The organism is Bacillus chungangensis, from assembly GCF_030812995.1.
Taxonomy (GTDB): domain Bacteria; phylum Bacillota; class Bacilli; order Bacillales; family Bacillaceae_C; genus Bacillus_CF; species Bacillus_CF chungangensis.
The window spans coordinates 1-57,671 of sequence record NZ_JAUSTT010000006.1; the positions used below are offsets into that span (position 1 = coordinate 1).

Sequence of the window (57,671 nt, forward strand, 5' to 3'; positions counted from 1 at the left end):
CTAACCGTAGGAACTACGGGGATAGCCTACTTATCTTCGCTCGATAGAGCGTTCAGCGTAGGAATCTCATGACTTTAGTCGTGAGAGGTTCAAATAATGTGAGAAAGGCTGTGAAGTTATTTGAGAGGTTATAAAGCAATGCTATTTGATTTAGATGATACCTTACTTAATAGGGATAAGGCAGTAGATAAAATGTTTTTAATTATTTTAGAAAAGTGTTATGAGGATGTTAAACATTCAGCAAAAAACGAAATGTTACAAAAATTAAAGGGATATGATAATAGAAGCTATGGCTATGGTGATAAAACAAAAGTTTTGGAATCATTTTTTGATGAATTTCCACCAAAATATAGATTGCCACGCAATCACATTCAAGACTTTTGGAATAATAATTTTCCTCATTGTTTTTCTATAAACAAAAATACTATAAATATCGTAAATACTATAAAGATGCAAGTTAAAGTTGCAATTATAACAAACGGCTCAACTCAGAGACAAAAAGCTAAAATAATGAACACTCATTTAAATAGTTGTTTTGATATCATAATTATTTCTGAAGAAGTGGGATTTAGTAAACCTGACAAACGCATCTTTGAATTAGCATTAAATAAGCTTAATGTGCAACCGGAAGCCGCATTATTCGTTGGAGATGACATAGAAAAGGATATTGCTGGTTGTCAAAATGCAAATATAAAGGGCATATGGTTCAATCCTCATATGATCAAGAATGATACCGAAATAAAACCATATGCCGAGATCAATTCTTTTGATAGATTATTAAGTTATTTTACATAATAAACATAATCAGAAGTTATTTTCTTCACAATATTTTTATAATGAGTAAAAACAATAATCATGATTATGGAAATGATCAAAAGAGCAACAAGCAGTAATTTGAGGTGAAGATAATGCTGAATTGTATTCCATAAAAAAATTTGTTAATATAAAGATACAATTATGAGAGGACTGATGGATGGACAATGATTAACTAATCTATATTTTTATTTGAAATGAATAACTTCAAACTTCAAAATATAGGGTTAGTCTGTCCATTTTTATAAATCAGTGTTACTTTATTTGTCATGATTCCAATGGCAAAAAAGAACTTATTTAATATAAGTGAAAGACTAATCCTTCCAATGACAAATTGGGAGGATTTTTTATTCTCTCATAGTTAAGATTATCTATAACTTTAATCTAATAAATAAAGGAGAGAGAGAAATGAGCAATTCAGACACTATTGTTACGCATGTAATACTCCGTATAAGTCGTTAATATCCATCAAACTTATACGGAGAAATTTAGAATAGATGGATGTGCCGACTTTGTATAAAAAGTAAAGTGTTCATATACAAAGGAGGAATTATCATGTCAATGATACAAGTTCAAGACTTAACTTTTTCTTATCCAGGTAGCTTTGACAATATTTTTGAAGGTGTAAACTTTCAAATAGATACGGATTGGAAACTTGGATTTATCGGTAGAAATGGACGAGGTAAAACAACATTCTTTCATTTATTATTAGGGAATTATGAGTATAGTGGAAAAATCACTTCTTCAGTAGAATTTAATTATTTCCCTTATCCAGTTTCGGATAAAAACAAGTATACTCATGAAATCTTTGAAGAAATTTGCCCCCAAGCAGAAGATTGGGAATTTCTTCGTGAAATATCCTATCTAAATGTTGATGCCGAGGTCATGTACCGACCATTTAAAACATTATCAAATGGAGAACAAACAAAGGTGTTGCTTGCTGCACTTTTTTTGACTGAGGGTCAATTTCTATTAATTGATGAGCCAACCAACCATCTAGACACTGATGCAAGAAAGATGGTCTCTGATTATCTAAGGAAGAAAAAAGGGTTTATTTTAATTTCACATGACAGAATCTTTTTAGATGGATGTGTTGACCATATCTTATCTATAAATAGGGCAAATATTGAAGTTCAAAGTGGTAACTATTCTTCTTGGAAGTTAAATTTTGATAGGCAGCAGGAACACGAAGAGGCAACAAATCAGCGTCTACAAAAAGACATAGGGAGATTAAAACAATCTTCAAAGCGTTCAGCAGGTTGGTCTAATCAAGTGGAAGCTTCCAAAAATGGGACAACGAATTCGGGTTCTAAGTTGGACAAGGGTTTTGTAGGACATAAAGCGGCAAAGATGATGAAGAGAGCAAAGAACCTTGAATCAAGGCAACAAAAAGCTATTGAGGAAAAGTCAAAACTGCTAAAGAATGTGGAAAAAACTGAGTCATTAAAATTAGAACCATTGGAATTTCAGTCAAATGAATTGATTGTTTTGGCTGATGTGTCTGTTAAGTACGATGACCAAATAGTGAATAAGCCAATTAGCTTTAAAGTCGAACAAGGTGACCGAATTGTACTTGATGGAAAGAATGGAAGCGGAAAAAGTAGTATTCTAAAACTAATGCTAGGAAATCCGATACAGCATACAGGCTCAATGAATTTAGGTTCAGGCCTCATTATTTCCTATGTCCAACAAGATACTTCTCATTTGAAGGGACTGTTATCGGACTTTATTGAAGAGCATGAGATTGATGAAACGTTATTTAAATCCATCCTACGTAAGATGGATTTTGACCGAATTCAATTTGAGAAAGATATAGCTCATTATTCTGGTGGACAAAAGAAAAAGCTGCTTATAGCCAAAAGTTTATCTGAAAAAGCTCATTTATATATTTGGGATGAACCGTTAAATTTTATTGATATTTATTCGCGCATGCAGATTGAAGAGCTTATTCAAAGATTTAGTCCCACAATGGTTATTGTTGAGCATGATCAGGCATTTCAACAAACAGTCGCAACAAAAACTATATCTATATGAAGAACTGTCAGTAAATTAGGTTATGAAACTATATGGTACTTTAGTTGAAAAACGTAGCTAAAATGAACAAACTTTTTTATGAAAACTAAACATAAATCTGTTAGAGAAGAATCCATTTTGATCAATCTTGATATGCTCCCTGTCAAGTAGACAGTGGAAATAATAAAAGTGCTTTAAGCGGCTTGAACCCTATATTCTAATGGGCTCAAGCCGTTTAATCGTTCTTGGTACCGTTCGTTATTGTAAAACCAGATATAATCATCGATGGCTTGTTGAACGCTTCAAATGTCTTATACTTATAAGGAAGGCGTATTTCTTTCCTTATAATCAAATCGATTTTCTCTACAAAAGTTCGAACAGACGGGACACCATTTTTATTTAAAATTATTTCAACAAGGACACAAATACGATAGCAAAGAAATTTTATTAAGGGAAGAAGGGAGCTCCACAAAAGAAATATTATTTACTCTATGTAGAATACACGGCATCCCAAGTTAAGGAAATTCAATATAAAAAACCCAATTTTTCATTATTAAAATGGAGAAATTGGGTTTTCTATTATTGGTATAAGTATTAAAATGTTCCAAGCACTTCTAATAAGAGTGAATCCTTAATCCTCGATTAGATAAAAGCTGTTCTACCTTTTTTCATTTTTCATATTCTGTTTTCATTTATCCTGTCCTAATAGCTTACAAAGCAAAATTTGCTTCGATAACAGCTAAATCTTTAGCGCTAGCACCCCATTATTTTAATTTCATATTTGACAAAATTAAAATTTCTTTTTTGATATGCTATTCACTTTAACATCAGTTTAGTGCCTCGCATCTAAAAGTAATTTTATCTCTTTTATTTGTTCTATGTGTCGTTGTTCATGCAAATATATCTGTTCAATCCATTGATCAAGAGGTAATTCACCCAAAGCAGGATGCTGCACTGATTTTTCCGCCAATATGGATTTATCTTCTATAGTACTAAGAAAAGTCAGCAATTTTTTTCTCGAATCATTTAACAAATCAATTATTTGCTGAACTTCAAATGGTTTTACATCTGGTTCAACAATTTTTGGAGCTTTAATCTTTTTCGTTCTATCCAATATGATAAGATGAACATTTTTACGATCTTTTTGAGTATGATCAACTTCTTTTAATCCCCATGCAATAGCCTTTATAGATGCTTCTTCCACTAAAACTAAGTGATGGCAAACTTGTGCAATACTCCACTTATTCTTATCAGGCTTACCATTAAATTGCGCATCGCTTAATAAAGTAATCTCCTTTACTAGATTATTTCTCGTTTCATACAATTTGTCATTTACTAATTTATTCATGAGATTTCTCCCTTCTCCAAAAAGTGCATACTAAAATTCCTATTCTGTATATATTCTCTTTGATGAAAAGTATTCTCTTAGTTTTCACTATTCTTATCTCTATTATATTATAAGTGTAGTAGCTGTAGACGCAACGATGATAATGAACTTTCAAGTCATATAATTGATTTTGTTAAGAAGAGTTGCAATAATGAAAATGATATGTTCCTATCTAAAGAAATCACAAAAAATTCCCACAACTACTGAGTGTTTTCATCAATGTTATTTTAATCAAAGGCGGTTATATGTATGAATTTAATAAATGAAACGAAATTATTTTTTAAAAAATTTGATCACCTTGATATTCCTGCTTTAATTGATTTGTCTACTTCTATTGGCTGGGACTATGACCGAAATGAAATAACAACAATGATGAATTCTGGAAAAATTTATGGTCACAAAAATGAAGAAGGCAAAATAGTCTCTAGTGCAGCAATTATTGAGTATAGCTCAAAGCTAGCATCCATTGGTATGGTGATCGTTAGACAGGATTATAGGGGGATGGGTCTGGGAAGAAAAGCTACACAAAAATGTCTAGACTCTATGTTATGCAGTAAAACGGCGATGTTAATTGCAACAGAAGAAGGAAAACCTTTGTATGAAAAAATGGGTTTTAAATCGATAGATACTGTTCATAAGTTTCTTTGTGATCACTATGAGCCACTTGTAAAAAACAGCAATCTTCATAGAAATATAAAACCGATAGGTGAGGAAGATATACCGCAATTAATACATTTAGATACTGAAGCATTCGGTGATAACCGAAAAACCTTTCTTATTAATCGACTGAAACAATCAAAAGAAGCAATAGTTGTTAAAAGTCCTGATGGAAAAAATATCGGTTATGGGATGTCTATTTCAGGACCTATACATCTTATATTAGGCCCTATAGTAGCGCTTGATTCTGAAACAGCATCCGTAATCATTGATCAATTAGCGAGAAATCACCACGGAAAATTAAGAATCGATGTTCCTTCAGGACATGAGGTTTTCATGTCTCATTTAAAAAAATGCGGTTTCTTACAAGTAAGCCAACCACCAATAATGATTAAAAATGGAGATCATTTGCCATTACGTAATAACACGTTGTATGGCATAGCCGCACAAGCTTTTGGATAAAGACATAATAAATGCAATCCATTAAACTGTTCACCAAAACCAAGTTTAACCCGATTTATCTAAATCAGAAATAAATCGGGTTTATTTGATGATGTATTATTTAAGCCTTCCTGTATAATTTAAGCTTTCTACTTGTTTTGCATCCGCACTACCAGTAAGAATAGCGCGAACATCTTTTAATGTATCCTTAAGGTTAACTGCTTCACCTTGCTTGCCAGAATAAGCCTTAGCGACAAAAAATGGTTGCGTAAGGTAGGCTTCGAGCCGTTCGCCTCTATGATAAGTTTGTAATTCAGAAGTAGGGATACTGCTCATTCCCTTAACGTTCACTAAGGAACGCAATTCACGATATCTCCGCAAAAGTTTTTTCGCTTGTTGTTGAATGGATAAATGTTGATCTTCGAGATGTAGTCCCTCTAATACCGATGACGTTGAATAAAGGGGATGAATAGCTGGAAACTTGTGCCTCGCAACGAGATCTGCATCAAAATGCCATAAAGTTTCAAGTGGTCCATAAGGAATATCGTCATCGACGACTGTCCCCTTTAAATCGACTAGGAAAGTTGTGACATGATGAATACCATCATTCTCCAATTGTTCTTGAAGATCAAATATATGACCTGTTAAAACATGGTTCCGATCTGCAACAAAAATAATGTCTTTACTTTGTTCTGTATCTGTCACGATTCTATATGTTTCATCAATTGTATAGGAAACAATATCAACAGCTTGAAGTATATCTTTTAATTCAGGATGTTCTCCATCAGGCTTCAATAAGATGGTCAAATAATCTTCTTTTTTGAAATTCCGTAATAATTCACCTAAAAGCACTAATTGTCCCATGCCTGGACGAGCTACTAAACCGACCGTTCCACCTTTTGCTAAAGGAGCAAACAAATCTAAGACTTTAATGTTTGTTTCAATCATTTCAACTGTGTCCCCACGGATTATCAACTCATCTATACTACATTTCGCTAAAGTTGCAAGTGCCACGATGGTTCGAACTTCCGAACGTCCAACCGAAATTTTTCCGGTACATAAATTAGAAACTGTTGCAGGCCGCAATCCAACTGAACGAGCGGCACTTGTAAGGTTAGGAACTCGTCTTCTTAATAAAGATACATTTAGTCTTAAATTGTCCAATCTTTACACCTTTTTCATCTTATTTTATATTTTTCATAAACAAATCTACAGTGTTTACAAAGGTTTGTATATCAGGTTCAAAAATATTATGATCTGATTCATCGAAAACAACTAGTTTCGCTTGCGGCAATTTCTCTATATATTGTTTTCCTGCTTCTAATGATAACACTGCATCTTGTTTTCCACCTCGGATAATAAGAGCGAGGACAGTGAATGGATGATAAATCATCCCAAAAAGAAACATGAGAAGAATCTCTTTCTAACCCAATTAAAGCTTCCCGTTTCATTCTTTGAGAAATTGGCTTTCCTCTCCAAGGTGGCAATGATGAATAAAAATCAGCCCAACCTAGGCGTAGTTGTGTATGAATAGCCGGATAATCACCTATTATTAGCCCTTTAAGTAAGTTCGTATTTTTAATGGCATATCCAATTGTATATGAAACACCTCGTGAATAACCCATTAAAATAAACTCCTTTAGTGCGAGATGTTTGATAACAGTATGAATATCACTGATATGTTCTTCTAATGTATATCCACCTTTAGGTAAACTGCTTTTCCCACGCCCTCTAAGTGTCATAACAACACAATGTCTAGGATCTAGTAATTCTATTAAAGAAATATAATCTTCTGCTGATTCCGAAAGTCCAGGAATAATGACGAGAGGAATTTTATCCTTCATCTTGTCGTTCATTTCTACAAAATGGATATTTGTACCATTATTATCAATCCAGTGATGGTTGATATTCATTTTTATTTCACTCCTTATTATATTTTTTTTTAAAATATTGGTTGTTGGTAACGATACCAAATATAGTGGTTATAAAAATGATTTCAGTTAAGCAATTAACCCACAATCTAACTGGTATATTCTTTTTTGAAGATGATCTTTAATTGAGATCTTATATAAAGTAGAAAGAACCTACACTGATGGAAATTTTTACTTTATCTTAATGCATTGAAAGGTAGAATAGCATGAACACCTTTGGAGAAATTTACAATTTGCGTTATACGCAAATCGACTACCATTGACGCGTATGCATATGCTTCTGTGCGAGATATATGATATAAGGATGACATTAAATCTAACATTTCATTTAAAGCAATCCACACAGCCTGATCAAGACCTCCTGCAGATGTCCACCCCCATGAACCTGGAATCACCTCATTAATCTTTATTTCTAATGTTTGACCAGGTTTTGCTTGATTAATATATACTGGACCAACTAAAGCGTGCCCGAATTCATGAGATTGGCGATTAGGTTTTATCTCAGTAAATTTTTTTCTAGGTTGCCCTAAAGCAGTACGTTTTTCTAAACCCCATGCGGAGTCTAACGTTTGAAAGTTTACAGTATCACCAGAATTAATTGCTAAAGCAGGTTCTAAATCTTTGCTGAAAAAACTATGAAGTGAGTCTGAATTGGGTTTTAAAAAATAAATGTTAGACAATGACTTATCTCCTTTCTATTATGTTTTATCAATTTCAAAACTTTTTTAAAAATTCACGACCTTCCATTACTTCAAAAGGTAATATAAATTACTCTATATGTCAATTATTTTTTAACGTAATATAATTTTCTCTTGAGAGAAAAAGTTAACCTTATTTGGATAGTCGGAGGAATATCTGTTTAAAAGGTAATAAGTTAGGTTTTGTTTTCGTATTCTTCATCTCTTATGAATAAAAATTCCAACTATAAAAAAGCCTCATTTCTCGGTGTTATAAGCGAGAAATAAGGCTTTTATTACTTCATAAAATAACCGTTGCGTTGTTTCAATCTTATCATATTACATAAAAACCTTGGACATACTATTTTATAATCAATTAGGGGGGGGGAGGACAATATTCATGAAGCTGAAAATACTTGTTATATTTATGGGAGTTAGCTTCATGTTCTTGCCATTAAAAACAGAAGCAAATAAAGACGAAGTAAACGAAAAAGATTTTTACGACTCTTATATCACTTTATTAAATCCTTATGTTTATAAGATCATTTCAGAAAAAGTAGGGCCAGATAGATCTTACGATTTATTTAATGTGAAAATATTAGATATAAAAAGAAATATTCCTGGGAGAACTGAAAAAGAAAAGGAAATAAATAAAGGAGTGTTCGATTTTACTGTAAAGGTACAATACAAAACATTTTATGGACCTCATAACCCTCCTTATGGCCTTGAAACACTCACATTAAGAATAACGCCAAGTGGAGTAAAATTAATTAATTTTAAACACCAAGACATATAAAGAAGGGTGGCAAACCCTTCTTTATAAGAGTTAATATGTGTTATAGTGGATTCCAGATTGTTTGCCAAATTGGATAGCATGATAGTCATTTGTAGCATTTTTTACACCAAAGTAAATATCAATCCAGTATGCAGATAAATTATCTTGACAATTCACTTGCCCCATATCTTCAACTAAAAAATCGTCTTTATAGCCAAAGCCAGGTAAGTAAAGCTTTTGGTCAGTATATATTTGTGTTCCGTATGGAAGTTTTGTTCCTGACCTTGGGTTGCCGCATACTTTAGGCTTAACTGCGACAGTTCGATATGGAGTTGGTGTCGTTCCATGATAGGTTTTACTGCCAGGCGGGGCTGTGTATGCTGTTGCATGTTGATTATTGTAGGTCGCTGCTGATGATTCCCCTAATGGTAAACTTAACAATATTGCGATGCCGAAAAGACTGCTTATCAGTTTTTTCAATACAATTCCTTCCTCTCCCATAAATTTTTACATGAAACTGATCGTTCACCTCCTAAATTTTATAACTAATGATGCTCTGTTCTCCCTAAATACTTTCCAGTAGTTGCATGAAAGTGGACTTCCATTTGGTTGTCGTTTTTATCTCCTACAACTGTCAAAAACAGTATGTCTTTATCTTTGATCAGCTTAAAATGATAACCGTTAAAAAGATAGTTGTCTTTTCCCCCTGGTTCTAACGAAAAATCATTGATCGCTTTTTTAACCGCTTCGTCGCTATTAAACTTCATTTCATTTTCACGTATGATGAAATAACTTAAAGAAACCCCATCTAACATTTGGGTGCGCGTAACTTTCTGATTTTCAATCGTAATTCCTATACGCTTATCTTTGTTAGGTAAAACGATAAGCATTTGCCAATTTTCTTTTTTGCCGTTCATGCCACTTTTCTTATCATCATCTACACTATTTATATGCAAGAGCTCAGCTTGTCTATCGATTTCTCGAGCATATTCTAATCCTAGTTGATAAGCTTTTAACAAAGTGATAGATTTATCCGTTTCTTCTGCATCAGTAAACAACTCTATTCTGGAAAAAAACAAAAGGAAAAATCCAATCACTAATATAAAAATCATATGTTTTAATATTTTCCCCAATACAAATCACCCAATGTTTTATCAATTTAATCCTTATACTATTAAATACGATAAATGATTGTAATTATCCTCCTAATTTGTTAATTTTTTAAATTTGTATAAATAGAATCTACTGAAAAAGTAATCTATAGGTTCTTAAACCCCGTTAATTTTTATGGTATTGGAGCAGCTGGAGAAAACGGAAGGAAACTTATATATAAAGAAGCCATTTCTCGCTTATACACCGAGAAATGAGGCTTTAATTCGCTTTTCTATTAATTACTTCTCTGCAAATTCATATGGAAAAAGTATTGCAAAATTTCTTATTATTCGTTATATTCTAGAGGGTATTAGTAATTTTTTGGATGGTAATGATTGGAGGTTTTCAAGCAATGTGTTCTGATATTCACGAACAAAATTTTGTTTTTGATTTAATGAATAAATATGTACCTTACTTTGATGTCGATAAACATGTGCTGCTTGGAGAGATGCCGCTGGCATTTGTTGCAACACATAAGCGTAGAGATGAAAAATATATGATGACAAGAAAAATAAAAGTATGGGAAGTAGAGAATCAACAAGTTATTTTTGCTGCTTGCTCGGAGGAAGAAGTGACAAAATGCCTTGTTCAGCAATTTCTGCAGATAGTAGAGAAGCACTTTAAATCATACATTCCTTCTTACTCAGAACATATGTCGACCATTTTTATCGCGATGATCTTAACAAATCAGCCAGTTCATGAAAATGCAATAAAGGAGGTGAAAAAATATCGAAAGATAAAGTTTATGAAATTCGGTTGCCACGGATGGGCAGAAATTTATGCAACAATTGTCGATTACCAACGTCAACAAGTAATGATCCATCCAAAAGGAAAACAATTTGTACAACCAGTTAAAAAAATTCTTCAAGAAGGGAGAAGATAGAATGAGTTTATTGGCGTTGCTAGCTATTGCAGGCGGGATTTTTATTGTCGCTTATTTTACTTATGGAAAGTTTCTAGATAAGAAATTAGATGTCGACCCTAATCGGCCAACACCAGCTGTGACAATGGCAGATGGTGTAGATTATGTTTCGTCCAAAAAGCCTGTCCTCTTAGGCCATCATTTTGCTACCATTGCAGGTGGGGGGCCGATTGTCGGACCTATTACAGCAGTTGTCTTTGGTTGGATACCAGCAGTGCTATGGATTATCATTGGAAGCATTTTTATTGGCGGTGTCCATGATTATACTTCATTGCAGGCATCCATTCGCCATAAAGCACAATCGATCGGAACGATTATTAAAGAATATATCGGCATCCGGGGGCAAACACTATTTTTGGCCTTTTCGATTGCAACGCTCGCTTTAATTGTCGGAGTATTCACTATTCTTGTTAGAGATACGTTTGTTTCTGTTCCTGAAGCCGCTACAGCTTCAATTTTGTTCATCGGTGCTGCTATCATTTTTGGGTTTCTAGTGAATCAATTTCGGATGAACTTTGTGTTAGCAAGCATACTTGGGGTCATTGCAATGGCTGCTAGTATTTGGATTGGACTTATCTATCCATTACATTTAAGTGGTACTGCATGGGTTATCATTTTGTTAGTGTATGCTTATTTAGCTTCTGTGATGCCAGTATGGGTGCTATTACAGCCTCGTGATTATCTTAACTCATTCCTGCTTTATGGTATGATCGCTGGTGGGGCGCTCGGCATTATATTTGCCAATCCAACGATTCAAATGCCTGGATTTACAGGTTTTTATAATGAAACATTAGGCTACTTGTTTCCTATTCTTTTCATTACAATTGCTTGTGGTGCTATCTCTGGGTTTCATTCCCTTGTATCGTCGGGAACAACAGCCAAACAGTTGGATAATGAGAAAAATGGCAGATTCATCACATTCGGCGGTATGCTGTTAGAAGGCTTTTTGGCTATTATTGCTGTAGGGGCTGTTGCCTATTTATCACAAGCTGAATTTACAGCGAGAATGGCAGATTTAGGCGGACCGATTGGGACATTTTCAGCAGGCATTGGTTATTTTATGTCGCATTTTGGAGTTCCCACAGCTACAGGAACAACTTTTGTAGCACTAACCGCTTCTGCATTTTTAATGACAACATTAGACTCTGCAACAAGGCTTGGAAAATATGCAGTTCAGGAGCTTGCAGAGGATAAATTGCCAATCTTAGCAAATAATCATTTAGCAACACTTGTTATTGTTGTAGGCGCTGGAGCATTGGCGATTTCAGGAACGTGGAGCGCTGTCTGGCCATTGTTTGGCTCGGCGAACCAAATGCTTGGAGCGCTGGCACTGTTGGCCATCAGTGTATGGCTAATTAAAAAAGGGGTAAAAGCTTGGTTTGCAATCATTCCGATGATCTTTATGTTTTTCGTGACAATCGCTGCACTTATCGTTTTAATACAAACAAATTTTACGGCGAAAAATTACTTTTTAACGGTGGCTGCATTCGTTCTGCTTGTTCTCTGCATCGTCCTTGCGATTGAAGCATGGCGATCGTTAACCGCAACGAGTGAAAAGGATTCAAGTATAAAAGTCTAAAAAAATTGAAAGTTCCATAAGTGGGGGGGCTCTTTTCCCCCACTGACAAGAAGTAGAACAAAGGCTAAGATCGAAAGCGTCCTCGAAAAAGAAGGGCACTTTTTTTTCGTGCGATGCTGATTCGAGAAGCTTTCCTTATCCTGTCGGCCCGAACCAATCGAACATTTGCCTTTCAGTCATCCCCCACCTAGCGCTTCTGATACCTCTTATTCTTGAGGTGGAGGGCTGTACCCGCCAGTTAGATGTGGAACAAAAACTACGAAGGAAGGAGGAGTTAAGCAAAGTACAAAACCTATTTTTACGAAAATCATCTAAAACTACTACTTTCGTTAAATGTGCTGAAAAACTTGAACCTCGCTCCTATCAAAACAATAGGGAGTGGGGTTTTCATATTCCCCTGAATATAACTTTCAATATATTGAACCTTCCATCAATTCTGAACAATGGTTATTCTAAAAACATCTTATTATACATAGAATCATTAAAAACATGCTTTATGATAGGGAACAATCTAAAAAAACGGATAGGAACAAATTTGTTTCTTACTAAAAAGAAGAATCAGGAGGGAAGAGTAGTGATTTTACATGATATCGAAATGCTGGATAGGACAAGTATGAGAGAATTACAGTTCAGAAGATTGAAAGAAACGTTGGAAAGGGTCTATCATAAAGTTTCCTTTTATCAACAACAGTTTGCTGAAGCCCAAATTGCGCTTCGTGATATTCAATCCCTTCATGATATTGTGAAATTACCCTTTACAAAAAAAGAAGACTTAAGAGCGAACTATCCATTTGGTCTTTTTGCTGTGGAACGTGAAGAACTTGTTAGAATTCATTGTTCTTCAGGGACGAGTGGGAAGCCAACTGTTGTTGGGTATACACAACAAGATATAGAGATTTGGCAGGAAGTTGTCGCAAGAGCAATAGTAACAGCAGGAGGAAGACAGGGAGGTTGTTTACATAATGCGTATGGATATGGTCTTTTTACTGGAGGATTAGGTCTTCATTATGGCAGCGAAAAATTAGGAATGGCGACAGTGCCAGTTTCAGGCGGCAATACACTTAGACAAATTATGCTTATTGAAGATTTTGAACCAACGGTCATTTGTGGAACACCATCTTATATATTAAATATTGCCGAGACGATGGAAAGTATAGGAAAAGATCCGCGAAAAACATCATTGCAGTATGGGATTTTAGGAGCAGAGCCATGGTCGGAAGAAATGCGAAAGTTAATCGAAAAGAAACTAGCGATTAAAGCTTGTGATGTATATGGATTGAGCGAAGTACTTGGACCTGGTATTGCAATGGAATGCCACGAGGCACAGGATGGACTCCACGTAGCTGACGATCATTTTTTCATCGAAGTCATTGATCCAGTCTCTTTAAAACCGCTTAAAGAAGGAGAGGAAGGCGAATTAATTATTACTAGTTTAACGAAAGAAGCATTCCCGGTGATCAGATATCGCACTGGTGATATAGCGTCTATTACAACTATTCCCTGTAAATGTGGAAGAACGACAACGAGAATGTCTAAAGTCAAAGGCCGAACAGATGATATGGTTATCATCCGTGGAGTGAATATTTTTCCATCTGAAATTGAAAATTATCTTTTACAAGTTGAAGAGATAGCACCGCACTACCAACTATATTTAAAAAAAGAAAACGCCCTTGATATTATAGACTTGCACGTAGAAGTCAATCAAAGTTTCTATCTTAATCGTATAAATAAAAATTTATCTCATTCACTCGTAATGAACTTAGTAGAAAAAATTAAATATTTAATAAGAAATTATTGTTTAGTTGCACCTCATGTTACTGTGCTTGCACCTAGCAGCATTCCAAGGTTTGAAGGGAAGGCGATTAGAGTAGTTGATCACCGTTAATAAAACCGTTGTTTTCAAAACTGCTAGGCAGCCTTTTCGTGCTATCGCCTTAAAAACATCGTTGGTTTTTCCATCACGTGAAGATCTTCTTCAATAGAAAGCATTTTTTCTTCGATCAGTTTTCGAGCATCATTGATCGCTTGGTTATAAATAACCGGCCCAATCTCCTTCATCATAAAGTCGAGTAGGAACCCTGCTGCCAGTTCCCCGATTTCTTCTGATCTTTCTTCGTAAAAGTATGTTTGAATGCGCCCAATCAGCTCCTTTTTATTTTCCTTTGGCAGCTTCAAATGAACCATGTTGTCTTTTCCCCCTTTTAAGAAATGTACACCTTTATTATATCATTCTCCCATGCATCATATATAAAATTCAGTTACTGCCTTATTTACGTTGTAAAATAAGAGAAGAGGCTGGGACATAAGTATATTTTTAAAGCAAAATTAAGAAATTTCACATCAGAAAAGCGCGAGAAATCAACGTTTCTAAAATTGATTTCTCGCGCTTTTTAAGGTTTTAACCAGTTATGTCCCAGCCCCTATCTTAAATGCTTCTATTGATTTTGTGCAGTTATTTTTGTCTATCATCTATTATCACAAATTCTTTTTTAAAAATGCAATAACTTGATCAAACGCATTTTTCACAAGTGGGTCGTTCATATTTTCATCAAAGACGTGCGGTTTATTTGGAATAATGTGCAACGTGTTGTCAATCCCAGCTCTTTCAAGTGCCTCATTCATCATAATCGATTGTTCATATGGAACATCAACATCTTGATCACCGTGCAGCAGCATTGTAGGAGGATAAGCCGCATCGATGTTTTTAATTGGGCAAAACGCATCCAATTGCTCCGCACTTTCCTTAACATCCAAGTCAGTCAAGAAGTCAAGCCATTTCCCTTGCTGTCTTCCATATAAATATAGTGCAAACCGCCTCTCGATTGGGGACTCCGATATCGTTTTCTTTTCGATTAATTGCCGCACGAGAGCTTCCGGTACTGTCTGCATTTTCGCATAATGTGGATTCGGTTTCTTAGACCAGTCTCCTAAAATATCTCCGTAGCCATAAAAAGAAACAATCGCTTTAGGTCTAACATTAAAAGTACCGCTTAGCAAAGCAAGATAGCCTCCTGCTGAACCGCCGATAACGGCTATTCTGTCTGGATCAAAGCCAAAGCTTTCTTTCCCTGTCTCTTTTAACCAGATCAGCATGTCCTGAATGTCTTCGTAGATATCCGATAACTTTGACTCAGGTGCAAGTCGGTAATCGATAGAACAAACATGAAAGCCCGCTTGCTGATATAGTTTGATTTGATCTGGGTTTATGTCGGTCCTTGTACCCCAGATTAAGCCGCCGCCATGAATATAAACAATAAGCGGTGCATTTTTTTCTTCAACAGGATAAAAATCTCCTTTTATTTCACAGTTGTTGATTTCTTTATAAATAAAAGTTGTTTTCATTACTTTCGTTCATCTCCTTATATAACGTCAGCACTAGCACTAAACTTGACGAACTCAAATACTTATTAGCAGGCTTAGAACTTTTTAAACCGATAAAGACCCGTGTGCAAATCTCTTTTACATTTTTATAATATATCAAAAATGCAGAGCTAGTAAAAACTTTTATGTTTTTGTAATGTAAACACTTCCAAATTTATTCGATTGTAATGCTGTATCTCCTATAATCATTTTGAAGAAAAGCATTCGTCAACTTTTTTATCCCGTTTTCAAATCATTATGTACGGTGCTAGAGTAAAAAAATGCAAACTGAGGTGATGTAAAAGTGTTATTTACAATTGTAAAGAAGAATTCTTATCAGGATTCAATTAACTTGATGTTGTTAACAAACGCAATTGCTGCTACAGATGGAATTAATAAAGTTCAAATTATGATGGCAACGCCTGCAAATAAAGATATTTTTAAAGCAGCAGGTTTGTATTCTGAAAAACTTGAAGAAGCAGAATCAAACGATATGGCAATTGTAATAGATACAGATGATGAACAAAAAGTGGATGAAGTATTAGAAAAAGTTGATCAATATTTGAAGGATCAATCGATTAGCAGTAAAAGTCAAGATTTTGAGACTGTTCGTACATGGGATAGAGCGAAAAAAACTTTACCGAATGCTACCCTCGCATTAATTTCTGTACCTGGCCAGTATGCTGCTGAAGAAGCCGAAAAAGCGTTGGACATGGGTCTTCATACATTTCTTTTCAGTGACAATGTACCAATTGAAGATGAAGTGAAATTAAAGAAAAAAGCTCATGAAAAAGGCCTACTCGTGATGGGTCCTGACTGTGGTACAGGTATTTTAGATGGCATTCCAATGGCATTTGCAAACGTCGTAAATAAAGGACGCATTGGTATCGTTGGCGCTTCTGGGACAGGCATCCAAGAAGTATCTACTATTATTGATCGTCTTGGTGAAGGTGTAAGCCATGCGATCGGTACAGGCGGACGCGACCTTAAAGAACCTGTTGGCGCAATCACAATGATGGATGGCATTAAAGCATTAGAGAAGCATAAACAAACAGAGATTATCGTTATTATTTCTAAGCCGCCAGCAAAAGAAGTGCGCAATCAAGTTGTCGAGTTGCTTCATAGCTTATCTAAGCCGGTCGTTACTATTTTCCTAGGAGAAAAACCTACTCAACATGAAGGCAATGTTTATCAAGCTTACACATTAGAAGAAACAGCTCTGATTGCGGTTGATTTAGCGAAAGGAAGAGAAATAAAAGAAGACTACAATCATGGCGCTTACGAAGTTGACAATATTCATCTAAAACAAGAACAAACAGCGATTAAAGGCCTATTCTCTGGTGGTACATTGGCATCCGAAGCTGCAGTATTAATTTCTGATGCACTAGGACTTGGCACAGAAATTACAAATGAAGATGGTTATGTATTGAAAAAAGACGGCCATGAAGTAGTTGACCTTGGTGATGATAAATATACACAAGGTAAACCGCACCCAATGATTGATCCAGAAACAAGAGCAGCATTTATTGAAAAAGCTGCCCACGACGAACAAACAGCAGTCATCGTTCTTGACTTCGTCCTCGGCTATGGATCGCATGAAGATATGGCAAGCGCATTACTGCCATCAATTGAAAAAGCAGTAGCTTATGCAAAAGGCCAAGGCCGCACTCTATACGTTGTAGCTTCTGTCTGTGGAACAGAAAACGATCCGCAAGACTACCAAGATCATAAGAAAAAGCTTGCAGAGGCTGGAATTATTGTTAAGGATAGCAACAACCAAGCTGTTCGTACTGCACTTCAGATTGTTGGACTGCAAGTAAATGACGTGAAAAAAGCCCGCATAGATGTACAGACTCCTACTACAACTTTCGATTTAACTGTATCGAAAGAGATGGATGCTTTAGTAAATAACGAACCTGCGATTATAAATGTTGGATTGAAGAGCTTTACAGACGCTATTACTGCGTATGGCGGCCGTGTCGTTCATTTAGACTGGAGACCAGTCGCTGGCGGAAATGAAAAAATGAGAAAGATTTTAAGCTTACTAAAATAATTTAATTTTGGAAATTAAATATAATTATTTAGGAGGATACAAATGAAATACAACTCTATTGACGAAGCAAATAAGGCGGTAATTGACAACATATCTGGAGCAGCCCCGTTTCTTGTCGACGTTGTACCTGCTAAAGAAAAAATCAAAGAATTAAATGAAGGTAAGGTACTGCTTCATGCTGGTCCTCCAATTAAATGGGAGGAAATGACTGGTCCGATGCAAGGCTCTTGTATTGGAGCTGCTTTATTTGAAGGTTGGACAAACAATGAGGAAGACGCACGCAATATGCTTGCTAACGGCGAAGTAACATTTATTCCTTGTCATCATGTAGATGCAGTAGGACCCATGGGCGGCATCACTTCTGCTAATATGCCTGTCTTTGTAGTAGAAAATCGCAGTGAAGGAAATGAAGCATACTGCATCATGAATGAAGGTATTGGAAAAGTGCTTCGTTTTGGCGCATATTCGGAAGAAGTAATCAATCGTCTAAAATGGATGCAAAATGTATTAGGGCCAACGATTGCATCTGCATTGAAACTAACGGAAGATGGTTTAAATCTGAACGTAATGATTGCGAAAGCAGTAACAATGGGTGATGAGTTTCATCAGCGCAATATTGCCGCGTCCCTCATTTTCCTAAAAGAGATTAGCCCATATATCGCACAATTAGACATTAGCGAAAAAGATCGCAAAGATGTTATCCAATTTTTAGCTGACACCGATCAGTTCTTCTTAAACATCGCAATGGCGACAGGAAAAGCAGTACTTGATGGCGCTAGAAAGAAAATTGAAGCTGGTACTGTCGTAACTGCAATGTGCCGCAATGGGAAAGACTTCGGTATTCGTATTAGTGGCATGGGCGATCAATGGTTTACTGCACCAGTAAATACACCACAAGGACTATTTTTTACTGGCTATTCCCAAGACGATGCGAACCCTGATATTGGAGATAGTGCAATCGTTGAAGCATATGGTTTTGGCGGAATGGCAATGATTGCTGCACCAGGAGTTACTCGTTTCGTTGGTGCAGGTGGTTTCCAAGATGCACTTGCTACAAGCAACGAAATGATGGAAATTTGTCTTGATCAAAATAGCAACTTTACAATTCCAACTTGGGATTTCCAAGGGGCATGCCTTGGCATTGATGCACGCAAAGTAGTTGAAACAGGAATTGAACCTGTTATCAATACTGGTATTGCTCATAAAAAGCCTGGTTTAGGACAGGTTGGTGCTGGTACTGTTCGAGCTCCAAAAGAATGTTTTGAAAAAGCACTTGAAGCGTATGCTGAAAAATTAGGCTTGATCTAAATGTTAAATCAATCCACTTTTGTAGTAGAGGAATATCATCAACATATTCCTCTACTACTTAAGAAATACAAGTCCGGATACGTTCATAGCAAATTTAGCAATGGCATGAACATTCGTATGGGAGATTGTTTGCTTTTTATCGGAACGACGAAAAATGGACATCTCCCATTTGGTATTCATATGCAAAAACAAACGGTTCAACAGCTTATAGGATCAATGAAAGAGTGTTCTTCTGTTACTTGGAATGACGCATCAGCACAATTGTCCTTTGAGGATCATCTCATAGTTAGTTTTAATAACGCCATCCCATATAAAAACTATGTAAAAAAATTAATAGGAAGCAAAGGAACGCTTCTTCCATATTTAGCGGAATTTGCAGCTGTTTTAAGTAATCATGCAGAATCAACAGGTTTAGACTTAAATATGAAACAATTTCTGGATGTGGAAGATAAATCAAACGTAGATGTTTCATTTCAAGTAGACAATGAAACAGGCAAACAAGTTTGTGCTTTAATGAATGCTGTTTTTTCTAGCGATCGTCAAGAAATAGAAAAAGTAGTACGTTATTTTTTAGGCAGAGGTAAAGGATTAACGCCATCAGGGGATGACCACATTGTTGGTTTATTAGCAATCCATACTATTACTGAGGCATTTCATCCTATTTTTTTACAAACAGTAAAGGATTTAATTGAGCAAGAGTCATTGACAACAGATATAAGCAAAGAATATCTAACCTATGCATTGAAAGGCGAATTTAGTTCATCAGTAGCAAACGTTATGAATGACTTGACTGTAACTAATAGACAGATAAATTTGAAAAAGCACTTGTTATCGTTAATGTCAATGGGTCACAGCTCTGGCGTGGATACCGCATTTGGCATGTTAATCGGAATAGCAGCAATAAGGAGGAATAACTGATGGCAGAAAAAGTTGTAATCGCACTAGGTGGGAACGCTATTTTACAACCAAAACAAGAAGCAACTTATGAAAATCAATTGGATAATGTACGGAAAAGCAGTGAAATCATTGCCAGAATTGTAAAAAATGGCTATCAGGTCATTGTAACACATGGAAATGGCCCGCAAGTTGGGAATATTTTACGCCAAAATGAAGAGGCTAAAGATGTCGTACCGCCGTTTCCATTAGATGTATGCAGTGCAGAATCTCAAGGTTTTATCGGCTACATGATGGATCAAACGTTAAAAAATGAACTACAAAAGCTAGGATTAAAAAATGCTGTTGTTAGTATGTTGACACAAACTGAAGTCGATAAAAATGATCCTGCTTTTCAAGATCCTTCAAAACCAATTGGTGTATTTTATTCAGAAGCAGAAGCAAAGAAATTAGCAAAGGAAAAGAACTGGGTAGTGAAAGAAGACGCAGGCCGCGGTTGGAGACGCGTCGTTGCCTCACCTTTGCCAAAATCCATTCTTGGCTCTGACATCATCAAACAATTAACAGATACAAATGCGATTGTCATTGCAGCCGGCGGCGGCGGTATACCTGTTGTAAAAAATAATGACGGTACTTGCAAGGGCATTGAAGCAGTAATTGATAAAGATAGAAGTGGACTAAAACTAGCAGAAGAAGTGAAGGCTGATGTGTTCATGATTTTGACAGACGTGCAAAACGTGTATATTAACTACGGTAAGCCAGATCAAAAATCATTAACGCATGTTTCTTTAGAAGAAGCAAAACAATATGTAAAAGAAGGGCAATTTTCTGCAGGAAGCATGGGACCGAAAATGGAAGCTGCAATTAATTTTGCCGAACAAGGCGGTAAAGCAATCATTTGCTCGCTAGATCAGGCCGATCTTGCAATGGAAGGAAAAGCAGGTACGCACATTACGAAATAATAACATTCAACATCATTTATATGGTATCTGTTTCACTGCTTTGTTTTTTCTTAAAGCTGTAACAGATGCCATTTTTATCTTATGTTAAGAATGTATAAACTCTATTATACTATTAATAGGAGCCTTTTTATCAGCTGTTGTCGACATTTATACTGACATTGGTACTTACTTACAGAGGAGAGATGACATGAGGAAATCACGCTCCTTTAAGAAAGAACTTATTTATTCTTTTTTAACAATTACGTTATTTTCAATTCTATGTCTTGGCGTTTTTCAAATCTTTCAAATATCCTCTTTAATTAAAGAAAATCAAAAAAGCCAAACACAAACGACAAAATTTCTTGAAGATTATATTATTAACTACGTTCAAGATCACCAAAAAGCGATTCAGACACAAGCATTAAATGTGAAGCAGCTCTTTGCAAATAGAGACATCGCAGGAATTCAACAGCAGCTAAAGGATATAAAAAATAACTATCCTGGTTTTGTCAATTTATATGTAGGGAATAAAGAGGGGCAATCGATCGTTTTTTATCCAGAAGTGTATACTGATGGAGCGAAAAGGGAAAATCTTGATTTTAGTGATCGTCCTTACTATAAAGAGTTAGTAGAAAAGAAGGATACAGTCATCTCTTCAGTGTTCCACGGGAGAGGCGGCACAGATATACTGCTCGTAACGATTGTTTCTCCAATATTAAACGATAATGGAGATATGGAAGGTTATGTACTAGGTGCTTTAGATTTAAACTCATTAGATGAGCATATTAAAAACCGAAGCTTCGGAGAAGAGGGCTATGCGGTTGTTTTAGACCAAGAAAATAATGTGATCGTTCATCCAGATATCGACACAAGAGTAGAGATGGTTAACCTTTCTGACTCGGAAATTGCTCGATACATTAAAGAGCAGCAAAATGAAAAGCGCGGTCATTATTTTACGGTAGAAAATGAACATGAGAAAGAATATATTACGTACGAAAAAATTGACTTTCTTGACTGGACAGTTTGGGTTGGCAAACCGACGGCAGCGATTACGAACACGTATAAAAAGGCCATTATGACGATTTTAGTATTTCTTCTTATCACTGCAATTGTCATGATTGGTATGAGCCTCATTTTAACAAACCGCTTGGAAAAAACAATTAGCAACTTACTCAAATATATTAAAGATTATACAAAAGGTTTGAAAAAGAAAGATACGATTACAAAAAAAATACATGGTCCAAAGGAAATGGAAGAGTTATTCTATTATTTTAATCATATGATTCATGAAGTGGAAAGGAACCGGCAGGAACTAATCGAGTTAAATACTGCTCTTGAGGGAAGAGTGCAGGAGAGAACTGCTCGTTTAGAGAACAAAAATTTAGAGCTGAAGGCTGTCAATAAATTGATTACTTCTGTTTCATCTGACAAAGATATCGCTCACTTTATTCAGCACTGCTTGAAAAAAATCGAACCATATGCATTTTATTCGATCCATGTACTCTTTCATCATGTAGCTGTTACAAGCACGACGATTCATACGAATCAAAACTTGCAAGAATACCTTAGCAACAATATGTTAGGTGAACAACAACATATCGAACCGATACATGTCGAAAAAAACCATAAAGGATTTCTAGTCGTTGATCTTCAAAACGAACAGTCGATAACAGAAAGCGACCGCGATTTTTTACAAACGTTTGCCAGCTCTTTGGCAGTGGTGCTGCAAAACAAGTTCCTTTTTGAGCAAATTCGAAACAAACATGCTGAATTAGAAGCAGTTGTAGAAAGTTTGTCTGAAGGATTAATGATGTTAAATGACCGTAATGAAGTGGAATATGTCAATGAATACTTCCTTAATGTTGTAACAAACGATATAGTAGAAGATCAGCCTTTAGTTGTTCTAGAAGATGTATACGAACGATTCCTTACGTTGTTTAATGTGTCGAATGAATGCTTGTCTGCTTTTTTCACTAATAATCAAAACGAGCTCAAACTTGAATATAAGCAAACATCAGGAAAACCAAAGTTTTATTTGCTGCATAAATTTTCTGTCATGTTAGATGAAGAAAGAATTGGTGAAGGATTATTATTGCGTGATATTACAAAAGAAGAAGAAATTGATACATTAAAAAATAATCTGATTTCACTTACTTCACATGAATTTAAAACACCGATCACGAATATCAAAGGCAGTGTAGAAACATTGCTGCGTTCTGAAGTGAAATGGGAGCCAGAATTCCAACAGGAACTTTTGGAAGGGGTGCACGAAGACATTGAAAGAATTCAGCATTTAGTAAATGACTGGATGGATATTTCAAAAATAGAATCAGGAACAATGTATGTAGAACGGAATATGGTACGCCCTGACCATATAATTGAAGAAACAATTGAACAAGTCCCTAAAGATTTACGAAAAAATGCGATCTTTCAATTTCATCATCACTTAGATGAATCTACTCTTTTTTATGCGGATAAAAGGCGCGTTCAGCAAGTACTAATGAACTTATTTACGAATGCACTTCGCTATAATGATTCGAATTTAAAGGAAATTGATATTACACTGGATAAAGAAAAGGATCACATTATTATTTCTGTTTCTGATAATGGCATCGGGATATCCAAGGATCATATTACGAGAATATTTAATCGCTTCTATCAGGTAGACGTAACAGCAACAAGAAGAACAGGTGGAACTGGTTTAGGTCTTGCAATATGCAAAGGGATCATGGATGCTCATGAAGGAAAAATAGAAGTGAATAGTGAACCAGGAAAAGGAAGTACCTTTATATTGTCTTTTCCGTTAAGAAAGGAAGTGCAGCATGAGAAATCAAAAGATTTGTATTGTAGATGATGAACCGAAAATTTTAAGATTTATTGCAGCTAATTTAAAATCAATTGGGTATGAGGTAAATACGGTAAGTTCTGGGGAAGAGCTATTTGAAAAGTTCGATCTTATTTCGCCTGATTTAATTTTATTAGATATTATGATGCCTGGCCACGATGGATTTTACGTATTAGAAGAGCTGCGTAAATTCAGCAATGTGCCAGTTATTATGCTTACCGCTAGAAGCAATCCCCAAGACAAAGTGCAAGGATTGAATGTAGGAGCAGATGATTATTTAACAAAACCTTTTTCCTTAGATGAATTATTCGCTAGGGTGAATGCAGTATTAAGAAGAACACAACCAAGCCTAGCAAATCAACAAATGACACAATCGCCAATTATTAAAACTGGCAAATTAGCAATAGATATTGGCAGCAAGAGATGTTGGATCAATAATGAAGAATTTAAGCTTACGTTTACAGAGTATTCCATTCTGGAATTACTAGCGCTTAATTTAGATAAAGTTGTACAGCACGAAACAATTTTATCTGAAGTATGGGGGCCGCAATATCGAGATGATGTTGAATATTTACGAGTTGGAATTGCGAGAATACGAAGGAAAATAAATGAGCTTTTACAAAACAAAGAGGAATATATTATTACGTATCCCGGCCTTGGATACATGCTGCGCAGCATCAGTCATTCTTAAATGTATGAACTCTTAAATATATTGAAGATAGAAGAATGTAAATCGAAAAACCGATTGTATGGTTTTTCGATTTTTTTACGTCCATTCTAAAGATGAGTTCGGGTCTACAGAATAAACCTCTATGAAAAAGAAAACCCTTTTTCAAGGTTTATTCTGTAGACCCGAATCAATTAAATGTCAAGAGAAGAAGTGAGAAATGTGAAAAGCAACATTCGCTTAGAATATCGTGACAAAAAAACGCACCGTCATTTTTAATGGCTTCCTGTATATAGGTCTAGTAATTTTAAGTGTTTTAATGTTTTTGTAATGTAAACGTTTTTAATTTTATTCGAATGCAATGAGGTTTATCGTATATTTCTATTGAGATAGTTCATTATAAGAAATGGACATCATGAATCTTAATAGGAGGAACTAAATATGGAAGAACCTATTGAAAAAGGAACACCAAATGAACGAATTCCTTATTGGGTTAAAGTCGTCTCTGTTTTCTTTTTAGGCTGGCTTGTAATTTACGCCGCTCGAACAGTCCTTAATCCGTTAATGGGAGATATTCAAGCTGAGTTCTCATTGACCAAAGCTCAACTAGGACTCATTAGTAGTTTGTTCTTTTTTGCTTATGCAGCAACACAAATTCCTTCAGGGATCATAGGAGACAAAATTGGCAGAAAGCGTGTCCTCGTTCCCGGTTTTATCGTTTTTGGCCTTTTTGCTGCACTTACTGGTACAATGCACACATACGTTTATTTTATTAGTGCATGGATTATTGTTGGGGCCGCACAAGGAACATACTATGGTCCACAATATGCGTTGTCATCTGAGGCGATACCGCCGCACCGTATTACATTAGGTAGTGCAATTATCAACAGTGGGATGGCGTTTGGTACTTCGATCGGATATTATATTTCAAGTTATGTTGTATTAGAGTGGGGAGCAAGTTGGAGAGTGCCATTTTATATTATTGCAGTTCCAATTATCCTAGTTGGTCTGCTTATGGCATGGGTTATAAAAGATAAACCAAAAAATGTACAAGCAAAAGTGAAAGAACAAGATACAGACGTTCCAACTGAACCGTTTAAGTTCTCATCCTTATTTAAAAACCGCAATTTATTAATGGCGTACATTACAATTTTCTGTTCAATCTATGGCTTCTTTATGATATTAACTTGGCTGCCATACTATTTAGAATCAGAACGTGGCTTAACTGGTGGAAGCATCGCTTTTGTATCATCACTTGTACCGTGGGCAGCTATTCCAGGTTCTCTGTTTTTCAGTTGGGTATCTGACAAAATAGGTAGACGGAAACCAGTTGTTTTGTTCTTGCTGCCAGTTGCATTTGTTACAACCGCTTCTATCGTATATTTTGAAAATATGACCATTCTCTATATATCACTAATCGTTTATGGTATTTGCGGTAAAATTAGTTTAAACCCGATATTGGTTGCTTTAGTAGCAAATAATGCACCTAAACAAGCATTAAGTACAGCATTTAGTGTGTATAACTTTATAGGAATGAGCTCTTCTATCTTAGCACCATATGTGACAGGCTATCTTTCTGATGTCACTGGTAAAATGGCATCTGGATTCTATCTTGCATCAGCACTTCTCGTTGTAGGATTTATCGCCATGCTATTTGTAAAAGAAGAAAAACAACCAACAACTGCTGCAGCGTAAAAGTTGCTATTATAGACAGATCAACAATGATCTAAATGCTTGTAAATACTAAAGGGACACATCTTTGTGAAGTAGATTACAATCTTACGTATTGAGGATGTGTCCTAAACAAATCTTTCTTATTGTAGTTGTTAAACGCTCTTCAATGCATTGGCAGCCACTTCGTATATTTCTTCCTTATATAATGTCCTACTTCAACGAACTGCTTCTTTATTCATTTTCTCTATCACTTCCTGCAAATTTTCAGGTTTTAAAAACTCAATCGGTGATACCCCTTTTTCAAAGGTAATGGAATCAGCTTCAATAAGCAGTACATAACGCTCATTAACTTTTGCTAAATGAATAGACTCGCCAAAATCTGCCAGCAATCCTTTCACAGACGTTTCCCCAAGCGACATTTTTAATTCTGCTTCAGGAGTATGCTCTACTATATGTGCAGCTGCTTCCATCACTTCTGTTGTTGTTAAGCGCTCTTGAATATCCCGCTTTGGACTTGTTTCCCATATCTCCATTTCTTGTTCAAACTGCTGCAGCTCTTCACTATTATCTTTTAAAACTTCTTGAAAATGCTCTTCTACCATCGTTTTCACTTGTGATCGCATGATTTCAGGCATTGATTCTCCGTATTCGACAAACTTCAAGAAGTCTTCAAAATAGCGAGCATGTGAAGCTTGATGTATTTTTACATCCTGTTCCTCTATCATTCCTTCTTCCGGCATGTAAGGATACTGAATTGATTTCATATTTTTTGTTGTAATCGCCATTTCTACTTTTCGAATAAGGGATGATTCATCAGCAATCGAAGCAACTTTCGGCTCAAAATCACATTTCATGATAAAAACAAAGGAATCATCGAAGTACTTTTTTGGCGTTGCAGATGCAACTAAAAAAGCACCGCCCCTAACCGCACTCGTATCGAGGTAAGCGCGAATGAATGCTTCACTTAATGCTTTAAATGCTTCTTTTGTTTCTGCAAATCTTAGTTGATGGAACATATTATAATTTGGATTTGATGACAGATCGTGGCCAGGTTCAACGATGAAGCGGCCGATTTTTGTCGGCGCCGCTTCGGACTTAGGGTGGCGTTCTACTTTTCTTTTTACTATTTTTGTAAGCTCTCCATCTAAAAAGTCTTTTAAAGCGTTATTTTCATATTCATCTGTATCTAATGTTTGAAAATGCTTAAAATGCTTGTTTGCTTGTTCGTCTTTTCCATCTACTTGTATGACATAAAAAGATAAAAAACGGATTTGAAAATCCACATAAATCACCTTGTTTCATTATTTTTCAGCTTCTTCAGTATAGAAAATCGTCCTTTCTCCGTCAATACTGTATATTTTTTGGGGAATCGATTTATCAGGAATACTTATATTACCGATCTCGTCCCTAGCAGCCGACTCTACCCTTTAATAGAAAATAAATATATAATTATGAACTTTTGATTACGTACATTTTCAATCGTTAATGTAATCGTAATGTGTCGTTTATAAGATGTTTAATTTGCTTAACTATAATTTAATAACATTTACAAAGAAAAAAACACGTAAACATAAGAGAGGAAGCTGTAGGTATACCATTTTGTCATACTTTTGGATACGTGCAAGACAAATTCTCGGTAACGTGGAGAAGATTGTAAGTAGAATAGAGTAAACACAACTTCTAATTAGAATAATATTGCCACGATCATGTATTTGACAATTGATATAAATATATGTAAGGGCAGCAATAGTTGCAGACTTCTTGCCATAATGGATAGAGATTGCCGTGATAGTAAAGAACCAAAAAAACAGTAAATCTCAACCATAGGAAAGGCAGCCTATATAAAATACTACCCCAATTACCATAAGGAGCTCTAATTGATTACATACATACAACGGAGGTCATGAAGAGATTCGATGAGACACATACAGTGATAAAGGGAATTGGGGTAAAGGTACTTACCTACTGTAAAAGAGTTCCTAAAAATCAACACTGGATAAGATAAATAATATCGTTAAGAATTAATTTAAATAGAAAATTTGTTAAAGCATTAGATAAACAATAATAATGTTATGTAAACTAATAATATAGTAGATGATCTCAAGCTAGAAACACAACATTCTCAAAAAAGAAGGACACATGTTCTAAACAGAAGACGAAAACGAATCATGACATAACAGAGATGAAGAGATGAAGAAAGCCAAGAATGGGGAGAAATGTTTTGAGGATTTTCGAATGTTTTGTTATCATATTGAATTTTTTTACTTTAGGCCGGGTTCTGCTTTTTGGTAGAGGCTTAACCCGCATTAACCTTATTTTACTGGGAGCTTCTAGTGTCGCAACTGCGCTTCATTTGCTGCTGGAAGGCTACCGATGGCAAATGATGCCGGCATATACTGTGCTGCTTTTGGTGATATTGTTAATCTTTGTTTTTCCAAATAAATATACAGTTTCAACTTCCGTGGCAGCTCGGATATTCAAAATAGGTTTTATTAGTTTGTATTTAGCCTTTTCCGTTGCACTGCCGCTGATTGTGCCTATTTTTACATTTGACAAACCTACCGGACGCTATGAAATAGGAACAAAAACATATCATTTTATAGATGAAAAACGTCCTGAAGCATATATAGATAATCCTGAGGCTCATCGAGAATTGATGGTGCAGCTTTGGTATCCAGCAGAAACTGGAAGTAAAGAACCTACTGCTCCTTACATCACTCATTCGAAAGAATTAGCTTCCGGTTTAGCGTTGACAAGGCCTTTTCCAGCATTCCTTTTCGAGCATTTGGGATTGGTAAAAACTCATTCTCATCAGGGAGCACTGCTGTCTAGGGAACAAACAGCTTGGCCGCTGTTAATTTTTTCACATGGCATGGATCAATTCCGCGGCCAAAATACCTTTCAAATGGAAGAGCTAGCAAGTCACGGTTATATTGTAGCTGCTATTGATCATACTTATGACGCTGCCGCTACTGTATTTCCAGATGGACGAACCGCGCTTTCTCGCTCTCAGTTAGATGAAGGACTTTCTGTCTTGGACAAACATATACCATTATGGGTGAAGGACGTGAAATTTGTCCTAGATAAGATGGAAAAATTCAACGCTGGGGATTCGGAAGATCATTTTCGCGATGCTATTAATATGAAGCGGATTGGCATGATCGGCCATTCATATGGAGGAGCAACAGCCATGCAAATATTAATGGAGGATGAGCGTGTGAAGGCGGGCATTAATATGGACGGCGGTCTCTATGGAAAACCTGCTCCAAAGGAAGGAATCAGCAAGCCATTTATGATCATGAATGCAGATGATGCTGATCAATATCTTCAAGCTGCAAAAGAACAATCAGACGTCTCTATGGATATTTTCAAGAAGGTATGGAACGAATTAGAGCGCCGTACAACGCTTGCAATGACGGATGGCGGCTATTCTTTAACGATTCCTCATACGAATCATATGAGTTATACCGATTTTCCTCTGTATTCGCCGCTAATGAAAGAAAAAGGCGAAAACGTTAGACTAACTCATCGACGTATTAATGATGTCTCTCTAACGTTTTTCAATAACTATGTCAAAGGGGATCATTCTATTTCAATGGAAGAAATGTCAAAACGCTATCCTGAAATAAATTTAATAAAGCACTGAACGTAGAGGAGGGGTATCCATGCGCCTATTTGAAATCATGATTACTGTGTTGAGCATCGGCATGTTATGGCATGTCATTTGGTACCGGAAACGCCTGACTCGTTGGCTTGGAATGCTACTACCATTACTATTGATCGGAGGAAGCATCTGCCATTTCATCGTTGAAGGGGGACGATGGCAAATGGTATTTGTCTACTTTTCAATCGGAATTGTATTGCTTGTCTATCTTATTCGTGAGCTCCGCCCTGTCTCCGAACAAAAAAATAGTAAGCTTGCAGCATTTTTGTTAAGTTTCATTGCTTTACCGTATAGTGTGATTGCAGCAGGCTTGCCTTGCTTACTTCCTGTATTTTCATTGGAAAAACCGACTGGTCCCTATAAGGTAGGAACTGTAAACTACAGCTGGCTCGATGAGAATAGGGAGATTGAACAAGGAGAACCGAGGCGAATCAATGTCCAAATTTGGTATCCGGCCGAACTCGATTCCACTTCCCAGAAAGCCCCTTACATTAGCCATTTGACAGTTTTATCGGAAGCGCTGGAGAAGCAGTTTGATACACCAAAATGGTTGTTCCGTTATTTTGATTTAGTGGAAACGAATACTTACTCGGAACCAGTTTTTGCAAATGATATCGGGAAAATCCCGCTTGTTTTCTTTTCACACGGTAATATGACAGGCGCAGGTTTTACCAATTCATTTCAGACGATTGAATTGGCAAGCCATGGTTATGTTGTTGCTGCCGTAGAGCATCCTCAAACGGCTCTTACAGCTGCTTATCCAGACGGTAGTTTCGTCCCGTTCGTTGACTTCTTTTCAAAGCTGCCAATGGAATATGATGCTCAGAACGTTGTATCCAGCCGAGTGATTGAAGAACAGACTCAGGATCTCGAATTTGCATTGGAACAAATGAAAAAACTAGATGAAGCAAAATCCAACAGTCTCTTCGCAAATAAAATCGATTTTTTGAATGTCGGGCTATTCGGTCATTCCTTCGGAGGAGCCACTATTGTTAACACCTTGTACAAAAATCAATTATTTAAAGCAGGGATTAACATGGATGGGTATATTTACGGAAGCGATCGGACTGAAAGCATTAAGCAGCCCGTATTGCTTATGAATAGCGATCATTCTATCGACAATGATGATTTATCAAATAAAATGGTGATGGAGGAACAAAAACGTCGAAAGCGAGCTTTCCAAGAAAAAGCCTATATACTCGATATCAAAAAGGCCGGTCACTTAAACTTTACTGATTTTCCTCTGTATTCTCCGTTGATTGCTTGGATAAGTCCTGATGTGAAACAAAATCATCAGATTGTGAATGAAGCAACAATATGCTTTTTCGATCAAAATTTGAAAGAAAGCTCGGATTGTTCTCTTGAATCACTTATTAGTATGTATCCAAAAATCAATTTCAGGAAAGGGGATGAATAAAATATGAATTTTTCCCCATATCTATCTGACGAATGATAATTCCTAGCACAAGAGTTAGACGAATCGAAGCGACAGGTTGGGATAACAACAAGTATTGAGCCGACAGGATAAAGAAAGCTCGGACAGTAATACATCGTCCTTGAAAAAGGTGATATTTCTTTTTCGAGGACGTTGCGTTCTTAGTTTGAGATCCTCAAAGTACAGGGATGATAAAAGAAAAGCCTCATTAATGGAAGTTTCACTGATTGAACTGAACTTTTAAGACCCTACTCTATTTTTTAAAAATGTGATGTTTTTGAGACAACCTTAAGAAAGTTTAACTTTATACAGAGTGGCAGGCATGATAACCTTTTAGGCGTAGCAATTTATCTTTTCTTTGGCGTCTAGTATTTCCATCATACGAACGAATCATATAATTGCATATCTCTCGGCTTTCGTATGAACAGCTGCCATAAAAATGATCTGGAGGGATCGAAATAATATGGATTCACGAATAAAAGAACTTGTTGATTTAACAAAAGAAAAGTTTGGTCTAGATGCTTACTTCCTCCATACTTGGAACATCTATTCAGATAAGAATGTGATGAATGAAACAGATTATACATTAGTGATGGAATGGTTTCCTCGCTGCATAAAAGAACAAACAGAAGATGAGCTTAATCCACCAGGAACGGCTCTTATAGAATTAGATCTAAAAAGCAGCCGTTTGAAAAGTATTATTTTTGTAGAGGGAAAAACATTTGCTAATACAATCACATTTAACAGCCCTGATTCAGAGAAAGCCATCCGTTGGATAGAACGAGAAACAGGTTTTACGTATCTTGAGCATTTCCAAATAAAGAATAAAGAAACAGAAAAAATCATGTTTGAAGCATGTATAAACGGCATCCCGCTCTCACCATCAGGTCTAATGGAACTTCGGCTTGATGATCAGGGAAGATTAACCTTTTTTTCGAATTATGGGCATTTTCTCTCACAGAAAACATTGAATAAAGTGAAAAACACACTTACATTAGATAATGAGTATGTAAAACAAATCGCATATGAGCAATGTAAGCTGTTGGATTTTCCTTCTAGCAAGGAAGAAAAGTGGCTTCCTATCTATGCGCTAGAGGAGATATATGTCGCTCATAATAAAAAAACGCTGCCTTTTGACATTATAGGAGATAGACATTCTTACATTAATATAGATATGGTAATGGAATGGGATGATCCGCTACAAGAAACATTTAAACGATATCCAATAAAATTTGAAGATAATTCCGTTACAGTAGATCAAGCATTTTCTTTTGCGCCTCATCCAGATACGTTTCCATTAACAAAGCATGAGCAGGAAAAAGCGACCAAAGTAGTGTTAGATTTTTTAAGAATGGAATTTCCTCAAGATACTGGTAAATGGGTGTTAAATTTCTTGCATCGTAGGGACGGATACATCATTGCCGGCTTGAAACAAGTCCAAGATAGAAGAGTATTTCAAAAAAAATTGAAAGTATTTATTGATGCTACTAGCTTTCAAGCTATCAATTATATGGATAGCAATTGGTTTCTAGAAATGTACAAAGATTATCTTTCACCTGCCGCTAAAAAAATCAACAAAAAGGAAGCATTTGAAAAAATAAAAACGACAATCGAACTAACACCCGTCTTTGTCTACGATTTTGAAGAGCAGCACTACATATTATGCAAAAAAATAGATTCCTCATTTGGAGTACTCGCTCATAATGGTGAGCTAATTGAGTTAGATGAAGTGTAAAAATGACAACTACAATGGATGCTATCGATGGTTCCTTCCAGAAAGAACCATCGATTTTTATGCTTTTTTTGAGGGTAGCGGAATGTGCGTTTTGTGCTAAAATAGGAGGAATAGGAAAACGCCTTTGTTAATGGAATTGCTGGCGGCGTTTCTGCCTAACAAAAGTTTTGCTATCATATCATATGTAATTAGTTAAAATGAACACGAAGGAGAATGTAGCAATGGCAGATCAGACAATCAAAATTAACCTCAGTGAGTCAAAAAAACAAAAACCCCAATCCGATCAGCTTGGATTCGGAAAAATATTCACAGATCACATGTTTATGATGGATTACATAGAAGGAAAAGGGTGGCACGATCCAAGAATCGTACCTTTTCAACCACTCTCTTTAGATCCAGCAGCGATTATTTTTCATTATGGACAAACTGTTTTTGAAGGATTAAAAGCATATGTGACAAAAGCTGGAGAGGTGCATCTTTTTAGACCCGAAAAAAATATGCAGCGATTAAATCGTTCAAGCGATCGGCTATGTATGCCGCAATTAGATGAGGAATTTGCATTAGAAGCATTAAAACAATTAATTATAATTGACAAGGATTGGATTCCATCAGCACCAGGTACATCGCTTTATATTCGTCCATTTATCATTGCAACAGAGCCGTACCTTGGAGTAACAGCTTCTAAACATTATCAATTTTTGATTATTCTATCACCTGTAGGTTCTTATTATAAAGAGGGGATCCACCCTGTAAAAATTCTTGTCGAAAATGAATATGTTCGTGCAGTGACAGGAGGAACTGGAACAGCAAAAACTGCAGGCAATTACGCTGCTAGTTTAAAAGCACAAGAAGTAGCAGAAGAAAAAGGCTATTCACAAGTACTTTGGCTTGACGGCATCGAAAAAAAATACATTGAAGAAGTCGGCAGTATGAACGTCTTTTTCAAAATAAATGGAGAAATTGTCACACCTGCTTTAAATGGAAGCATTCTAGAAGGGGTAACAAGAAATTCTATCATTCAGCTTTTAAAACACTGGAACTTGCCTGTTGTAGAACGTAAGATTTCAATGGATGAAATCTATCAAGCTTATAAAAATGGACAGTTAGAAGAAGCATTTGGAACCGGGACGGCTGCTATTATTTCCCCAATTGGCGAATTCATCTGGCATGGTGAAGAGCTTGTCATCAATAATGGCAAAACTGGCGAACTATCAAAAAAATTATATGACACGCTCACTGGCATTCAATATGGAACAGAGCCAGATCCATTTGGTTGGGTTGTGAAAGTTCAGTAAGAGATGTAAACGATAAAAGGAATACACTAACATTAAATATACAGCTTGAGTTCATCATTATAGGGACTCAGGCTGTTTCAATTTCTGACCTCTAAGCTGCTTAGACATTCTTCATATATGTATGATTGAGCTTATGTAACGATACAGGCTACTATAAAGAAACCATTTTTTTCCTGATCATAATATCTCCTAAAATTCCCATCTCCGTTTTCAGATGTTGTCCTGTGGTGATGTATTTCCTTAAGTTCGATACCCCGAGATTCAAGTAGCCTTTTCAAAACATTACATCTTTTTCTTAAATTAGAATTAAGTTATGCAGAAGGAAAAATCGTATCCTGAATTAAGGCCACATTTATTCTTCATCTCACGGCCAAGTCAAGACCCTCGCAAATAATTAGGAGAAAATAAGCGGATAACTACAAATTGAAAATCCAACTGTTCAAGCACTTTGCGTTATTATCTTGAGATCAAATGCCCTATCAATGTTTCACTTTATCCGCTTTACCTTCCAAGCAAGTATAGCATCTCTCAACTGTATAAAATTTCAATTATTACGAATCATAATTAAGAGATTTAGGAAAAATTTACTCTCCATTAAAAACTTAAAGAAAGAAGGGAAAATTGGTACATCGGTCATTTTCACAAAAAAAATAATAGTGCCTTCCAACACCTTTGCCAGCACTACTAATCCTAGTTCGTTTTTTTTGAACACATTCGAAATAAAGAAACTTCCATCAGAGGGGGCTTTCTCTTATCCCCCATACCAAAGGATCTCAAGCTAAATACGCGACGTCCTTTTTCAGCGTGCGATGTGTTACTGTCGAAGCTTTCCTTGTCCTGTCGCAACGCTTGAGTGACCTACGTCCCGTAGGCCCGAACCAATTACATTTGACTTTCAGTTATCCCCCACCTAGCGCTTCTAATTCCTCTTACACTTGAGGTAGGGGTCTTACTGCTATTTAGATGTAGGATAAATCTTTATTCCTACACACTATTTAATATAGTATGACACAATTGTTGTCTATTTTGGATAATAGGCTTTGAAAAACTTTATCCAAATCTCACGATGACTGCACGTCTATTAAGCGTTTACAATAAGTATTGCAAGCCATTTAGCATGCAAAAATGGACAATTGTTTAAACTTCATAACTTCACCATCTTTTTAGGAAGGATAGATAAAATGGTTGAGATAAAAAAAGATGTTATTGCACTGGTTGATTGGTTAAGTAGCTTTGGAAAAGATCCCCAAGGTGGAGTTTCTCGTTTGCTCTATACAAAAGAGTGGAAAGAAGCACAAGAAGGTTTAAAAGCATTAATGGAAAAAGATGGACTAACCACAACGTATGATGAAATAGGAAACTTATTTGGCCGTTTAGAAGGAAGCAAATATAAAAATGAAACCATCATGTCGGGTTCTCATGTCGACACAGTCGTAAATGGCGGAACATTGGATGGTCAATATGGCATTATTGCAGCACTGTTAGCCGTCCGTTATTTAAAAGAACAATATGGCCAGCCCCTTCGAAATCTTGAAATTGTTTCATTAGCGGAAGAAGAAGGCAGCCGCTTTCCCTATACATTTTGGGGCAGCAAAAATATATTTGGTATAGCTAAAAAAGAGGATGTTCAAGCGATAGCGGATTTTAACGGTGTGCCATTTGAAAAAGCAATGAATGATGCAGGATTTGGTTATAGAGATGAATCCAAACCATTAAGAGACGACTTGAAAACGTTTGTAGAAATCCATATTGAACAAGGCAGTGTACTAGAAAAAGAAAAAAAATCAGTAGGAGTTGTTCATAGCATTGTAGGACAACGACGTTTCACCATTCAATTAAACGGTGAAGCAAATCATGCAGGTACTACTCCTATGCATTACCGAAAAGATACCGTCCATACATTAAGCAAAATTGTCGTAATGATTATGGAGCGGGCCAAACAATACGGGGATCCATTAGTAGCAACTGTTGGAAAGGTTGAACCTAATCCAAATACAGTCAATGTGGTTCCAGGACACACATTGTTTACTTTAGATGTCCGTCATACTGAAAAAGACATTATTGTGAAATTTACAGAAGAAATTGTAGCAGAAATGAAAAAAATAGCTGCAGAAATGGAAGTTGAGATCAACATTGATTTGTGGATGGATGAAGACCCTGTCCCGATGGACAAGCATGTTGTTGAAATACTTGAAAAACAATGTAAAGAACATGGGTTGAATTATCGTTTAATGCATAGTGGAGCGGGCCACGATTCACAAATCTTTGCTCCTCATGTTCCAACTGCCATGCTTTTTGTCCCAAGCATAAAGGGTATTAGTCATAATCCAAAGGAAAATACAAGCCCTGAAGACCTTGCAGAAGGAGTACGTGCTCTTACAAATGCGTTATATGAATTGGCTTATAAAGAATAACATGGATTCATAAAAAATAAGCAGCTGGGAGGAAACAACGTGAGCGGAGAAATGAATAACGAAAAATTTGCCTACTGGAAAAAAGTTATTGTTATGCTCTGTCTTGGTTGGACGGTAATTTGGATTTATCGTACGATTCTAAATCCTATATTACCAGAAATCCAAAGTGATTTGGGTGTTACATCAGATGCGAAAATGGGATTGATTTTTAGTACTTTCTTCTTTGCTTATACAATGATGCAAATTCCATCAGGGATTATGGCTGATAAATTTGGACGAAAAAAAGTGCTAATTCCTGGTTTTATTCTATTTACGATTGGTGCAATTTTAGTGGGGTTTTCCCCAAATTTAACAATGATCTTAGTAGCTAGCTTTATCACTGGTATGGGGCAAGGAACGTATTATGGACCAGCATATTCTATCTCTTCACAAGCGATCCCAAAAGATAAGCGTGGTATATCAACGGCTATTATTAATAGTGGTTCAGCGATCGGGATGGGAATTGGTTTGATCGGATCTAGCTTCTTAGTAAAAGATGCTGGCTGGGATTGGAGAATTCTGCTTTTTATCACTGCAGCTCTAGTGTTTTTGATGGTGCTTGTGTTTGCAAAAAACATTAAGGAAAATCCATTTGAAACAGTGGCAACAGAAAAGGAAGCAGCAAATGATCTAGAAGATAAGCCGTCCATGAAGAAGCTTTTTGGCAACCCAAAAATGCTCGCTTCCTATGCATTATATTTTGCGACTTGTTATGGCTACTACATGATCGTCACTTGGCTGCCAACTTTCTTACAAGAAGAACGTGGATTTCAAGGATCGGCTATTGGATTTGCCTCTTCATTAGTAGCGTTCAGTGCTATTCCAGGGGCATTACTGTTCAGTCGTTTGTCTGATAAATTTATGCATAAAAAAGTGACATTTATTATCATTCTTGAACTTTTAGCAGCTTTAACTCTTTATTTAACAGTTGCTGTTAACACCACAACACTTTTAATTATATCTCTCATTTTTTATGGATTATTAGGCAAATTGGCCGTTGAGCCAATATTAATTTCATATATGGCAGATAATGCGCCGAAACAAGGTTACAGTACGACATTTGGTGTGTTTAATTTCTTCGGCATGATGTCCTCTGTTGTTGCACCTTTTGCAACAGGTCTCATTTCTGACATAACAGGCAGTAAGGTTCTAGGATTTTACTTAGCAGCTGTAATCATCGTAGTTGGAACCATTATTATGCTGCTTGTTAATATGAAGAAACCAAACAAGACATCTGCAACCGCCTAGTAATATTCATTTATAAAAACAATGAACAAATGAAAAAGGAGCTGTACAATCATGGGTTATCCAAAAGATTTACTTACAAGCCGTTCCATTATAAAAAGGGGTAATTACGCTCTCATTCCACAAGAAGGATTAGTAAATAACGTTATACCAGGATTTGAAGAATGTACTATCTCTATTCTTGCTTCACCAAGATTAGGAGCACATTTTGTTGATTATATTGTCACAATGCATGAAGGTGGAAAAAACGAAAAAGGGTACGGAGAAGAAGGTGTCCAAACGTTTGTTTATTGCATAGAGGGAAAAGTAAAAGCATCCACTTCAAAAGAATCCTTTACGTTGGAAGAAGGCGGCTATTTATACTGTCCTCCAGGAGAAAAAATGTATCTTGAAAATTTACAAAAAGAAGATACTCGTTTATTTCTTTACAAACAAAAACATCAGCCATTAGAAGGACATGCACCATGGGTTGTGTCTCAAAATGTAAATGATTTGGAGTGGGTTGAATATGATGACATGGCTAATGTCCATATAAAAGATCTATTACCAACGGATATTGCTTTTGATATGAACTTCCATATTTTATCCTTTGAGCCTGGCGGGTGCCATCCATTCATCGAAACTCATTATCAAGAACATGGTGCGTATATGTTGTCAGGATTAGGTGTTTATAATCTTGACAATGAATGGGTTCCAATTAAAAAAGGAGATTACTTATATATGGGAGCTTATGTGCCACAAGCAACTTATGCATCAGGTCGTGAACCTTTTTCTTATGTCTATTCTAAAGATTGCAATCGTGATGCCAAACTATAAGTAATACTGTTGAAAAGCGAAAGAATCAAATAAAAGAGGGACTGATCCATACGTTTTAATGATTGGATCAGCTCCATTGTCCTGATTAAATGATAAGAGGTGTTCATTGTGAAAGTAACAAAAGAAAAGCTTCACGAATTGATTCAGACAAAGCTTCATCGAGCAGGACTAACAGAAGAACATGCGGGAATCGTAGCGGATGTACTCGTTCATGCAGATGTACGAGGTGTTCACTCTCATGGAGCGATGCGTGTGGAGTATTATGCGGAACGCATTGCTAAGGGAGGCATTAATACGAATCCTACTTTTACATTTGAAAAAACAGGAACAGCGTCAGGAGTCTTTGATGGAGATAACGGTTCTGGCCATGTAGCTGCGAAGCTTGGAATGGACAGAGCCATCTCAATGGCAAAAGAAAATGGCGTAGCAATTATAGGTGTACGCCGTATCGCTCATAGCGGAGCCCTTTCTTATTTTGTTCAACAAGCTGCAAAAGCAGGAATGATCGGGATAAGTGTTTGTCAATCAGATCCAATGGTTGTCCCTTTTGGCGGCGCAGAGCCTTATTATGGAACGAATCCAATTGCTTTTGCCGCTCCTGCAGAAAATGAAGAGATGATTACATTTGATATGGCGACAACAGTACAAGCATGGGGGAAAATATTGCATGCTCGCTCTAAACATGAGGCAATTCCAGATACATGGGCAGTAGATCAAAATGGGGAGCCGACAACGGATCCATTCAAAGTAAATGCGCTGCTCCCGATTGCTGGTCCTAAAGGGTACGGACTTATGATGATGGTTGATATTTTATCCGGTGTACTATTAGGTCTTCCTTTCGGCAACCGTGTAAGTTCAATGTATCACAATTTGTCAGAAGGACGTAATTTAGGCCAGCTTCATATCGTTATTAATCCTGCATTTTTTACGGATGCCAACCAATTTAAAGCAAATATTACGAAAACAATGCAGGATTTAAATGGAATGAAGCCTGCTCCCGGATTTGATCGCGTGCTTTATCCCGGTCAAAATTATGATTTGATTGAAAAAGAAAACGAAGTAAACGGTATCGAAATTGTAGATGAAATCTATGATTACTTAGTATCTGATGTCATCCACAACAATCAATATAATCATAAAAGTCCATTTGCAAAGTAATAAAGTGACACTTCCATCTGTGTAGGTGACCTTATCATTTTCAGGCAGTTATCCCTACCTAGCGCTTCTGATTCCTCTAACTATTAAGGTGGGGGTATACTGCCACTTATATGTGAGATAAAAGAATTTCCTTATAAAGAGGTGAGTAAGTGAATATTTCAAAAGAAACATTGAAAGAATTAATAAAGAAAAAATTAAATAAAGCTGGCTTATCGGAAGAGCATGCTGAAGGCGTAGCCGACGTACTCGTTCATGCGGATGTACGAGGCGTTCATTCACACGGAGCGATGCGTGTGGAATATTATGCCGAACGAATTGCGAAGGGCGGAATGAATACAAACCCCCAATTCCATTTTGAAAAAACAGGATCCAACACAGCTATTTTTGACGGCGACAATGGAGCTGGGCACGTTGCAGCAAAGCTTGCAATGGATGAGGCGATCCAAATGGCAAAAGAACATGGAATAGGATTCGTTGGTGTAAAACGTATTTCCCATAGCGGCGCTCTTTCCTACTTTGTTCAGCAAGCTGCTCAACAAGAAATGATTGGAATCTCTGTATGTCAGTCAGATCCTATGGTTGTACCTTTCGGTGGCGCAGAGCCTTATTACGGGACAAATCCGATTGCTTTTGCTGCCCCTGCAGAAAATGGGGAAGCCATTATTTTCGATATGGCAACAACTGTTCAAGCATGGGGAAAAATTTTACATGCTCGTTCTAAACGTGAAAAGATTCCTCCTACATGGGCGGTAGACCAAAATGGAGAAGCAACAACAGATCCATTTAAAGTAAATGCCCTGTTGCCGATTGCCGGTCCAAAAGGCTATGGTCTTATGATGATGGTCGATATTCTATCAGGCATTCTACTCGGGCTTCCGTTTGGAGGAAAGGTGAGTTCTATGTATCACGATTTAACGGAAGGACGTAATTTAGGTCAGCTTCATATTGTCATTAATCCTGCATTTTTTACTGATTTAACTACATTTAAGGCGAATATTTCTCAAACAATGACAGATTTGAATGAGATAAAACCTGCTCCAGGATATGATCGCGTTTATTATCCAGGACAACGAAGCAGCATTCGCCAGAAGAAAAATGAGGAAAATGGCATTGATATTGTCGATGATGTATATCAATATCTTGTTTCTAAAGACATTCATTTTAATCGTTACGATCAAAAAGATCCATTTGCCAAGTAATAGAACATAAAAAATAAAAAGAGGTGATATACATGCTATACACAATCATTAAGAAAAATGCATATCAAGATTCTGTAAACCTGATGCTTTTAACAAATAAGTTATCTACAATGGAAGGTATTCAAAAAGTGTCAATCATGATGGGTACTGAAGCCAATAAAGATATCTTTAAAAATTCCGGGTTGTTTACAGAAGAACTTGCGAACGCAAGTGCAAATGACATGTGTATCGTTGTTAATACAGAAGATGAAAGTAAAGTACAGGAGATACTTGATGAAATTGACTCTTTTCTAAAAAATCAATCCATCAGTAATAATGACAAAGGATATGAAACAGTTCGTACATGGGATAAAGCGATGAAAGCAGCTCCTGATGCAAATATTGCCTTAATCTCAGTACCAGGGAAATATGCGGCCTCTGAAGCTGACCAAGCTTTGGATCAAGGTTTGCACGCTTTTATCTTTAGTGACAATGTGCCACTTGAAGAAGAGCTTCGTTTAAAGAAAAAAGCACATGATAAAGGATTATTGGTCATGGGTCCAGATTGTGGAACTGGTATTCTTTCCGGTATTCCAATGGCATTTGCGAATGTTGTTAATACAGGAAATATTGGTATGGTTGGTGCATCTGGAACAGGTATTCAAGAAGTATCTACCATCATTGACCGTTTAGGCGGTGGCGTGTCGCATGCAATCGGAACAGGTGGACGAGACCTATCAGAAAAAATTGGTGCTATTACGATGATGGATGGGATTCTTGGGTTAGAACATCATCCTCAAACAGAAGTGATTGCGATCATTTCTAAACCGCCTGCTAAAGAGGTACGGAATCAAGTAGTTCAGCTTCTTCAGCATGTATCTAAACCTGTTGTAGCTATCTTTTTAGGTGAAAAGCCAGAAAAACATGAAGGAAATGTGTATCATGCATATACATTAGAAGAAACTGCCCGCATTGCAGTTGACTTGGCAAACCAAAAAGAAGTGAGGGCTGATTATAACGCTCTTCAAATGGAAGTTCCACAAGTTGATTTAAAAGATAGCCAAACTTCTATTAAAGGATTGTATTCTGGTGGATCTCTTGCATCAGAAGCGGCTATGCTGATTTCCGATGCACTTCAACTAAAAGATGGATTAATCAAAGAAGAGGGCTATATGTTAAAAGCAGACGGTCATGAAGTAGTTGATTTAGGAGATGACATGTACACACAAGGGAAGCCGCATCCGATGATTGATCCAGATACGCGTATTCAATTTATCCATCATGCGGTGCAAGATCCAACTACCGCAATTGTACTTTTTGATGTTGTTTTAGGATACGGTTCACATGAAGACATGGCAAATCAATTGGTGCCTGCTATTGTAAAGGCGCGAGAGGCAGCGGAGAAAGAAGGCCGCCGCGTTTATTTTGTTGCAACCGTTTGTGGAACGGATCAAGATCCTCAAAATTACCGTGAACAAAAGCAAATTCTTGAAAATGCAGGAATTATTGTCCGTGATAGCAATAATCAAGCAGTACGTACAGCAATAAAAATGACCGGTCTAAATATAGAGGATATACAAAAACAGCATCATCAGGTTGATGTATCAAGTAAAGAAGATGATGCTTCACATGTTTCGTCTGAAGCTGTTCAACGTTTATTAAGTGAAAAACCAATAGTGATCAACGTAGGATTAAAGAAATTTTCTGATACCTTCACGACCTTTGGTACACGTGTTGTACAATTTGATTGGCGTCCTGTTGCAGGTGGAAATGAGCGTATGCAAAAGATTCTAAAGCTGTTGAATTCTTATGAAGCTAAATAGAACACAAACCTTAGGAGGTTCATCTTATGCAATATAAAACAATTGATGAAGCAAATCGTGCCGTCATAGATAAAATCGTAGGGTCTGCACCATTTTTAGTAGATGCCGTTCCAGCTAAATCCGTGATCCCTGAATTAGAGGGAAAAGTTCTTCTTCATGCAGGTCCGCCAATTACTTGGGATGAGATGACAGGTCCAATGCAAGGCTCTTGTGTAGGAGCTGCATTATTTGAAGGTTGGGCGCAAACAGAAGATGAAGCACGCCGCATGCTAAGCAATGGTGAAATTACCTTTATTCCTTGTCATCATGTAAATGCTGTAGGGCCAATGGGTGGAATTACATCAGGCAACATGCCTGTTTTCGTAGTGGAAAATCGTTCAGAAGGAAACAGAGGCTATTGTATTATGAACGAAGGAATTGGCAAGGTGCTTCGTTTCGGTGCGTACTCTCAAGAAGTCATTGACCGTTTAACATGGATGAAAAATGTGTTAGGTCCTGTGTTAGGTCAAGCACTTCGGTCAACAGAAGATGGGCTGAACCTAAATGTTATGATTGCTAAAGCGATCACAATGGGAGATGAATTCCATCAGCGCAACATCGCTGCATCACTTATCTTCTTAAAGGAAATTAGCCCATATATTGTTGATTTGAATATTGATGAAAAAGACCGCCGAGATGTCATTAAATTCTTAGCTGATACAGATCAATTTTTCTTAAACATCATGATGGCCACAGCCAAGACAGTGTTAGATGGTGCAAGAAAATTACAAGAAGGTACAGTTGTTACAGCTATGTCCCGAAACGGCAAAGATTTCGGCATCCGTATTAGCGGGATGGGAGATCAATGGTTTACAGCTCCTGTAAATACACCGCAAGGACTATTCTTTACAGGGTATTGTCAAGAGGATGCTAACCCTGATATTGGTGACAGTGCTATTACAGAAGCTTATGGTGTTGGAGGAATGGCAATGATTGCTGCACCTGGAGTGACGCGTTTTGTAGGAGCAGGAGGCTTTGAAGATGCACTGGCTACCAGCAACGAAATGAGTGAAATTTGTATTGATCAAAACCCTAACTTCTCCGTACCAACTTGGGACTTTCAAGGCATCTGTTTAGGAATTGATGCACGAAAAGTAGTTGAAACAGGAATTACCCCTGTCATTAATACAGGTATTGCCCACAAAGAGCCTGGTGTTGGACAAATTGGTGCAGGTACTGTCCGTGCACCTATCGAGTGTTTTGAAAAAGCCCTTGAAGCCTATGCACAAAAGCTAGGTTTACTAGATTCTTAAATGAATATTCATCAAAAAATATATGGGGAGGAATATGCTGCCGCAATTCCCCCCATCCTTCATCAATGTCGTACAGGGCGTGTGCATAGTGTGTTTCAAAATGGCTGCAACCTTCGTTTTGGCGATCATTTAGTTTTTATTGGAAGTGTTAAAAACGGACGTCTGCCATTTGGAATACATTTCAGTGTGGATCAAGTACAGCAAATGATGAGGATCGTTCAACGAAATGAACTTGTTCATTTTCAAAGTGAAAATGAAACACTATATTTTCAATCATCTGGTTGTGAAATCATCTTAAAGTCAGCACAAATTTTTTCAAATCCAATACCTATAGGATTTATGGACCAACGCCAATCTCTCTGGCATGTACGATCATTTTTTACTTCGATCATAAAAAGTGGAAAACAAAATGGTTTTGATATGGATTTAGCTCGTTTTCTATTACGTGAATATAAACAAAGTGATTCATCATTTGAGATCGTTCGAAAGATGTATAAGCTTCAGGAAAAACTAGATTCTAACGATCCGGCAGCTATTGAAGAGATTCTTCGTTTTTTTATTGGAAGAGGCAAAGGTCTTACCCCAACGGGAGATGACATGCTGATCGGTATTTTGGCTATTCATGCACTTACTGGCCGCGTTACTTCCACATTTATTAATAAATTGAAACAATTAGTTTATCATAGCCAGCTTACAACAGATGTTAGCAAAACCTATTTGCAATATGCACTGAAAGGGCAATTTAGTGACACAATTACTGATATTTTGTACGTATTTTCTCGAAGTAATATAGGAAATGTTGATTTTTTAATAGAAAAGCTTCTTCAAACTGGACATACTTCAGGAGTTGATACGGCTATTGGTATGTGTTTGGCATTAATGAAATAAAGGGAGGTTTTTTAGATGAAAGTTGTGATCGCTTTAGGCGGCAATGCTATATTAAAGCCGAAACAAAAAGCTACATTTGAGAATCAATTAGAAAATGTTCGCAAAAGCTGTGCTTACATTGCACAAATCATTCGTGATGGTCATCAAGTCGTTGTTACACATGGTAACGGACCGCAGGTTGGCAATATTCTCCGGCAAAATGAAGAAGCGAAAAATATCGTTCCTCCTTTTCCATTGGATGTTTGTAGTGCAGAATCACAAGGCTTTATTGGATACATGATGGATCAATCTTTAAAAAATGAATTGAATAAGCTTGGATTAGAGAAATCTGTTGTTAGTATGTTAACCCAAACAGTTGTCTCCGAAGATGATGAAGCTTTTCAACATCCTACTAAACCAATCGGTGTCTTTTATTCTGAAGAAGAGGCAAGAAGACTCGCATCCGAAAAAGGATGGGTTGTGGAAGAGGATGCAGGCCGCGGCTATCGTAGAGTAGTGCCATCTCCACAACCTCAGACAATTCTTGGATCAGAAACGATCAAATCATTAACGGAAAACGGTGCAGTTGTGATTGCTTCAGGCGGAGGCGGCATCCCCGTTATCCAAACAGATGCTGGTGAGATTAAAGGAATTGAAGCTGTTATCGATAAAGACCGATCTGGTTTAAAATTGGCACAAGAAGTAGATGCAGATGTTTTTATGATTCTAACAGATGTTAGTAATGTTTATTTACATTACGGTCAGCCAAATCAAAAGGTATTGGAATTTGTAGAGCTCGGAGAAGCAAAGCAATACATGGAAGAGGGACATTTCTCTGCTGGCAGCATGGGTCCAAAAATGGAAGCAGCTATTCAATTTGCCGAAACAGGAAAAACAGCAATTATCTGTTCATTGGAGGATGCTTGTCTTGCGTTAGAAGGAAAAGCGGGAACACGCATTGCCTCTAAAGAGACCATTCATTCGTAGAGGAGCAAACAATGATGGCAAAAATTTTTATCGCAGGTCGAGTACCAGAGTCTACAAAAAAATTTCTTCAAGACTTTAATATTTTCGAATATAGTGAAGATGGTGTGATAACAGAAGAAGAGCTAATGGAAAGTGTTAGAGATGTAGATGCCATCCTTTGTCCATTATCTACCCCTTTATCGAAGAAGGTAATAGAGCAAGCAAAAAATGTAAAAATCATTGCAAACTTTGGTGCCGGCTTTGACAACATTGATGTAGAGGCTGCCAAGAAACATGGGATCATTGTCACAAATACACCAGGTGTTTCTACAGAAGCTACCGCGGAGCTTTCCATCGGTCTTATGATAGCTGCTGCACGTCGAATTGTAGAGGGCGACCAATTTAGTCGAACAAAAGAATTTAAAGGTTGGGCGCCGCTCTTCTTTTTAGGGACCGAACTATATGGAAAGACATTAGGCATTGTGGGGCTTGGGAATATAGGACAAGCAGTGGCGCGCCGCGCAAAAGCGTTTGGCATGAACATTATATACACAGGACCAAGTCAGAAACCAATCAATATCGAACAAAAATATGATGCGACTTATGTAAGGATGGATGAGCTGTTGCAAACATCTGATGTCATCTCTCTTCATCTGCCTTATAAAAGAGAGGTTCATCATTTATTTTCACAAGAAGCCTTCCAGCAAATGAAACCAAATGCGATCCTTGTCAATGCTGCCCGCGGTCCCATAGTGGATGAAAAAGCGCTAATAAATGCGATAAAGAAAAAAGAAATTCGTGGAGCTGCACTTGATGTCTATGAATTTGAACCTCTCATAACAGAAGAGCTTAAGTTAATGAAAGAAGTTGTCATTACTCCTCATATAGGAAATGCAACTATCGAAACACGTGATGCAATGGGAGAAATAGCGGCAAAAAATATTATTTCGGTATTAAATGGAGAGCAACCTTTAAATCCGATTTACTAACAAATTGATTTTAAGCATCTAATCTATCTAGCCCTTTAAAACTCCTTTTCTTGAAAAAAATGATTGTTTAGAGTGAAGAACCTGTATGGTAGACTCAGGCTGCCTAACATGGTGGCCAAAATTTATGATCGTACATAATGTTTCATGCTATAAAAAAAGGATGTATCTCTATCCTCCTTGCAGATGGAGTATTTCCGCAGAATATAAGCGAAAAGCAGAAAAATACTCCGGAGCAATTACTATTCTGAGGTAATTGCTCCCTTTTGATTTGTTCATTATTTATTAAATGAAAATAGCATTAAGAAATGGAGAATAAATGAAAATCAAGTGTGCCCCCCTGTAGCATTTTCGCAGGTTGTTCCTTTCCACAATAAAGTGAAACTTCCATCAGTGGGGTTTTCTCTCATCCCCACTGAAAAGAAGTAGAACAAAGGCTAAGATCTCAGGCGTCCTCGAAAAGGAAATCGCTTTTCTGCGTGCGATGTATCGCTTCCGAAGCTTTCCTTATCCTGTCGGCACAACCAATCGGACATTTGACTTTCAGTTTCCCCACCTAGCGCTTCTGATTTCTCTTACTCCCCGAGGTGGGGGTTTTACTGCCAGTTAGATATGGGATAAGAGTTGAATTGTACCATTTTTGTGAGAAGTATATGATTAAAAACGTTATAACTATCCATTATAGTAAAAGAGAGAAGATTTTTTTGGAGTGATAAAATGGAATTTAAAGTAAAAGATTTATTTCACTTAAAACCATTTAACCAAGCAACACTTATTAGTGGAAAAGGTGGTATTGAGCAATCAATAAAGGGAGTAACAATTATTGAGGCTCCAGATATAGCCGATTGGATTAGCGGGGGCGAATTATTATTGAGCAGCCTCTATCCGATGCGTTCATTTAATGAAACTGAACAAGTAAATTTTATCAAACAACTAGCTAAAAAAGAGGTAAGTGCGCTAATTATAAAGACGGAACGCTTTGTTAAAAATATCCCAGAGTGTATGGTTCGTGCCAGTGAACAGTATCATTTACCAATTATTCAAATTCCTAAAGATCTCCCATATATTGAAATTATGTATCCTGTTATGCAGAAGCTATTCAGCCAGCAAGAAACCGCTTTAAAATACTTTAGGGAAGCGCATGATCGTTTTATCATCCATTCATTAGCAAATGAAGGAGCTGATAAAATCATTGCGACACTTTCAGAGCTAGTTGGAAATCCTGTTGCTGTATATGATCGCAATTTTAGATGTATGTCAGCTACTAATCCTCATATCGTTCATTTTTACACGTTGTATCAAGAGGAGCCTCCAAAAGATAATACAAAAACAAAGTTTGATTATTATCATCAAAAAGTGATATTACCTGAATTATCCGATGACATTTATGACCAAGTGGTGATGCAAGTAGAAACGATTCAGCAAATTAAGATTCATTTAGTTATCACTGAGGTGGGAAAACCACTAACGTCTCTTGATTTTATTGCGATTGAGAATGCCGCCACTGCTTTATCGCTTGAGCTTGTGAAGCAATATGCTGTGGCTGAAGCAGAAAGGAAGTTTGAAAAAGATTTAATCGATGATTTGATTATGGGTAAAATTGATTCGCTTCAGACAGCTTATCAACGTGCTAATTTAATTGGCTGGGACTTGCAAAAATCTTATGCTGTCGTTCTTTTTCATTTAGGCGATTTTGTCCAGCGTTTATCGCTTCAACAACAGGAAGAAGCACAGCAGCCGCCCTACGGACTTAATAATTGGCAAAACAATTTGTTATATGAAACGATTCAGCAATTTATTCCAAATACGATTATACGAAATAGAAGTGATGAAATGATTGTACTTTGGAATGTAGAAGAGGATAAAAATAATCATTTGCAATGGCTTCAAGACATAAAAAATATAGCGAAAAATATTCAAATTACGATGAAGAAACAGGACCCTACTACTTCGATACAAGTTGGCATCGGAAATCCTGCTCCCTTTATTTTGGAATTGCCTAAAAGCTATAAAGAAGCGCAAGACGCTTTGCAGCTAGGGCAAATAATTCAAGGAGACTCGTCCATCGTCGCCTTTTCAGACTTAGGCATCTTTCGATTATTATGTCAATTTGAAAATCAAGAAGAGCTAAATCGATTCATTCCTCCCTCTTTGCAAAAACTAGTTGATTATAATCAACCAAATCGGGATGATCTGTTATTAACCCTACAAACGTTTTTAAATCATCATCAAAATACTACAAAAACAGCTCAAGAATTATTCGTCCATTATAAGACGGTCATTTATCGAATCGAACGAATAAAAGAGATTACTGGAATGGATTTTGATGATTCTGAAGAAATGCTGTCTGTCCAAGTAGGGCTTAAAATCTTGATATTAGTGCAAAATCAAGAAGAATAAATAAAGAAAAGATTATCTTTTTGGTAGGACAGCCAACTGAAACGAATGCAAAAACTGTGTATTTCCAAGTAGTTCGTTTGAACAGTCGATTTTCACTAAGTAAAGAGATATAAATTTTTAAAAAGGGGTAATTATTTACCTATTGAGTTTTTCATATTCAATAATGCAAAGCTGTTCCTTTTCTTCTTCATTCTTTACATACTAAGGGATTGATCCCCTGCCTCAAAAAATTAGGTGGGGTAGAATCCCACCAATGATTTCTCGCGAGTTTAAGTAAGCTAACCGACCGAAAACAGTGAACTTCCCACTTATGCTTCGCATATAAGTGGGAATTCTCCTAGAAACAAAGCATACTTGATTGCGTATTTTTTACAATTAGGGGGGGCTCTTCTATACCTGAGGCTATTTACGGTTCTTGTATATACATAGGGTGTTGAGTTTTTATTTAAGTTACATCTAACTATTTGATCTGATCTCTGTTTTTTCAAAAAATTATGTAACGCTACTCGTTGCTTTAATAACGATGGTCATTTAATTTTAATTTCTTCCAATAGAGAGATAATCTTTTCATTCTGTTCAATGATTGTTTTTGTTTAACTTCGCAATTTTGCAAAGTCAAACAAAAACACTAATAAAATAACTATTGCAAAAAATCCCACCATTCTTTTTTAAAACTAAATTGCCGGTTAGTTGAAAAAAGAAATTAAAAGACGATTCATCACCCCATCTAAGAGGTGGGGTGACTTCTCGCCAATTACGTAAATGAGGCTATAGCTCGTCTATTAGCACAATCATGCGTTTTAAAATAAATATCTTACAGCTCGAATTTAGAAAAAGGCTGAAACAGTTTAACACCCTTTCGATTCATTGGAATCCATTTCATATCTAGGATTAAATGGCTTGTATAGCTAGCACCACAGACAAGAAGAATGCCTTCTATTTGCAGCTTTTGCTCTAATAAATACCCAATCGTACAGAAATATGCCAGACCAATCATCGAGTGAGTAAGTGACCGATGAGGCAAAAGGGAGGCAACTGCTATATAAATTCCAAACAGAATAAGCCAAAGTTCATCGCAAAAAATTCCCGCAAGTAAAACAGCAATGCCAGTTAAAAGCAGCATCGTTTTTTGCTTTACGATAAGGGAGGGAACAATAAACAAAACAATACCAATACTAGCACCTATCCATTGTTCCATTCCATTTTCATAGAAAAAACTATAAAAAATAATAAACAGACCGATGAATCCAAGCATCGCTTGCACTGTTTTTTTATTCAATGTTATTTTATTCGCCAACGTCCCATTGACATCCAGGTCCGGAACTAAGCCGACAAAGCCTCCTAACAATGTAAAAGAAATCATTGTGGGAACATCGGCTCCTACATAATTCGAAATTCCTAAACCTACTAATCCACCAACAGTGACATGCGTTTTTCCATTCATATACAACTTCCTTTTCTATCATCTACTTTTATTATAATTAAACAAGTATCAAACGTAATATTGCTACCTATCTAGTATACCAATACGATCAAATGTTTGGTAGCGAAATTTTTTAACTAAAGTGAGAAGAATAAAACAATAGGAAAAATGACTTATAAGAGAAGAGAGAAAATATTACTTGATTATTCCATCCATGCATATTATACTGTGGGTAACTAATAAAGGAGGTATCAAATTTAGACGCTATGGACACATTAACGTTTTTTCGCGCATGATTTTAATACGAAAAAGCGGCTCTGCTTGATGTCAGAGTGATGGGATCAGTGTGTCTATTTTTGATACTGCATATATATCATGAACGGAATTTATGAGGAAGCGTTTGTCTGCTGTTTGAGTCAGATGTTTCTTCATGCTTATTTGAATCCATCATTTTTGAACACAGGGAGCCGCCTGTGTTTTTTTCATTTTTTATTAAATGACAGGATGGAGAGAGTCAAATTGTTATTATTAAAAGCCGAAAATATAAGTGTCGAGTTAAATGGGCACATTCTCTTTGAAAATGCAGCAATAGAAATTCGTGAAGGACAGCGCATTGCGCTAATCGGAAAAAATGGCATTGGCAAGACAACATTTATAAAATGTTTGCTTGGTCAGCTGCCAATCATAAAAGGATATATGAATAAACATGTAAACAAAGAAGAGATAGGATGGATGGAGCAAGATGCTAAAGATCAGCTTCCAGTTACGGTTCGAGCGTTTATTGAACTAGAAGATCCGCATCTCTATGAGTTGAAACGAACGTTATTAAGCATGGAACAGAAGCTGCAACTAAAAACTGATATAAAGTCGGCAGAACAATATACGTTAAAACTTCAACAATATATCGAGTTAAATGGCTATGAATGGGAGGCCAAAGTTGAACGACAACTACAGCAAGTAGGACTGCCCAATGAAATATGGGGTTTGCCCTATCAACACATTAGCGGTGGTCAAAAAACAAGAGCAAAGCTAGCACGAGTAATGACTAAAAATCCAAAGTTACTAGTCTTGGATGAACCTACCAATCACCTAGATATGGAGACGATGGATTGGCTTGCAAAGTGGTTAAAAACTTTTAGAGGAACCATTTTATTCATTTCTCATGAGCGTGCTCTTATTGATGAAGTGGCAGAAATCACATATGAATTTACTAAAGATGGATTGAACAAGTATGCTGGCGGTTATAAACAATATGTAAAACAAAAGGAATTAGCACTCCAAACACAGCTGTCACAATATCAAAAGCAGGAGCAAGAGCGTAAAAAACTGAAAGAAGCGATCATGCAATATCGACAATGGTTTCAGCGATCTCATCATGCAGCAGGGGAACGTAATCCTTTTGCTAAAAAGAAAGCAAATAAGCATATAACTCGATTAAAGGCGAAGGAAAAAGCGCTCGAACGTTTGGAACATAACAGTATCGAAAAACCTAAAGAAGAAGAAAAAATAAACGTAAATTTAGAATCAGAGCGTTTTTCTAGCCGCAAGATGTTGTCCGTTTCACAAATGTCATTTGCTTATCGCAATCATGCACCTTTGTTTAACAATGTGTCATTTAACATCCAGCGTGGTGATCGGATCGCTGTTGTCGGGAATAATGGTTCAGGAAAAACGACATTGTTAAAGCTTATAGCTGGGGAACTTCAAGCAACGAAAGGAGAGATCATCAGCCATCCAGCTTTAAAAATTGGTTATTTTAGGCAGGAGCTTGAAGATTTAGATCAAGAAAAGACAGTCCTAGAGCAAATAATGGCAGCATCCTCCATGCCTCAATCTGAAGTACGAACAATATTAGCTTGTTTTTTATTCAAACGACAAGATGTGTTTAAGAAAATCAAGGAATTAAGTATGGGAGAAAAATGCCGTGTTGCATTTGTAAAGCTCTATTTTTCAGAAGCAAACCTACTTGTTTTGGATGAGCCGACAAATTATTTAGATATTGAAACAAGAGAGCGAATAGAAGAGGCGCTATGCTTATATCCAGGAGCGGCTATCATCGTTTCTCATGATCCATATTTGCTGTCAAAGGTTTCCAACCGTGTTATCTCTATTAAAAACAGAGAACTATCTGATTATATTGGTTCTTACAAGGAATGGAAGAACTATCAGCACATATCGAATTCCTTACAACAAGTTGAAAATGAAAGAAGTCGACTTTCTTTAAAGCTTACACAGCTTCTAACAGAAGAAATGCCAGATCAACAACAAGAAAAAACAGCATATCTTAGTCAAATCAAAATACTGAAAGACCAGCTTGCACAATTAGATAAAATACAGGACGAATAACAGTTACAATAATAACATTATGTAAACTAATAATGTGAAGACTAAACTTGCTAACATAAGACAAGTTTAGTCTTTTTAGTTTTGTTAAACAAATCATCAATAACAGATATTACTGATTTATAGTTAGATTCACGTACATGTCGAAAATGTATCAAAAAACATCTTTATGAACTTATTCCACACTACGATACACCTTTCATATTCCCGTTCATTGATATAAGAACAAACACTTCGTCTTGTTCAGCTTGATAGATAAAATCCCTTCCCTTTTCATCATCTTGAAATATGAGCTCGTTCTTTTTCTCTTTAAAAACAATCCTTGAATACAATTTTTATCTTTTGGAATCATAAATACTAAAACAAGGAGCTTGATAAATATGGATAATAAAAATTTAAAAAGAAATGAACCGACAGTAGCACCTGGCATGAATACTTACGATCCTCTAGAAAAGAAAGCAACTAAAAAGGAAATTGAACAAGGCGATTCCACAGAAGTAACTCGACTTTTTATAGATAGAACACCAGAGGATTAATTAGAAATGTAACTAAAACAAACTTTATGGAGGATGAGCCCCCATAAAGAGGATCTTAATTATTTATTTATTTTACAGAATGTCAGATTCTTTGAAGAAGTCAAGAATGCCATCGATTAAGCCTTGTGTTATCGGAAGATCAGGATTTGTATAAGCTGCGATATTGCCTTCCCGCTCTTCGGGTGCCTCTTTCAAAACATGATTCATTTTCTCAACAATGAGCAATTTAGAATCCTTTTTCGCCTTATGCAAAACTTCTGCATCAGTAACTGGCACTTGAATATCTCGAGTGCCGTTTACAATTAAAACCGGGCAATCAAGTTTGTTCAATTGTTCAGTTGGATTATATTTTATCCAAGAAATCATATATGATTGAACAGATGGACGGAATATGCTTTGCAGTTCGGCACTTACTGTTTGTACTTGCTTGCCTTGCTTTAATGGAAAAAAATATAATTTATCGAAAACACCTTGAAATCTGCATTTTCTCTTATCTTGCCGATGAATTGAAAACGGGGGACCTTTGTGTAAAAGGATCAGAGAATTTCGCTGATTACAGAGAACAGCTCCTTTCCTGGGAAGAATGCAAACCTATGGTAGCTGAATATTGTAAGGAACTTGGATTTTCTTCCGATTCAGAGGGATTTGTAAGCATTGGCTAGAAGATACCGCACAAAAAGTAGATGCAGGATATCCTCATAACGGACAGGTAATCATTAATGAAAATGGAGAGCCCTCGCTCCGGAAAATAGTGAGAAAAGAACAACCTCAAAAATCAACTTAAGGAGCTGGCAGAACAATCGATCAAGTGCTTCTTGATCAGCTCGAAGGACAGATTCCGTCTAATTTGAAGAAAGAGGCTAAGAAAGAGCGAAAACCGGTGTAGATTGAGCCTGTGTGTCTGCATGCAAAGTATCCGGCTGGTTATTTGATTTATTTTTAAGCAATCCATTGATAATATAAACAGTTTCCCAAACACCGCAGGGGATAAAATGACTAAACAATGCAATATACGTATCGGAGACATGATGATAAGTAATCCCACCGTACCCACCGTATCGAATATGGTATTCCGAGAGTAAGTTTTCTTCATATAAATCATGTTTTGTGCCATCTGCAGCAGCCGATTTACCACTTCCCCACAATTTAGGAAGACTAAAAAGATTATACTGGTTAAGAATATCCCGAATAGCAGCATCTATTTTAGCTGTATTAATATGGCGTCGATTTACAAACGAAATCATATGTAAGCTAACTGACTTTTTCATATGCTTTGAAGTCTGCGTTGGTCCTAAATTACATCCGTACCCAAAGGAAGTAATAATATAACGTTCTTTCGCATTATCAATTTTAGGATTTGAACCGGATAATGGTCCGAAATGACGTGACCAATTTGTCCAATGTTCTACATTACAGAGGATATCTATAATATTTCGTTCAGGTAACCGTTGGGAAATAACTGACTCTAACTCCTTACTTGTTTTATAGTCCCTGTAAATTTCTCTTGAACCATTTTTTCACAACCATACTCAGAAAGTAATCTAATTTGGCGGTCTAAATTTTGGTCAAGAGTTGAAACTCTGGCATAGCCAATTATCATAAAGAAGCCCCCTGTATATTTTAATAATTTTATTGTGAATCTTTAAATCTAGTAAAATCAAGCCCCCATAAATCCAAATAATGATATTACAAAAAATATGGTTTTTGGTAATCTGATATATTTCATGAACTTTTTTAAAAGGATTTCTGAAAGGTTAGTATAATATTTACCTATAATTACGAGAAGGTGAAAATTGACAATAGGCTCCTCCTTACTTCTTTTAATGTTTTCTAGCCAAGTAAACGCTAGTACTAAATACTCAATTATGGAAATTTTACAAATTTTTGTTGCCTAATTTCCATAATTAGATAAAATAAAGTTGTGTTTATAACACAAATTGATAGGAGGAGATTTTATGTTAACATTACCTAAGTATGAAACATTGGCAACAAGACCCATTTTCGAAGAGGTTAAAATTTCCGCGATTGGCGAAAATGAAACTCTTGTATCTGGGTTAGATATTCAAATATTAAAAGGTTTAGTAAGTGAAGAAGTCTTTGTTTATGAAGGGAATGTTAAGGCTTTAAAGTGGAGCAGTCTTAATGGGAATGATGCTTTTAATAACGATAAAGTTTATCTAATAAATTCCAACTGTTCACATGTAGCTAATGAAATCAAGAATAATCTAGGTTCAGAGGAAAGTATTGATTTAGCTACAGTTTTTATTGACTGGGATTAAGTTAAAAGTGAAATAGATGTGCTATCCGCACATCTATTTTTTCCATAAAGGGAAGGTGTTTTTTGATGAATAATATAATGTTTAATATCATGAAACCGTATTTTAATTTACAACATTCAGAGGGCCCAATCCATTGTAAACGGCCATTAATTTTCAATAAATTAATCAATACCGATAAACCTGAAATTTATGGATTAGGTATGTGGATGTTCTCCGGGTTTAGAGAAAACTTAATATCGGAATCCGGACTTTCGGAATACCCACAAAATGACCCGAGGCATCTAGCAAAACATAAAAGAACTAATGACTGGGACGTTCTTATCTATAATATTGATAATTTTAATGATTTATCAATTAATATTCAATTTTCTACTATCCAATTGTTAGTAGGTTTGTGCTTTTACAAAGAGATAAATAACCTTACTCGTAATATACAGATTATCTCAAATGATAACCTTGCTTCTGGAATTTTATATTACAAACTTTTATGTGAAGAATTACTTAATGGATATAATAAAAAGTCATCATATGGAGAAATTATTAATAACACCTCTAAAACTCAACCTTTTAACTTTAAAACGAGATTATGGCTAGTTAAAAAAATTATAAGTACTGAAAACCTAAATAAAGCAAGCAGTATATTAGATGATATCAATAAAGATTTTAATGGTATAAATGTTACAGAGCCAAAAGACAAAGAATCATTAAAACTTGCATTATTACGAACACAAATGTATTTAAGTGAAAAGAAAAATAATTTTTCAGAAGTAGAAAATTATTTTCAAAATGGTATGGAAATATCAAAGTATTTATACCAAGATTCTGATCCTACCACAAGTTTTATAGGTCTTGAAGCTCAACAAAGATTTTTAGATAGAATCATTCAATTTGGTTTAACAACCAATAACCACAATAGTGTATTAGACTATGCTATACAACAAATACAATTAGACCCTTACAATGCAAAAGCTTATTACCAATTAGGAAACATTTATTTTCACAAAAAGGATTATAATCAGTCATCAAAATATTTTTCTACAGCCGCAGATTTTGGTCCTTTTGCTTCGATGGGTACTCCAATATCTTGGTTTTATGCGGGGATCTCATACGAGAAGATAGGCAATTTAGAGATGGCACTTAATAGCTATCTAGAGGCTATTAAATTTGACCCTTTTGGAAAATCTATTCTTGATAGAATAATTGTTTTAGCAGAAAAACTTAATATAAATCCTATTATTAATTGGGCAAAAGAAAGAATTTTAAGTTTAAGGAGTGTAGATTTTTCGTATGCATAATACATTTAGAACTTTCCAAACCTACTTAGATTTATCTGATCCTATAAATTCTCCTTTGCATACTTATGGTCCGATATTTGCATTTAAGGGATACGAAGAAAATTTAGAAAACAAACTCACTTCTACTAGAGTTTTACCCCCTGCCTTTCGCGAAAATTTAGTTACTTACTTAAAATTGGAGCATTTTAAAGGTTTATCACCTTTGGATGTACCTTTGGATAATAGAAGCGAACGTTGGAAAGCTTTGTGTGAAAGGTTAGAAAATTTTTATACCATCTCTGAATATGACCAGTATATTACATGTAAAGTTCTTTTTAGCCTTGGATACTATGAATTAGTACTTTCATTATTAAAAAATCATATGGAAATAGATAGGGGGGGTTCTATTCTTCA

At 36.3% G+C, this 57,671-nt stretch carries 45 protein-coding genes and 3 pseudogenes (1 of these 48 running past the window's edge); 34 read left to right on the plus strand and 14 right to left on the minus strand.

Annotation, left to right across the window (positions count from 1 at the left end; genetic code table 11):
• The first annotated feature begins 138 nt into the window (after positions 1 to 138).
• Both J2S08_RS06030 and J2S08_RS06035 read left to right on the plus strand, forming a co-directional pair.
• A complete protein-coding gene (locus J2S08_RS06030) occupies positions 139 to 795 on the plus strand; it encodes an HAD family hydrolase (RefSeq protein ID WP_307227662.1) in 657 nt (218 codons plus the stop codon).
• A gap of 573 nt (positions 796 to 1,368) precedes the next feature.
• Positions 1,369 to 2,847, plus strand: a complete 1,479-nt coding sequence (locus J2S08_RS06035) for an Lsa family ABC-F type ribosomal protection protein (protein WP_307227663.1) — start codon at positions 1,369 to 1,371, stop codon at positions 2,845 to 2,847.
• A 173-nt stretch (positions 2,848 to 3,020) separates the two neighbouring features.
• Here the strand turns inward: J2S08_RS06035 and J2S08_RS06040 are convergent.
• Positions 3,021 to 3,119 (minus strand): annotated as a pseudogene (locus J2S08_RS06040) (IS3 family transposase); the annotation flags it as partial.
• Positions 3,120 to 3,658: 539 nt separating this feature from the next.
• Positions 3,659 to 4,174 (minus strand): DinB family protein, encoded by a 516-nt coding sequence (locus tag J2S08_RS06045; RefSeq protein ID WP_307227665.1) that lies wholly within the window; start codon positions 4,172 to 4,174, stop codon positions 3,659 to 3,661.
• A gap of 288 nt (positions 4,175 to 4,462) precedes the next feature.
• On the opposite strand from J2S08_RS06045, the gene J2S08_RS06050 reads away from it, so the two are divergent.
• The gene (locus tag J2S08_RS06050; protein ID WP_307227667.1) at positions 4,463 to 5,332 is read left to right on the plus strand and encodes a GNAT family N-acetyltransferase; all 870 of its coding nucleotides are present in this window, start codon (positions 4,463 to 4,465) and stop codon (positions 5,330 to 5,332) included.
• 96 nt (positions 5,333 to 5,428) lie between these two features.
• Here the strand turns inward: J2S08_RS06050 and J2S08_RS06055 are convergent, their stop codons facing one another.
• From J2S08_RS06055 to J2S08_RS06065, 3 genes are all read right to left on the minus strand, one after another.
• Positions 5,429 to 6,475 (minus strand): ATP synthase beta subunit C-terminal domain-containing protein, encoded by a 1,047-nt coding sequence (locus tag J2S08_RS06055; protein ID WP_307227669.1) that lies wholly within the window; start codon positions 6,473 to 6,475, stop codon positions 5,429 to 5,431.
• Between the two features lie 98 nt (positions 6,476 to 6,573).
• Complete coding sequence (locus J2S08_RS06060; protein WP_307227671.1) at positions 6,574 to 7,224, minus strand: alpha/beta fold hydrolase; 651 nt, start codon at positions 7,222 to 7,224, stop codon at positions 6,574 to 6,576.
• 194 nt (positions 7,225 to 7,418) lie between these two features.
• Positions 7,419 to 7,922 carry a hypothetical protein gene (locus tag J2S08_RS06065; protein WP_307227673.1) on the minus strand — a complete coding sequence of 168 codons (504 nt, stop codon included), beginning with the start codon at positions 7,920 to 7,922 and terminating at the stop codon, positions 7,419 to 7,421.
• Between the two features lie 397 nt (positions 7,923 to 8,319).
• Between J2S08_RS06065 and J2S08_RS06070 the strand changes: the two genes are divergently transcribed.
• Positions 8,320 to 8,715 carry a DUF3888 domain-containing protein gene (locus J2S08_RS06070; protein ID WP_307227675.1) on the plus strand — a complete coding sequence of 132 codons (396 nt, stop codon included), beginning with the start codon at positions 8,320 to 8,322 and terminating at the stop codon, positions 8,713 to 8,715.
• 30 nt (positions 8,716 to 8,745) lie between these two features.
• On the opposite strand, the gene J2S08_RS06075 is transcribed toward J2S08_RS06070, so the two are convergent.
• Complete coding sequence (locus tag J2S08_RS06075; protein WP_307227676.1) at positions 8,746 to 9,174, minus strand: hypothetical protein; 429 nt, start codon at positions 9,172 to 9,174, stop codon at positions 8,746 to 8,748.
• A 65-nt stretch (positions 9,175 to 9,239) separates the two neighbouring features.
• A complete protein-coding gene (locus J2S08_RS06080; RefSeq protein WP_307227678.1) occupies positions 9,240 to 9,827 on the minus strand; it encodes a hypothetical protein in 588 nt (195 codons plus the stop codon).
• 371 nt (positions 9,828 to 10,198) lie between these two features.
• On the opposite strand from J2S08_RS06080, the gene J2S08_RS06085 reads away from it, so the two are divergent.
• The 3 genes from J2S08_RS06085 to J2S08_RS06095 all read left to right on the plus strand — a co-directional run bounded on the left by J2S08_RS06085 (position 10,199) and on the right by J2S08_RS06095 (position 14,232).
• A complete protein-coding gene (locus tag J2S08_RS06085) occupies positions 10,199 to 10,729 on the plus strand; it encodes a hypothetical protein (protein WP_307227679.1) in 531 nt (176 codons plus the stop codon).
• A 1-nt stretch (position 10,730) separates the two neighbouring features.
• Positions 10,731 to 12,347, plus strand: a complete 1,617-nt coding sequence (locus J2S08_RS06090; protein ID WP_307227681.1) for a carbon starvation CstA family protein — start codon at positions 10,731 to 10,733, stop codon at positions 12,345 to 12,347.
• 574 nt (positions 12,348 to 12,921) lie between these two features.
• Complete coding sequence (locus J2S08_RS06095; protein ID WP_307227683.1) at positions 12,922 to 14,232, plus strand: phenylacetate--CoA ligase family protein; 1,311 nt, start codon at positions 12,922 to 12,924, stop codon at positions 14,230 to 14,232.
• A 41-nt stretch (positions 14,233 to 14,273) separates the two neighbouring features.
• Here J2S08_RS06095 and J2S08_RS06100 read toward each other — a convergent pair whose 3' ends face one another.
• Both J2S08_RS06100 and J2S08_RS06105 read right to left on the minus strand, forming a co-directional pair.
• The gene (locus J2S08_RS06100) at positions 14,274 to 14,531 is read right to left on the minus strand and encodes a DUF2164 domain-containing protein (RefSeq protein ID WP_307227685.1); all 258 of its coding nucleotides are present in this window, start codon (positions 14,529 to 14,531) and stop codon (positions 14,274 to 14,276) included.
• Positions 14,532 to 14,822: 291 nt separating this feature from the next.
• The gene (locus tag J2S08_RS06105; protein WP_307227687.1) at positions 14,823 to 15,689 is read right to left on the minus strand and encodes an alpha/beta hydrolase; all 867 of its coding nucleotides are present in this window, start codon (positions 15,687 to 15,689) and stop codon (positions 14,823 to 14,825) included.
• Between the two features lie 322 nt (positions 15,690 to 16,011).
• Between J2S08_RS06105 and fdrA (J2S08_RS06110) the strand changes: the two genes are divergently transcribed.
• From fdrA (J2S08_RS06110) to J2S08_RS06140, 7 genes are all read left to right on the plus strand, one after another.
• Positions 16,012 to 17,760, plus strand: coding sequence for an acyl-CoA synthetase FdrA (gene fdrA / locus J2S08_RS06110; RefSeq protein WP_307227689.1), 1,749 nt, complete (start codon positions 16,012 to 16,014; stop codon positions 17,758 to 17,760).
• A gap of 42 nt (positions 17,761 to 17,802) precedes the next feature.
• Entirely contained in the window at positions 17,803 to 19,068 is a 1,266-nt protein-coding gene (locus tag J2S08_RS06115) for a YlbE family protein (protein ID WP_307227691.1), read from the plus strand.
• A complete protein-coding gene (locus tag J2S08_RS06120; protein WP_307227693.1) occupies positions 19,069 to 19,986 on the plus strand; it encodes an oxamate carbamoyltransferase subunit AllH family protein in 918 nt (305 codons plus the stop codon).
• Complete coding sequence (arcC, locus tag J2S08_RS06125) at positions 19,986 to 20,924, plus strand: carbamate kinase (protein ID WP_307227695.1); 939 nt, start codon at positions 19,986 to 19,988, stop codon at positions 20,922 to 20,924. The genes J2S08_RS06120 and arcC (J2S08_RS06125) overlap by 1 nt, the downstream gene beginning before the upstream one ends.
• A gap of 187 nt (positions 20,925 to 21,111) precedes the next feature.
• On the plus strand, positions 21,112 to 23,757 hold the full coding sequence (locus tag J2S08_RS06130) for a sensor histidine kinase (protein WP_307227697.1): 2,646 nt from the start codon (positions 21,112 to 21,114) through the stop codon (positions 23,755 to 23,757).
• Positions 23,726 to 24,439 carry a response regulator transcription factor gene (locus J2S08_RS06135; RefSeq protein ID WP_307227698.1) on the plus strand — a complete coding sequence of 238 codons (714 nt, stop codon included), beginning with the start codon at positions 23,726 to 23,728 and terminating at the stop codon, positions 24,437 to 24,439. Before J2S08_RS06130 ends, J2S08_RS06135 begins: the two co-directional genes overlap by 32 nt.
• Positions 24,440 to 24,856: 417 nt before the next feature.
• Positions 24,857 to 26,110 (plus strand): MFS transporter, encoded by a 1,254-nt coding sequence (locus J2S08_RS06140; protein ID WP_307227700.1) that lies wholly within the window; start codon positions 24,857 to 24,859, stop codon positions 26,108 to 26,110.
• Between the two features lie 194 nt (positions 26,111 to 26,304).
• Here J2S08_RS06140 and J2S08_RS06145 read toward each other — a convergent pair whose 3' ends face one another.
• Positions 26,305 to 27,372, minus strand: a complete 1,068-nt coding sequence (locus J2S08_RS06145) for a DUF3900 domain-containing protein (RefSeq protein WP_307227702.1) — start codon at positions 27,370 to 27,372, stop codon at positions 26,305 to 26,307.
• Between the two features lie 938 nt (positions 27,373 to 28,310).
• On the opposite strand from J2S08_RS06145, the gene J2S08_RS06150 reads away from it, so the two are divergent.
• The 15 genes from J2S08_RS06150 (at position 28,311) to J2S08_RS06220 (ending at position 49,402) form a co-directional block, all read left to right on the plus strand.
• Positions 28,311 to 29,735 carry an alpha/beta hydrolase family protein gene (locus J2S08_RS06150; protein WP_307227704.1) on the plus strand — a complete coding sequence of 475 codons (1,425 nt, stop codon included), beginning with the start codon at positions 28,311 to 28,313 and terminating at the stop codon, positions 29,733 to 29,735.
• 19 nt (positions 29,736 to 29,754) lie between these two features.
• Positions 29,755 to 31,170: an alpha/beta hydrolase family protein gene (locus tag J2S08_RS06155; protein ID WP_307227706.1), complete on the plus strand. Its 1,416-nt coding sequence runs from the start codon at positions 29,755 to 29,757 to the stop codon at positions 31,168 to 31,170.
• A gap of 481 nt (positions 31,171 to 31,651) precedes the next feature.
• Positions 31,652 to 32,923 carry a hypothetical protein gene (locus tag J2S08_RS06160; RefSeq protein ID WP_307227707.1) on the plus strand — a complete coding sequence of 424 codons (1,272 nt, stop codon included), beginning with the start codon at positions 31,652 to 31,654 and terminating at the stop codon, positions 32,921 to 32,923.
• Between the two features lie 221 nt (positions 32,924 to 33,144).
• Positions 33,145 to 34,218, plus strand: coding sequence for a branched-chain amino acid aminotransferase (locus tag J2S08_RS06165; protein ID WP_307227709.1), 1,074 nt, complete (start codon positions 33,145 to 33,147; stop codon positions 34,216 to 34,218).
• A gap of 1,181 nt (positions 34,219 to 35,399) precedes the next feature.
• The gene (allC, locus tag J2S08_RS06170) at positions 35,400 to 36,632 is read left to right on the plus strand and encodes an allantoate deiminase (protein WP_307227711.1); all 1,233 of its coding nucleotides are present in this window, start codon (positions 35,400 to 35,402) and stop codon (positions 36,630 to 36,632) included.
• Positions 36,633 to 36,683: 51 nt separating this feature from the next.
• Positions 36,684 to 37,919, plus strand: coding sequence for an MFS transporter (locus tag J2S08_RS06175; RefSeq protein ID WP_307227961.1), 1,236 nt, complete (start codon positions 36,684 to 36,686; stop codon positions 37,917 to 37,919).
• A gap of 51 nt (positions 37,920 to 37,970) precedes the next feature.
• Positions 37,971 to 38,732 (plus strand): (S)-ureidoglycine aminohydrolase, encoded by a 762-nt coding sequence (allE, locus tag J2S08_RS06180; RefSeq protein WP_307227713.1) that lies wholly within the window; start codon positions 37,971 to 37,973, stop codon positions 38,730 to 38,732.
• Positions 38,733 to 38,840: 108 nt separating this feature from the next.
• Positions 38,841 to 39,890: an ureidoglycolate dehydrogenase gene (allD, locus tag J2S08_RS06185; RefSeq protein ID WP_307227715.1), complete on the plus strand. Its 1,050-nt coding sequence runs from the start codon at positions 38,841 to 38,843 to the stop codon at positions 39,888 to 39,890.
• A gap of 149 nt (positions 39,891 to 40,039) precedes the next feature.
• Positions 40,040 to 41,089 carry an ureidoglycolate dehydrogenase gene (gene allD, locus J2S08_RS06190; RefSeq protein WP_307227717.1) on the plus strand — a complete coding sequence of 350 codons (1,050 nt, stop codon included), beginning with the start codon at positions 40,040 to 40,042 and terminating at the stop codon, positions 41,087 to 41,089.
• A 32-nt stretch (positions 41,090 to 41,121) separates the two neighbouring features.
• On the plus strand, positions 41,122 to 42,891 hold the full coding sequence (gene fdrA / locus J2S08_RS06195; protein ID WP_307227718.1) for an acyl-CoA synthetase FdrA: 1,770 nt from the start codon (positions 41,122 to 41,124) through the stop codon (positions 42,889 to 42,891).
• Positions 42,892 to 42,917: 26 nt separating this feature from the next.
• A complete protein-coding gene (locus J2S08_RS06200) occupies positions 42,918 to 44,183 on the plus strand; it encodes a YlbE family protein (RefSeq protein ID WP_307227720.1) in 1,266 nt (421 codons plus the stop codon).
• The gene (locus J2S08_RS06205; RefSeq protein ID WP_307227722.1) at positions 44,184 to 45,071 is read left to right on the plus strand and encodes an oxamate carbamoyltransferase subunit AllH family protein; all 888 of its coding nucleotides are present in this window, start codon (positions 44,184 to 44,186) and stop codon (positions 45,069 to 45,071) included.
• A 15-nt stretch (positions 45,072 to 45,086) separates the two neighbouring features.
• The gene (arcC, locus tag J2S08_RS06210; RefSeq protein WP_307227724.1) at positions 45,087 to 46,037 is read left to right on the plus strand and encodes a carbamate kinase; all 951 of its coding nucleotides are present in this window, start codon (positions 45,087 to 45,089) and stop codon (positions 46,035 to 46,037) included.
• Positions 46,038 to 46,051: 14 nt separating this feature from the next.
• Positions 46,052 to 47,005 (plus strand): 2-hydroxyacid dehydrogenase family protein, encoded by a 954-nt coding sequence (locus J2S08_RS06215; RefSeq protein ID WP_307227726.1) that lies wholly within the window; start codon positions 46,052 to 46,054, stop codon positions 47,003 to 47,005.
• A gap of 714 nt (positions 47,006 to 47,719) precedes the next feature.
• Positions 47,720 to 49,402: a PucR family transcriptional regulator gene (locus tag J2S08_RS06220; protein WP_307227728.1), complete on the plus strand. Its 1,683-nt coding sequence runs from the start codon at positions 47,720 to 47,722 to the stop codon at positions 49,400 to 49,402.
• An 814-nt stretch (positions 49,403 to 50,216) separates the two neighbouring features.
• Here J2S08_RS06220 and J2S08_RS06225 read toward each other — a convergent pair.
• Positions 50,217 to 50,846: a metal-dependent hydrolase gene (locus tag J2S08_RS06225; RefSeq protein ID WP_307227730.1), complete on the minus strand. Its 630-nt coding sequence runs from the start codon at positions 50,844 to 50,846 to the stop codon at positions 50,217 to 50,219.
• A gap of 498 nt (positions 50,847 to 51,344) precedes the next feature.
• Between J2S08_RS06225 and abc-f the strand changes: the two genes are divergently transcribed.
• Together abc-f and J2S08_RS06235 are read left to right on the plus strand one after the other, a co-directional pair.
• Positions 51,345 to 53,171, plus strand: coding sequence for a ribosomal protection-like ABC-F family protein (abc-f, locus tag J2S08_RS06230; protein ID WP_307227732.1), 1,827 nt, complete (start codon positions 51,345 to 51,347; stop codon positions 53,169 to 53,171).
• A gap of 377 nt (positions 53,172 to 53,548) precedes the next feature.
• Positions 53,549 to 53,704: a hypothetical protein gene (locus J2S08_RS06235; RefSeq protein WP_307227734.1), complete on the plus strand. Its 156-nt coding sequence runs from the start codon at positions 53,549 to 53,551 to the stop codon at positions 53,702 to 53,704.
• 72 nt (positions 53,705 to 53,776) lie between these two features.
• Here J2S08_RS06235 and J2S08_RS06240 read toward each other — a convergent pair whose 3' ends face one another.
• From J2S08_RS06240 to J2S08_RS06250, 3 genes and pseudogenes are all read right to left on the minus strand, one after another.
• Positions 53,777 to 54,070 (minus strand): alpha/beta hydrolase family protein, encoded by a 294-nt coding sequence (locus J2S08_RS06240; RefSeq protein ID WP_307227736.1) that lies wholly within the window; start codon positions 54,068 to 54,070, stop codon positions 53,777 to 53,779.
• Positions 54,071 to 54,567: 497 nt separating this feature from the next.
• Positions 54,568 to 55,182 (minus strand): annotated as a pseudogene (locus J2S08_RS06245) (Tn3 family transposase); the annotation flags it as partial.
• A pseudogene (locus J2S08_RS06250) lies at positions 55,182 to 55,304 on the minus strand (recombinase family protein); the annotation flags it as partial. The pseudogenes J2S08_RS06250 and J2S08_RS06245, both read right to left, overlap by 1 nt.
• Before the next feature lie 355 nt (positions 55,305 to 55,659).
• Between J2S08_RS06250 and J2S08_RS06255 the strand changes: the two are divergent.
• From J2S08_RS06255 to J2S08_RS06265, 3 genes are all read left to right on the plus strand, one after another.
• Positions 55,660 to 55,983: a hypothetical protein gene (locus J2S08_RS06255; RefSeq protein ID WP_307227738.1), complete on the plus strand. Its 324-nt coding sequence runs from the start codon at positions 55,660 to 55,662 to the stop codon at positions 55,981 to 55,983.
• 65 nt (positions 55,984 to 56,048) lie between these two features.
• Complete coding sequence (locus J2S08_RS06260) at positions 56,049 to 57,278, plus strand: tetratricopeptide repeat protein (protein WP_307227740.1); 1,230 nt, start codon at positions 56,049 to 56,051, stop codon at positions 57,276 to 57,278.
• On the plus strand, positions 57,271 to 57,671 hold the start of the coding sequence (locus tag J2S08_RS06265; protein ID WP_307227741.1) for a tetratricopeptide repeat protein. 802 nt of this gene lie beyond the right edge of the window; 401 of the gene's 1,203 nt are visible here — the first part of the coding sequence; its start codon is at positions 57,271 to 57,273; the stop codon falls past the right edge of the window. The genes J2S08_RS06260 and J2S08_RS06265 overlap by 8 nt, the downstream gene beginning before the upstream one ends.

Coding starts and splice junctions, on each gene's coding strand:
- J2S08_RS06160 (WP_307227707.1), top strand. CDS start 31,652: ATGGATTCACGAATAAAAGAACTTGTTGATTTAACAAAAGAAAAGTTT.
- J2S08_RS06225 (WP_307227730.1), bottom strand. CDS start 50,846: ATGAATGGAAAAACGCATGTCACTGTTGGTGGATTAGTAGGTTTAGGA.
- J2S08_RS06240 (WP_307227736.1), bottom strand. CDS start 54,070: ATGATTTCTTGGATAAAATATAATCCAACTGAACAATTGAACAAACTT.
- J2S08_RS06235 (WP_307227734.1), top strand. CDS start 53,549: ATGGATAATAAAAATTTAAAAAGAAATGAACCGACAGTAGCACCTGGC.
- J2S08_RS06260 (WP_307227740.1), top strand. CDS start 56,049: ATGAATAATATAATGTTTAATATCATGAAACCGTATTTTAATTTACAA.
- J2S08_RS06155 (WP_307227706.1), top strand. CDS start 29,755: ATGCGCCTATTTGAAATCATGATTACTGTGTTGAGCATCGGCATGTTA.
- J2S08_RS06220 (WP_307227728.1), top strand. CDS start 47,720: ATGGAATTTAAAGTAAAAGATTTATTTCACTTAAAACCATTTAACCAA.
- arcC (WP_307227724.1), top strand. CDS start 45,087: ATGAAAGTTGTGATCGCTTTAGGCGGCAATGCTATATTAAAGCCGAAA.
- J2S08_RS06100 (WP_307227685.1), bottom strand. CDS start 14,531: ATGGTTCATTTGAAGCTGCCAAAGGAAAATAAAAAGGAGCTGATTGGG.
- J2S08_RS06090 (WP_307227681.1), top strand. CDS start 10,731: ATGAGTTTATTGGCGTTGCTAGCTATTGCAGGCGGGATTTTTATTGTC.
- allE (WP_307227713.1), top strand. CDS start 37,971: ATGGGTTATCCAAAAGATTTACTTACAAGCCGTTCCATTATAAAAAGG.
- fdrA (WP_307227718.1), top strand. CDS start 41,122: ATGCTATACACAATCATTAAGAAAAATGCATATCAAGATTCTGTAAAC.
- J2S08_RS06035 (WP_307227663.1), top strand. CDS start 1,369: ATGTCAATGATACAAGTTCAAGACTTAACTTTTTCTTATCCAGGTAGC.
- J2S08_RS06050 (WP_307227667.1), top strand. CDS start 4,463: ATGAATTTAATAAATGAAACGAAATTATTTTTTAAAAAATTTGATCAC.
- J2S08_RS06060 (WP_307227671.1), bottom strand. CDS start 7,224: ATGAATATCAACCATCACTGGATTGATAATAATGGTACAAATATCCAT.
- allC (WP_307227711.1), top strand. CDS start 35,400: ATGGTTGAGATAAAAAAAGATGTTATTGCACTGGTTGATTGGTTAAGT.
- J2S08_RS06070 (WP_307227675.1), top strand. CDS start 8,320: ATGAAGCTGAAAATACTTGTTATATTTATGGGAGTTAGCTTCATGTTC.
- J2S08_RS06120 (WP_307227693.1), top strand. CDS start 19,069: ATGTTAAATCAATCCACTTTTGTAGTAGAGGAATATCATCAACATATT.
- arcC (WP_307227695.1), top strand. CDS start 19,986: ATGGCAGAAAAAGTTGTAATCGCACTAGGTGGGAACGCTATTTTACAA.
- J2S08_RS06030 (WP_307227662.1), top strand. CDS start 139: ATGCTATTTGATTTAGATGATACCTTACTTAATAGGGATAAGGCAGTA.
- J2S08_RS06140 (WP_307227700.1), top strand. CDS start 24,857: ATGGAAGAACCTATTGAAAAAGGAACACCAAATGAACGAATTCCTTAT.
- J2S08_RS06255 (WP_307227738.1), top strand. CDS start 55,660: ATGTTAACATTACCTAAGTATGAAACATTGGCAACAAGACCCATTTTC.
- J2S08_RS06045 (WP_307227665.1), bottom strand. CDS start 4,174: ATGAATAAATTAGTAAATGACAAATTGTATGAAACGAGAAATAATCTA.
- J2S08_RS06130 (WP_307227697.1), top strand. CDS start 21,112: ATGAGGAAATCACGCTCCTTTAAGAAAGAACTTATTTATTCTTTTTTA.
- J2S08_RS06175 (WP_307227961.1), top strand. CDS start 36,684: ATGAATAACGAAAAATTTGCCTACTGGAAAAAAGTTATTGTTATGCTC.
- J2S08_RS06215 (WP_307227726.1), top strand. CDS start 46,052: ATGGCAAAAATTTTTATCGCAGGTCGAGTACCAGAGTCTACAAAAAAA.
- J2S08_RS06135 (WP_307227698.1), top strand. CDS start 23,726: ATGAGAAATCAAAAGATTTGTATTGTAGATGATGAACCGAAAATTTTA.
- J2S08_RS06200 (WP_307227720.1), top strand. CDS start 42,918: ATGCAATATAAAACAATTGATGAAGCAAATCGTGCCGTCATAGATAAA.
- J2S08_RS06205 (WP_307227722.1), top strand. CDS start 44,184: ATGAATATTCATCAAAAAATATATGGGGAGGAATATGCTGCCGCAATT.
- J2S08_RS06105 (WP_307227687.1), bottom strand. CDS start 15,689: ATGAAAACAACTTTTATTTATAAAGAAATCAACAACTGTGAAATAAAA.
- J2S08_RS06115 (WP_307227691.1), top strand. CDS start 17,803: ATGAAATACAACTCTATTGACGAAGCAAATAAGGCGGTAATTGACAAC.
- J2S08_RS06085 (WP_307227679.1), top strand. CDS start 10,199: ATGTGTTCTGATATTCACGAACAAAATTTTGTTTTTGATTTAATGAAT.
- J2S08_RS06165 (WP_307227709.1), top strand. CDS start 33,145: ATGGCAGATCAGACAATCAAAATTAACCTCAGTGAGTCAAAAAAACAA.